This window comes from Alkalilimnicola ehrlichii (assembly GCF_003399765.1).
In the GTDB taxonomy this organism is placed as follows: Bacteria; Pseudomonadota; Gammaproteobacteria; order Nitrococcales; family AK92; genus AK92.
The window spans coordinates 1-57671 of record NZ_NFZV01000024.1 but is presented as its reverse complement, the minus strand read 5'-3'; the positions used below and the strand labels follow the sequence as shown (position 1 = coordinate 57671).

56 protein-coding genes and 1 pseudogene are annotated in these 57671 nt (G+C 59.7%); 37 read left to right on the top strand and 20 right to left on the bottom strand.

What is annotated here, in order from left to right; all coding sequences use genetic code 11:
- Positions 1 to 33: 33 nt before the first annotated feature.
- The 3 genes from CAI21_RS18240 (at position 34) to CAI21_RS25240 (ending at position 2679) form a co-directional block, all read left to right on the top strand.
- Positions 34 to 534 carry a Spy/CpxP family protein refolding chaperone gene (locus CAI21_RS18240; RefSeq protein ID WP_181919521.1) on the top strand — a complete coding sequence of 167 codons (501 nt, stop codon included), beginning with the start codon at positions 34 to 36 and terminating at the stop codon, positions 532 to 534.
- A gap of 195 nt (positions 535 to 729) precedes the next feature.
- Positions 730 to 2223 (top strand): BCCT family transporter, encoded by a 1494-nt coding sequence (locus tag CAI21_RS18235; protein ID WP_116303602.1) that lies wholly within the window; start codon positions 730 to 732, stop codon positions 2221 to 2223.
- A gap of 18 nt (positions 2224 to 2241) precedes the next feature.
- Positions 2242 to 2679 (top strand): hypothetical protein, encoded by a 438-nt coding sequence (locus CAI21_RS25240; RefSeq protein WP_116303601.1) that lies wholly within the window; start codon positions 2242 to 2244, stop codon positions 2677 to 2679.
- Here the strand turns inward: CAI21_RS25240 and CAI21_RS18225 are convergent.
- Positions 2676 to 3545 carry an NAD-dependent protein deacetylase gene (locus tag CAI21_RS18225; protein WP_258868207.1) on the bottom strand — a complete coding sequence of 290 codons (870 nt, stop codon included), beginning with the start codon at positions 3543 to 3545 and terminating at the stop codon, positions 2676 to 2678. The genes CAI21_RS25240 and CAI21_RS18225 overlap by 4 nt on opposite strands.
- Before the next feature lie 354 nt (positions 3546 to 3899).
- On the opposite strand from CAI21_RS18225, the gene CAI21_RS18220 reads away from it, so the two are divergent.
- Positions 3900 to 4307 carry an RNA ligase partner protein gene (locus tag CAI21_RS18220; protein WP_258868994.1) on the top strand — a complete coding sequence of 136 codons (408 nt, stop codon included), beginning with the start codon at positions 3900 to 3902 and terminating at the stop codon, positions 4305 to 4307.
- A 49-nt stretch (positions 4308 to 4356) separates the two neighbouring features.
- Here the strand turns inward: CAI21_RS18220 and CAI21_RS18215 are convergent, their stop codons facing one another.
- Complete coding sequence (locus CAI21_RS18215; protein ID WP_258868208.1) at positions 4357 to 5538, bottom strand: RNA ligase; 1182 nt, start codon at positions 5536 to 5538, stop codon at positions 4357 to 4359.
- Positions 5539 to 5815: 277 nt separating this feature from the next.
- Here CAI21_RS18215 and CAI21_RS18210 point away from each other — a divergent pair, with 277 nt between their 5' ends.
- From CAI21_RS18210 to CAI21_RS18200, 4 genes are all read left to right on the top strand, one after another.
- On the top strand, positions 5816 to 6370 hold the full coding sequence (locus tag CAI21_RS18210) for a phasin family protein (RefSeq protein WP_116303599.1): 555 nt from the start codon (positions 5816 to 5818) through the stop codon (positions 6368 to 6370).
- Between the two features lie 303 nt (positions 6371 to 6673).
- A complete protein-coding gene (locus CAI21_RS23340; RefSeq protein ID WP_181919519.1) occupies positions 6674 to 6838 on the top strand; it encodes a hypothetical protein in 165 nt (54 codons plus the stop codon).
- Positions 6831 to 7904 carry a Gfo/Idh/MocA family protein gene (locus CAI21_RS18205; protein ID WP_258868209.1) on the top strand — a complete coding sequence of 358 codons (1074 nt, stop codon included), beginning with the start codon at positions 6831 to 6833 and terminating at the stop codon, positions 7902 to 7904. The genes CAI21_RS23340 and CAI21_RS18205 overlap by 8 nt, the downstream gene beginning before the upstream one ends.
- On the top strand, positions 7901 to 9052 hold the full coding sequence (locus CAI21_RS18200; RefSeq protein WP_116303598.1) for a DegT/DnrJ/EryC1/StrS family aminotransferase: 1152 nt from the start codon (positions 7901 to 7903) through the stop codon (positions 9050 to 9052). The genes CAI21_RS18205 and CAI21_RS18200 overlap by 4 nt, the downstream gene beginning before the upstream one ends.
- On the opposite strand, the gene CAI21_RS18195 is transcribed toward CAI21_RS18200, so the two are convergent.
- Positions 9034 to 10650, bottom strand: coding sequence for a GH3 family acyl-acid amido synthetase (locus tag CAI21_RS18195; protein ID WP_116303597.1), 1617 nt, complete (start codon positions 10648 to 10650; stop codon positions 9034 to 9036). The genes CAI21_RS18200 and CAI21_RS18195 overlap by 19 nt on opposite strands.
- Before the next feature lie 486 nt (positions 10651 to 11136).
- Here CAI21_RS18195 and CAI21_RS18190 point away from each other — a divergent pair, with 486 nt between their 5' ends.
- Positions 11137 to 12660 (top strand): fumarate hydratase, encoded by a 1524-nt coding sequence (locus CAI21_RS18190; protein WP_116303596.1) that lies wholly within the window; start codon positions 11137 to 11139, stop codon positions 12658 to 12660.
- Positions 12661 to 12706: 46 nt separating this feature from the next.
- On the opposite strand, the gene CAI21_RS18185 is transcribed toward CAI21_RS18190, so the two are convergent.
- Positions 12707 to 13300, bottom strand: a complete 594-nt coding sequence (locus CAI21_RS18185; RefSeq protein WP_258868211.1) for a GntR family transcriptional regulator — start codon at positions 13298 to 13300, stop codon at positions 12707 to 12709.
- Positions 13301 to 13579: 279 nt separating this feature from the next.
- Between CAI21_RS18185 and fadI the strand changes: the two genes are divergently transcribed.
- Both fadI and fadJ read left to right on the top strand, forming a co-directional pair.
- Positions 13580 to 14896 carry an acetyl-CoA C-acyltransferase FadI gene (gene fadI / locus CAI21_RS18180; protein WP_116303594.1) on the top strand — a complete coding sequence of 439 codons (1317 nt, stop codon included), beginning with the start codon at positions 13580 to 13582 and terminating at the stop codon, positions 14894 to 14896.
- Positions 14896 to 17073: a fatty acid oxidation complex subunit alpha FadJ gene (gene fadJ, locus CAI21_RS18175; RefSeq protein WP_116303593.1), complete on the top strand. Its 2178-nt coding sequence runs from the start codon at positions 14896 to 14898 to the stop codon at positions 17071 to 17073. The genes fadI and fadJ overlap by 1 nt, the downstream gene beginning before the upstream one ends.
- A 26-nt stretch (positions 17074 to 17099) precedes the next feature.
- Here fadJ and CAI21_RS18170 read toward each other — a convergent pair whose 3' ends face one another.
- Complete coding sequence (locus tag CAI21_RS18170) at positions 17100 to 17657, bottom strand: MarR family winged helix-turn-helix transcriptional regulator (protein WP_309544721.1); 558 nt, start codon at positions 17655 to 17657, stop codon at positions 17100 to 17102.
- Between the two features lie 438 nt (positions 17658 to 18095).
- Here CAI21_RS18170 and adh point away from each other — a divergent pair, with 438 nt between their 5' ends.
- The 10 genes and pseudogenes from adh (at position 18096) to CAI21_RS18115 (ending at position 28776) form a co-directional block, all read left to right on the top strand.
- The gene (gene adh, locus CAI21_RS18160; RefSeq protein ID WP_116303592.1) at positions 18096 to 19616 is read left to right on the top strand and encodes an aldehyde dehydrogenase; all 1521 of its coding nucleotides are present in this window, start codon (positions 18096 to 18098) and stop codon (positions 19614 to 19616) included.
- Between the two features lie 358 nt (positions 19617 to 19974).
- Positions 19975 to 22043: pseudogene (locus tag CAI21_RS25705) on the top strand (TonB-dependent receptor family protein).
- A gap of 18 nt (positions 22044 to 22061) precedes the next feature.
- Positions 22062 to 22220: a hypothetical protein gene (locus CAI21_RS24200; RefSeq protein WP_220348802.1), complete on the top strand. Its 159-nt coding sequence runs from the start codon at positions 22062 to 22064 to the stop codon at positions 22218 to 22220.
- A complete protein-coding gene (locus tag CAI21_RS18145; protein ID WP_220348800.1) occupies positions 22151 to 22663 on the top strand; it encodes a cysteine hydrolase family protein in 513 nt (170 codons plus the stop codon). Before CAI21_RS24200 ends, CAI21_RS18145 begins: the two co-directional genes overlap by 70 nt.
- Positions 22664 to 23197: 534 nt before the next feature.
- Positions 23198 to 24952, top strand: coding sequence for a PQQ-dependent methanol/ethanol family dehydrogenase (locus CAI21_RS18140; protein WP_309544968.1), 1755 nt, complete (start codon positions 23198 to 23200; stop codon positions 24950 to 24952).
- 17 nt (positions 24953 to 24969) lie between these two features.
- On the top strand, positions 24970 to 25422 hold the full coding sequence (gene pedF / locus CAI21_RS18135; protein ID WP_116303588.1) for a cytochrome c-550 PedF: 453 nt from the start codon (positions 24970 to 24972) through the stop codon (positions 25420 to 25422).
- Positions 25409 to 26350, top strand: a complete 942-nt coding sequence (locus CAI21_RS18130) for a substrate-binding periplasmic protein (protein ID WP_116303587.1) — start codon at positions 25409 to 25411, stop codon at positions 26348 to 26350. Before pedF ends, CAI21_RS18130 begins: the two co-directional genes overlap by 14 nt.
- 154 nt (positions 26351 to 26504) lie before the next feature.
- On the top strand, positions 26505 to 27254 hold the full coding sequence (locus CAI21_RS18125) for a quinoprotein dehydrogenase-associated SoxYZ-like carrier (RefSeq protein WP_220348781.1): 750 nt from the start codon (positions 26505 to 26507) through the stop codon (positions 27252 to 27254).
- Positions 27251 to 28207: a quinoprotein relay system zinc metallohydrolase 1 gene (locus CAI21_RS18120; RefSeq protein WP_220348773.1), complete on the top strand. Its 957-nt coding sequence runs from the start codon at positions 27251 to 27253 to the stop codon at positions 28205 to 28207. Before CAI21_RS18125 ends, CAI21_RS18120 begins: the two co-directional genes overlap by 4 nt.
- A 41-nt stretch (positions 28208 to 28248) precedes the next feature.
- The gene (locus CAI21_RS18115; protein WP_220348770.1) at positions 28249 to 28776 is read left to right on the top strand and encodes a rhodanese-like domain-containing protein; all 528 of its coding nucleotides are present in this window, start codon (positions 28249 to 28251) and stop codon (positions 28774 to 28776) included.
- On the opposite strand, the gene CAI21_RS18110 is transcribed toward CAI21_RS18115, so the two are convergent.
- From CAI21_RS18110 to CAI21_RS18100, 3 genes are all read right to left on the bottom strand, one after another.
- Complete coding sequence (locus tag CAI21_RS18110) at positions 28773 to 30227, bottom strand: ATP-binding protein (RefSeq protein ID WP_116303585.1); 1455 nt, start codon at positions 30225 to 30227, stop codon at positions 28773 to 28775. The two genes, CAI21_RS18115 and CAI21_RS18110, sit on opposite strands and share 4 nt — an antisense overlap.
- Positions 30228 to 30242: 15 nt before the next feature.
- Positions 30243 to 30893, bottom strand: a complete 651-nt coding sequence (locus tag CAI21_RS18105; RefSeq protein ID WP_116303584.1) for a response regulator — start codon at positions 30891 to 30893, stop codon at positions 30243 to 30245.
- 201 nt (positions 30894 to 31094) lie between these two features.
- Complete coding sequence (locus tag CAI21_RS18100; RefSeq protein WP_181919518.1) at positions 31095 to 33206, bottom strand: TonB-dependent receptor family protein; 2112 nt, start codon at positions 33204 to 33206, stop codon at positions 31095 to 31097.
- A gap of 411 nt (positions 33207 to 33617) precedes the next feature.
- Here CAI21_RS18100 and CAI21_RS18095 point away from each other — a divergent pair, with 411 nt between their 5' ends.
- The 3 genes from CAI21_RS18095 (at position 33618) to CAI21_RS18085 (ending at position 37717) form a co-directional block, all read left to right on the top strand.
- A complete protein-coding gene (locus CAI21_RS18095; protein WP_116303582.1) occupies positions 33618 to 35603 on the top strand; it encodes a sigma-54-dependent Fis family transcriptional regulator in 1986 nt (661 codons plus the stop codon).
- 393 nt (positions 35604 to 35996) lie between these two features.
- Positions 35997 to 36719 (top strand): hypothetical protein, encoded by a 723-nt coding sequence (locus CAI21_RS18090; RefSeq protein ID WP_116303581.1) that lies wholly within the window; start codon positions 35997 to 35999, stop codon positions 36717 to 36719.
- A 41-nt stretch (positions 36720 to 36760) separates the two neighbouring features.
- Positions 36761 to 37717: a DUF6976 family protein gene (locus CAI21_RS18085; protein ID WP_220348768.1), complete on the top strand. Its 957-nt coding sequence runs from the start codon at positions 36761 to 36763 to the stop codon at positions 37715 to 37717.
- Positions 37718 to 37868: 151 nt separating this feature from the next.
- Here CAI21_RS18085 and CAI21_RS18080 read toward each other — a convergent pair whose 3' ends face one another.
- The 3 genes from CAI21_RS18080 to CAI21_RS26145 form a co-directional block, all read right to left on the bottom strand.
- Positions 37869 to 38354, bottom strand: a complete 486-nt coding sequence (locus CAI21_RS18080) for a glutathione peroxidase (RefSeq protein WP_116303579.1) — start codon at positions 38352 to 38354, stop codon at positions 37869 to 37871.
- 422 nt (positions 38355 to 38776) lie between these two features.
- Positions 38777 to 39265 (bottom strand): SixA phosphatase family protein, encoded by a 489-nt coding sequence (locus CAI21_RS18075; protein ID WP_116303578.1) that lies wholly within the window; start codon positions 39263 to 39265, stop codon positions 38777 to 38779.
- A 113-nt stretch (positions 39266 to 39378) separates the two neighbouring features.
- On the bottom strand, positions 39379 to 39573 hold the full coding sequence (locus CAI21_RS26145; protein ID WP_404840897.1) for a phospholipase D-like domain-containing protein: 195 nt from the start codon (positions 39571 to 39573) through the stop codon (positions 39379 to 39381).
- A gap of 189 nt (positions 39574 to 39762) precedes the next feature.
- Here CAI21_RS26145 and slyD point away from each other — a divergent pair, with 189 nt between their 5' ends.
- The gene (gene slyD, locus CAI21_RS18070; RefSeq protein ID WP_116303577.1) at positions 39763 to 40233 is read left to right on the top strand and encodes a peptidylprolyl isomerase; all 471 of its coding nucleotides are present in this window, start codon (positions 39763 to 39765) and stop codon (positions 40231 to 40233) included.
- A gap of 81 nt (positions 40234 to 40314) precedes the next feature.
- Here slyD and CAI21_RS18065 read toward each other — a convergent pair whose 3' ends face one another.
- Positions 40315 to 40665, bottom strand: coding sequence for a PilZ domain-containing protein (locus CAI21_RS18065; RefSeq protein ID WP_116303576.1), 351 nt, complete (start codon positions 40663 to 40665; stop codon positions 40315 to 40317).
- A gap of 30 nt (positions 40666 to 40695) precedes the next feature.
- Positions 40696 to 40956, bottom strand: a complete 261-nt coding sequence (locus CAI21_RS18060) for a DUF1488 family protein (protein ID WP_116303575.1) — start codon at positions 40954 to 40956, stop codon at positions 40696 to 40698.
- A 182-nt stretch (positions 40957 to 41138) separates the two neighbouring features.
- On the opposite strand from CAI21_RS18060, the gene CAI21_RS25225 reads away from it, so the two are divergent.
- From CAI21_RS25225 to ftsH, 6 genes are all read left to right on the top strand, one after another.
- Positions 41139 to 42707, top strand: a complete 1569-nt coding sequence (locus CAI21_RS25225; RefSeq protein WP_147305167.1) for a hypothetical protein — start codon at positions 41139 to 41141, stop codon at positions 42705 to 42707.
- Complete coding sequence (locus tag CAI21_RS23335) at positions 42599 to 43030, top strand: endonuclease/exonuclease/phosphatase family protein (protein WP_258868995.1); 432 nt, start codon at positions 42599 to 42601, stop codon at positions 43028 to 43030. Before CAI21_RS25225 ends, CAI21_RS23335 begins: the two co-directional genes overlap by 109 nt.
- A gap of 263 nt (positions 43031 to 43293) precedes the next feature.
- Entirely contained in the window at positions 43294 to 43506 is a 213-nt protein-coding gene (locus CAI21_RS18045) for a DUF433 domain-containing protein (RefSeq protein WP_181919516.1), read from the top strand.
- 174 nt (positions 43507 to 43680) lie between these two features.
- Positions 43681 to 43911, top strand: coding sequence for a hypothetical protein (locus tag CAI21_RS18040; protein ID WP_116303571.1), 231 nt, complete (start codon positions 43681 to 43683; stop codon positions 43909 to 43911).
- A gap of 13 nt (positions 43912 to 43924) precedes the next feature.
- The gene (locus tag CAI21_RS25220; RefSeq protein WP_258868993.1) at positions 43925 to 44362 is read left to right on the top strand and encodes an ATP-dependent metallopeptidase FtsH/Yme1/Tma family protein; all 438 of its coding nucleotides are present in this window, start codon (positions 43925 to 43927) and stop codon (positions 44360 to 44362) included.
- A gap of 29 nt (positions 44363 to 44391) precedes the next feature.
- Positions 44392 to 45774 (top strand): ATP-dependent zinc metalloprotease FtsH, encoded by a 1383-nt coding sequence (gene ftsH / locus CAI21_RS18035; protein ID WP_258868992.1) that lies wholly within the window; start codon positions 44392 to 44394, stop codon positions 45772 to 45774.
- 11 nt (positions 45775 to 45785) lie between these two features.
- Here the strand turns inward: ftsH and CAI21_RS18030 are convergent, their stop codons facing one another.
- Entirely contained in the window at positions 45786 to 46031 is a 246-nt protein-coding gene (locus CAI21_RS18030; RefSeq protein WP_116303570.1) for a YcgL domain-containing protein, read from the bottom strand.
- Between the two features lie 236 nt (positions 46032 to 46267).
- Between CAI21_RS18030 and CAI21_RS18025 the strand changes: the two genes are divergently transcribed.
- Together CAI21_RS18025 and CAI21_RS18020 are read left to right on the top strand one after the other, a co-directional pair.
- Entirely contained in the window at positions 46268 to 47704 is a 1437-nt protein-coding gene (locus CAI21_RS18025) for a sodium/glutamate symporter (RefSeq protein ID WP_116303569.1), read from the top strand.
- Positions 47701 to 48420, top strand: a complete 720-nt coding sequence (locus CAI21_RS18020; protein WP_116303568.1) for an SDR family NAD(P)-dependent oxidoreductase — start codon at positions 47701 to 47703, stop codon at positions 48418 to 48420. The genes CAI21_RS18025 and CAI21_RS18020 overlap by 4 nt, the downstream gene beginning before the upstream one ends.
- Before the next feature lie 24 nt (positions 48421 to 48444).
- On the opposite strand, the gene CAI21_RS18015 is transcribed toward CAI21_RS18020, so the two are convergent.
- Entirely contained in the window at positions 48445 to 49497 is a 1053-nt protein-coding gene (locus CAI21_RS18015) for an AI-2E family transporter (protein WP_181919515.1), read from the bottom strand.
- A 125-nt stretch (positions 49498 to 49622) separates the two neighbouring features.
- Between CAI21_RS18015 and CAI21_RS25700 the strand changes: the two genes are divergently transcribed.
- The 4 genes from CAI21_RS25700 (at position 49623) to CAI21_RS17995 (ending at position 53554) form a co-directional block, all read left to right on the top strand.
- Positions 49623 to 50270, top strand: a complete 648-nt coding sequence (locus CAI21_RS25700) for an acyltransferase (protein WP_309544725.1) — start codon at positions 49623 to 49625, stop codon at positions 50268 to 50270.
- Positions 50271 to 50436: 166 nt separating this feature from the next.
- The gene (locus tag CAI21_RS18005; protein ID WP_181919514.1) at positions 50437 to 51675 is read left to right on the top strand and encodes a GGDEF domain-containing protein; all 1239 of its coding nucleotides are present in this window, start codon (positions 50437 to 50439) and stop codon (positions 51673 to 51675) included.
- A 619-nt stretch (positions 51676 to 52294) separates the two neighbouring features.
- Entirely contained in the window at positions 52295 to 52732 is a 438-nt protein-coding gene (locus CAI21_RS18000) for a DUF2267 domain-containing protein (protein WP_116303565.1), read from the top strand.
- 237 nt (positions 52733 to 52969) lie between these two features.
- Entirely contained in the window at positions 52970 to 53554 is a 585-nt protein-coding gene (locus CAI21_RS17995; protein WP_116303564.1) for a 1-acyl-sn-glycerol-3-phosphate acyltransferase, read from the top strand.
- A 57-nt stretch (positions 53555 to 53611) separates the two neighbouring features.
- Here the strand turns inward: CAI21_RS17995 and CAI21_RS17990 are convergent, their stop codons facing one another.
- The 5 genes from CAI21_RS17990 to CAI21_RS17970 form a co-directional block, all read right to left on the bottom strand.
- A complete protein-coding gene (locus tag CAI21_RS17990; protein WP_116303563.1) occupies positions 53612 to 53809 on the bottom strand; it encodes a hypothetical protein in 198 nt (65 codons plus the stop codon).
- Positions 53810 to 54030: 221 nt separating this feature from the next.
- On the bottom strand, positions 54031 to 54561 hold the full coding sequence (locus tag CAI21_RS17985; RefSeq protein ID WP_220348755.1) for an FkbM family methyltransferase: 531 nt from the start codon (positions 54559 to 54561) through the stop codon (positions 54031 to 54033).
- Positions 54562 to 55280: 719 nt separating this feature from the next.
- Positions 55281 to 56033 (bottom strand): FAD-binding oxidoreductase, encoded by a 753-nt coding sequence (locus CAI21_RS17980; RefSeq protein ID WP_181919513.1) that lies wholly within the window; start codon positions 56031 to 56033, stop codon positions 55281 to 55283.
- A 103-nt stretch (positions 56034 to 56136) separates the two neighbouring features.
- On the bottom strand, positions 56137 to 56946 hold the full coding sequence (locus CAI21_RS17975) for a family 1 encapsulin nanocompartment shell protein (protein WP_116303560.1): 810 nt from the start codon (positions 56944 to 56946) through the stop codon (positions 56137 to 56139).
- A 1-nt stretch (position 56947) separates the two neighbouring features.
- Positions 56948 to 57343 (bottom strand): encapsulin-associated ferritin-like protein, encoded by a 396-nt coding sequence (locus CAI21_RS17970; protein ID WP_116303559.1) that lies wholly within the window; start codon positions 57341 to 57343, stop codon positions 56948 to 56950.
- Positions 57344 to 57671: the final 328 nt, after the last annotated feature.

Genomic DNA, 57671 nt, shown 5'->3' with positions numbered 1-57671 from the left:
AGGCAAAACCTGTTCCGACCAAGGAGTCGCTGTATGAATCGGATGAAACGCTACGCTGCCGGCCTCGGCACGGCCTTAGTTCTCTCCCTCGGCATCAACGCTACGGTAGCGGCCGAAGCGCCGACCGGCGCGAAAAACTTTGCCGCCAGCGGCATGCCGATGCACCCGAAAGGCTTTGAGCGCCTGAGCCGGCATCTGGAATTGACGGAGACGCAACAGGAGCAAATCCAAGCGATCCTCGACAGCGCACGCCCGGAGTTGCACGCGCTGCACCAGCAAATACGCGAGCAATACCGCACGATTGGCGAGCACACGCAGTCCGGGTTTGACGAAACGGCCGTTCGCAGCGAAGCGGAAAAGCTCGGCGAATTGGTTGCCGAAGCCACGGTATTGGGCGCCCGAGTGCGCGCCACGGTACAAGAAGTACTGACCGACGAGCAGAAGGCGAAGCTCAGCGAGCGCCGCCACCACCGGCCGGGCCCCCGCCACCACCGGCCGGGCCCCCGCCACCATCGGGGGCACAACGCCGAATAGCGGCAGGTCGCGCAGCCTGGGCCGATAACCCCGGCCCAGGCTGCGCGGCGTCGCCAAACACATCAAAACGCTTATACAAGTCTATTCTTTGAGTTAGAAAACCCTTATTTACTGACGCAATGGAGGTTCAGTAAGGATACCCGCCATGGCTGTCGGCGAACGCTGGGGCTTGAAGATTAATCCCACCGTTTTTTCGTGTCGCTCGCGGTCATTCTGCTGTTCGTCGTTGTCGGAGCACGCTTTACCGAGCACACCGGCCGGGCCTTCGGAGTAATTCAGAACATCCTGATAACTTATTTCGGCTGGTTCTATGTCATAGCGGTAACCTTCTTTCTTATCTTCGTCGTCATTCTTATGTTTAGCCGCTACGGCAGCATTCGCCTGGGCGGCAACGACTCCGAGCCCGATTACAGTTACGGCACTTGGTTTGCGATGCTGTTCAGCGCCGGCATGGGCATCGGCCTTTTGTTCTTCAGCGTTGCCGAACCGATTTCGCATTTCGCCGAACCGCCTGTGGAGGCAGGCGGTACCGTCGCTGCCGCGCAAAATGCACTGCGCTTAACTTACTTTCACTGGGGCCTGCATGCCTGGGGCATTTACATCATCGTCGGGCTGTCGCTGGCGTACTTCAGCTTTCGCCGGGGGTTACCGTTAGCCATTCGTTCCGCCTTCTATCCGCTCCTCGGACCGCGCATTTACGGCCCTATCGGCAATTTGATCGATATTCTTGCGGTATTCGGCACGATGTTCGGCATTGCGACGTCGCTGGGGCTTGGCGTTATGCAGATCAACGCCGGGCTGAATTATCTGTTCGGCCTCGCCGAAAGCATTCCGATCCAGATCGCGCTCATTGCCATTATCACGGCCATCGCCACCTTATCGGTCGTGCTGGGCCTCGACCGAGGCATCCGTCGCCTTAGCGAGTTCAACTTAAGCCTCGGGCTTTTGCTGGCCTTGCTAGTCCTGGCGATAGGTCCGACGATGTTTATCGTCGACAACGTGGTGCAAACCACCGGCTTCTACCTACAACGCTTGCTCGAAACCACCGTGTGGCTGAACGCTTTTGGCGATAAAGAATGGCAAGCCGAGTGGACGTTGTTCTATTGGGGTTGGTGGATCGCATGGTCGCCATTCGTCGGCATGTTCATCGCGCGGATATCGCGCGGCCGGACAATTCGCGAATTCATCCTCGGCGTGCTGTTAGTTCCGACCCTGCTGACCTTTGCCTGGATGGCAATTTTCGGCGGTACGGCACTCCATATCGAACTGTTCGGCGAGGGCGGGCTGGTACAGATTGTCGAAGACAACTTACCGCTGGCGTTATTCGCCCTGCTCCAGGACTTCCCCTTCGCGATGCTCACGTCGAGTATCGCTACGATCGTTGTCCTGACCTTCTTCGTCACCTCTTCCGACTCCGGCTCGTTGGTCATCGACATTCTTGCCTCCGGCGGACACGCCCAGTCGCCGACGATTCAGCGCCTATTCTGGGCCGTGTTGGAAGGGGTGGTCGCGGCAATTTTATTACTCACCGGGGGCCTGTTGGCGCTGCAAACCGCAGCCGTCACAACGGCACTGCCGTTCACGGTCGTGCTGCTGTTCATGTGCTATAGCTTGCACCGTTCGTTACGCAGCGAACCCCTCACGCCCGGACGACACCCCAACCTATACGGCGACGAGAAATGGGATTGACCAAGGAGGGTATTGCGCATGGCTTGGCGGCAACGACTGGACGAGATCTTTCGCGAGCTTCGGCAAAGTAGACGACGCGAAACGGCGGAGGAGCGCCATCGCCGGGTCGAGCAGTTCATCCGGAGCACTGCGGCGGCCGCCTTTGCCGACCTAAAGAGCGAGCTGGAGAAACACGACCGCAAAGTCGAGGTGACCGCCGCCCAGGACGCGGCCACCATCACCGTTTTTCGCGACGACGACGAAGAGTTTTATTACGCGATCAAAGCACGCCGCTATCACAAGGGTAACTTCGCCTTTCCCATGCTCCCCTTGGAAGACGCCTACGGGCACGTTTATCGCGCCGAAGCCTTGGTTCGAGAAGGCCCGCTACACCGGGATGTCACCGACTTTAGCAAGGAGCGCATCATTCAAAATTTCTTATACGAGTATCAACGACACATCCATTGGACGCTTTAAGCTGGCTGTTCTACCAGACAGGGTAAAACCTCCGCGGCGGGCGCCTCGACCTTCAGCGACAGCGCCGCATCGGCGCGCGTGCGCCCAAGATTCACCGCCGCCACGGGCTGGCCGGCCTCGACGGCGGCACGCACGAACCGAAACGACGACCACACCATAAGCGACGACCCCAGAACCAGTACCGCGTCGACCTCGTGCAATTTAGCGAACACATCGGCCACCCGGGGTTTGGGTACATTCTCGCCGAAGAAGACCACATCGGGCTTCCACACTCCGCCGCATCGCTCGCAGCAGGGAATCTCGAAGCGGTCGAAATCGGCGCGCTCCAAGTCGGCATCGCCGTCCGGCGCGATGGGCACCGGCGTGGCAGCGACGTCCGCATCGCGCCAGGCGGGGTTAAGATCCAACAGTTCGGTTTGGAATAGGCAACGCGCTTTACGCGCGCCGCAAGATAAGCAAGTCACGGAGTCCAGACGACCATGCAGATCCGTGACTTTGCGACTACCGGCACGCTGGTGCAAACCGTCGACGTTCTGTGTCACCGTCCACCAGGCCTGACCCGCCTGCTCCATGGCGGCAACGGTGCGATGAATGCGATTCGGTGCGGCGGCGGCCATCGCCGGCCACCCCACCAGACTACGCGCCCAATAGCGCCGCCGACTGGACTCGCTCCTTAGGAAATCCTGAAACTGAATCGGCTGCTTGCGCTTCCAACGCCCGTCGCCGTCTCGGTAATCGGGAATGCCCGAATCGGTACTGCAACCGGCCCCCGTAATCAGCAACAACCGCGGGTGAGCACGCACAAATGCCTGGAGCCGCTCGATCGACCGGCTCAGCCGTACCAACTCGTTTGCCTCTACCGCCACAGCTAACTCCTTCTGCAATCCGCCCCGATGGCGCAGACCGCGCCCCAAGCCTGTTCGCGCAGCTTGCCCGCCACCGCCACCCCTGAGGGAAGCAAATTTATGGGACGGGACGACCGGCGCCATATTCATTTATATGGGACAACACGAGGCAACGATGAATTCGACCAAACCGCAACCCGTGGTGCTCGATACCAGCGTTTTCAGCAACCCCGCCGTCGCCGAGGCGTTCGGCCCCGATGCGGCGACGGCACTCGATGTCTTCGTCGACTTGGCGCGCCAGGTCGATAACCGCGCCACCTTTTATATGCCCCCTTCGGTTTTGCCGAACTCCAAACCTTCGTCGACCGTGACCGCTTGCCCTCCGACTTCCAATTCGTGCTTTGCCTCAAGGCGCCCACCCGCGACGAGATCACCGTCCCCGGCAATTATTTGTACGAGCTGATCGACGACATTCGCACCCGCGTCGATCGCGGGCTGCGGGTGGCGGAAAAAGCGGTGCGCGAAGTCAAACCCAGCAGCGTCGAAAAAACCATTACCCGGCTTAGGGATCGTTACCGGGAAGCGTTACGGACCGGGCTGTTGGATTCGACCGAGGACTTGGATGTTATCCTCCTCGCCCACGAACTCGGGGCAGCCGTTTGCTCCGCCGATACCGGCCTTATGCGCTGGGCCGAACGGATCGGCCTGCGCTTGATCGAGCCGCGTGCGTTGCGCGGCATTTTAGAGCGGCTTTCGGACGATAACCGCGCAAGCAACGCCTAAATCCGAAAACCCGCACTTCCCGTCGCGGCGGAACAGACAGCCAAGGCGGTTAATCGAAAACCGGTCCGCCGCCGAGCAAGGTCCGTAAGCGATCGCTGGATTTACGAAAGATCTTGCGAAACGTCAGCTCGTAGTGGCTGCCGTCCCAACGCCGCGATTGCTCGACAACGTCGATCGTACTGGAGCGATAACCGAGATGCGCCAGTAACGCATCGCAACTGCTGGCGTGGCGAAGCCGTACCCGAAATGTTCGCCCGACTCGCTCGCCATGCTCGACATCGTCCAAAGCTTGGTTAAACCCTTGAATTAACGCTTCTCCTAACTCCCCGGCTAACCCATCCAATCGCGCCCGTTGGCCCAACTCGCGCAAGGCCATGACCATACGCACGATGCGGTGGGTAAAGAACTCTCCCGGCAGCTCCAGCTCCAACGCCGCATCGCTCACGATATCGGTCAGGTTAATCGATGGCGTTACGTACTTAACGCGCAAGCCGTCCGCCGGCGGTTTCAGTACGGCCCCCTCCGCCCCTTCACTATCGAGTCGGAGTAACGCCTCGCCCAACGGAGTCAGGTCGTCGCGGCTATAACGTCCGAGCAGCGGCGTCTGGGGGATATCGTACCGCTCCAGTACGGTCCGACGCTCGGCAACCGGCAAAAAGCGTTGCTCGCCAAATCGCATCAGGTCGAAGCAGAACAATTGCACATCCTCGCCCCAGCGATCGATTAACGTTGGCATGTACGGGTTTCCCTTGCCCGCCACCTCCGCGCAGAGCACAAGATCGGGATGGGCATCGAACAAGCTATTCAGGGCCTGCGTATCCAGCAAATCCGGCAACCGATCGCGCGTAAACGGGCAGACCACGCCGCTACGCGTAACGGGAACAAGCGCCTCGCCGACCCGAAAGATGCGTACGTTATAACCGTCGATTTTCTCTTCCGCGTAGAATGGCTCGCGAAACGCCTGCCGCACCCCGGCCGCCAGCGCAAATACCCGCGCCACGCTGGGATAAGCCGGCACGACATGCCCTTCCATCATGACGGCTCCCCGTGGCATGCCGTGAAAATCCGTACGTAGACGATAGAATACGTACCCGTCTTCGCTTCGCCTCTCGGCGGCACGAGCAGCCAGCGCCGCTTGAAACTGCTCCGGTTGCGGTGCTACCGGATACCGTTTGATACGCGTCATGCCGCTATTCCTATGGCCGCCGGTGGCGCGCAACGGCGCGCTCACACCGGCGGCTTCCTCGGATTCGACTGTCTATAATGTTCGGGGTGGTTTGCTGCGTATTCCAGCGTTACGAAACAGCGATGGCGGACTAACCTGCGCCGACAACGAGCATCCGGTTTGAACAACACCGTCGGTAACCCTATTCTGCTTTTTAGGGAGTGCTGAACAATTTCCTTTCGTAACCTTGATCGAAATCGCACTTGCCTCCAACTTCTGAGCGTCTTACGGCACATCCGAGTGTTATTTGCCGTTTCCTTACTCATGGCAGGGAGTACGAGAAATGCAGCCTAATCCGTCTCAGGAGACTAGCCCTCACATGGACGCCGTCATGATGCCTATGCGGCAATGGGGCGATATGATGACGCCGATGCGTCAATTCGGAAGCTTAATGATCGACAGCATGGAGCGCTTCAGCGACTATCAGCTGGAAATAGTGCAGTCTTACACCCTCTACACGATGCGCCAGCTACGCGAGGCGATGGAAGTCCATGACGCTCGTAGCCTACGGGAGTATCTTGCGAATCAGAGCCGGGCAACGGAGGAGCTTGGGCGCAAGCTTGCCGAAGATACGCAGCAACTAATGTCGATCAGCCAGGATGTAACCAATCAAGGGTTGCGGGTAATTCGTTCCAGTGCGGAAAAACCGTCGAGCACGCACAAGAAACGGCGCAAACGGCAACCAAGCAGGCTCAAAGTCAAAACGGCGGCTTTCCCATTCAGGGCTACGACGACCTCACCGCCGAAGAGATTAAGCAGCGTCTCGATAACCTGGACAAGGACGCCATCCGGCAATTGCAGCAGTACGAACGCAAGCATAAGAATCGTAAGGCGCTGAACGATGCGTACTCGCGCCGCCTTTAAGGTAAGGCCCGGCGAATGGAGCGCCGAGCCGATACGGCACCTTCCATGCAGCGCCGCCCGGCAAGCTTAAGAAAACACTAGCCCCCTATGGTGACGCCGGCGCTACGGCGGGCGTCACCATAGATCCAGTCGCCCGCGACGGAAAAGCTGGAAACGGGCCAGGCGCCTTAAGTATAGTAGAGCACAGTCCTATAAGGCTGGTAAGCAACGACTGCCTAAGCCATGGCTACCGGTCAGCGTCGCGGCAAGATCACGCCACGGCCCGGGACGCGGTTGCATGGAATACGCACCTGCTACCGAAACGGGATGGGGCGTTGGCATGTTCCGACCCGAACAGCTTAGCTTCGGGCTGGAGCACGCGCTGCCCGTCAAGGATAGAACAGCCGTTTACCACATTACACAACGGGAAACGGCGGCATGGAAAAAGGATGCACATGCCTGAGAACAAGCACAAAAAGCCTACAGTGGCTTGTACCGGCTCGAGTCGCCGCCACGTGCGAGTGGGCGTTATCGGGGCCGGCGCCTGGGGTAGCAATCTCGTTCGTAATTTTCACCAGCTTGGCGTCCTCGGCGGCATCGCGGACAACTGCCCGCAACGCTGCCAGGCACTTCGCCAAACTTACCCGGATATACCCTGCCATCGGGACATGCAGGCCTTGCTCGCCAGCGAGGTCGATGCCGTCGCCGTGGCGACGCCGGTCAAATCTCACTATGAGGTTGTAAAAGCGGCACTGCTGAGCGGAAAAGACGTCTTTGTGGAAAAGCCGCTCACGACCAACCTCGCCAAGGCCGAGGAGTTGCAAGCGCTAGCCAGCCGGCTCGGGCGCATTTTGGTGGTTGGCCATCTGGTTCTTTTTCAACCGGCCGTTCAATGGATACGCGATTACCTACGCGAAGGGCGGCTCGGCACCATTCGTAGCATCCATCAGGAGCGGCTGAATCTCGGTCGTGTCCGCGACTACGAAAACGCCTTGTGGTGCCTCGGCTCGCACGATGTCGCCGTCCAGCTCTACCTACTCGATAGCTTACCGCACGAGCTCCGGGTGCATGGCCAATGCGTCCACCAGGATCACATCGAAGACGATGTGCACCTGCACCTGGGGTATCCGGGCGGTATCCAAAGCCATTTGCACGTTTCCTGGTGGTGGCCGACTAAGCGGCGCAGCCTGACCATCCTCGGCACCGAGGGGATATTGGTTTACGACGAAATCGACCAGACCGTCACCCGCCATTACAAAGGCATCGGCAACGACCTGGATGTCCGCGACGAAGGTTCGGAGCTGCTGTGCGAAGGCCACGGCGAGCCTCTGAAGCTGGAGCTGGAACACTTCCTCGACTGCGTGCGGCAACGCCGCCTGCAACTGGCCGACAATCAATATGCGGTCGATGTCGTCCGTGTTATCGCAGCCGCGAGCGAACAACTCCGGACTCAAGCCGCCCGCCAACAAGGGCATCGCGAGCGGGTTCCGCTGAAGCTGGTCAAGCACCGCACCGGAGAACTTTTATGAGTGCAATTTCTAACTCGATCCCCATTTATGACCCAAGCGCTCAAGACCGCCCGCTCGCGAACGCGTTACAAGACGCCATCATGCGCGTACTGCATTCCGGCGCCTATGTTTTGGGGCAAGAGGTAGCCGCCTTTGAGGACGCGATTGCGAGTTACCTCGGCGTTCGTCACGCTATCGGCGTCAATAGCGGCACCGATGCCCTGATTATCGGACTTGCTGCGCTCGATGTCGGCCCAGGCGATGAAGTCATCACCTCGCCGTTTACCTTTTTCGGCACCGCCGAGGCTATCAGCCGACTCGGCGCCGAGCCGCGATTCGTGGACATCGACCCGACAACCTTTAATCTTGACGTCGGCCAGGTCGAAGCGGCGATCAACGAGCGCACCCGCTGCCTGCTACCGGTCCATTTGTATGGGCAAGCCGTGGACATGAGCGCCTTAAAAACCATTGCCGCTCGCCACGGCTTATCTATCGTCGAAGACGTTGCACAAGCCTTCGGCTGTAGCCACAACGGCGCTCGCTTAGGCAGCCTTGGCGATATCGGCGCTTTCTCGTTCTATCCGACCAAGAACCTGGGCGGTTTCGGCGACGGCGGCATGATCACCACCCAGCGTGACGATCTTGCCGACCGCTGCCGCCGCCTGCGCGATCATGCTAATCGCGGCGGCGGTCTGCACGATGAAATCGGCTTCAACTCGCGGCTCGATGCCATGCAAGCCGCCTTGCTGCGCGTCAAACTACCGCATATCGAAGAGTGGAACGACCTGCGGCGCAAGGTGGCCGCTCGCTATTCAAGCTGGTTGCAACACGAACCTGGCTTGCGTCTGCCCTATGCGGCAACGGCGGAGAGCCACGTGTTTCACCAGTACACGGTTCGGGTAGGCTACGGGCATCGCGACAGTGTGATCCAGACTTTGCGTAAAGCCGGGATTAATGCGGGAATCTATTATCCGCTCCCGCTGCATCGCCAACCTCCCTATCGTCACCAGCGCGCGACCCTGCCGGCAGCGGAGGCGGCGGCCGACGAAGTGCTCAGCTTGCCCATTTGGCCGAATATGCCGGAGGCGACTCAGGAGCGGGTGGTGCGGACCCTTACCGAAGCACTGGACCGCGTAGAGCTAAGCGCCGGTCAAGCCGCAGCGTCCTGAGCGAGGAAGGCTTCCAAAAGCGGGTGCAAATCGCCCTCCCAATGGATCAGCGGCTCGGGTCTGGTATCGCCGACGATACGGTTTTTGCGCTCGCCAAAGTAACGGATAATCGCCCGCGCTTGCCGCGTCGTAAAACATTGTAGGGGTGCGAGATGCCCAAGATCCCGGGCTAAATCGTAGTGAAAGTGCTCGCGAAGCTGGATTTCTAGGCGAGCGGCCAACTGTTGGTCGCTCGCGGCATTTTCGCTCCCCTCGCAAAGCACAAGGTAAAAAGGCCGTTTTGCCGGTCGCCCGGCATCGACCCCTATCAAGGTAAGCGGCTTTCGTGCCGGCATGTTATGGAGACTGCTCAATAAGGTTTCGGCCACGGTCGGATTCAAACGCTCGCCAACAATATCGACGCTGCCGGCACGCCCCAAGTAGGTAAAGGTAGGACACTCCTGCATAAAGCCGGACACCAACAAGCGATCCGGCAGGGCATAGCGCAGCAAACCGCTAGCCGTAGTCAAGACCGGCCGCACTTCTTGCCCCTGCTCCAGCTGCCAAGCAGGCACAACCGCCTCCGAGTCCAAATCGACGAATTCGTAGAAGTGACTCCGCACCGCCAACGGGTAGCTGCCGCGGTACGGAAGGGTAACCACGCCTTCCGGCCCCCACAAGCCTTTGCCTTGAAAACGGACAGCCGGCAACAGCGCCCGCACGGCGTCTGCCCAAGGCGCGGCCGCGGCACCATCCGAGGCGCTGACGACTCCCAGGCTCGGCCACAACTCACGAAGAAATTCAGGGCTTAAATGCCCGTCCCACTCCTGCAACAACGCGGCGGCTTGCGCATTAAGCGGATGGCCGGCGGTATCGACAAGTGTCTCCGTTCCATTCAATACGGCTGCCACTTCATCGCGTCGCTGCGACAGCGCCTCCAGTAAATCCAGCGCAAACACCGGACTCCATACGGACAGAAACGATAAATCGCGAGCGGCGGCGAGCTGGCAAAGATTCGCCAGGATGAACGCGTCGTACCTCGACGTGTAAACCATCCAAGGGGGAACGACCGAGGTCGCGGCGAGGACGCGGCGCTTGGCTAACGACAATCCCACATGCTCATGTAGGTTGCCGACTCGTCCGGCATAATCGGCGGGCACCCAAGGGAACGACCAAAAATGCTTGCCGACCCGCAGCCGAGGCTCTTGGTTATACAGCTCGCTGAGCCAGGGATCGACCGCCGCCTCTATCTGATGTAGTACCGTTGGCCCATAAGGAATCCACTTAACCGCTTCCTCTGAGCTGCCGCTCGGCTGATACCGGCCGCAGACCTCGCCCGTGAGCACGTTATGCCCTTGTTGCCACTGGCGCTCAACCGCACCCCGCCAGTATTCGTAGTCCGTTAACGGCACAGCCTCCTGAAACGCCTCAAGCGACATATCCTCCCGCAACCCTAAGGCGTGCCCGGCCTCCGTTGCAGCGCTACGTCTAAGCTGGCTTCTAAAAATCCACTCTTGCGTTTCCCGAACCTGGCGTAAGGCCCGATCGAACTTTTTCTGTCCCGGCCGAGAAAGATGAAAATGCAGGCGATGGGCGATGCGAGATAGCGAATGTCTCATAGAGCTCTCCCTTGCTGGGCAATAACCGCCTCTTACGCGGTCATCCGCCGGGGCCGGCGAGCACCCAGCGCGCCCTTAAAGCACCGACCAGGAGCCCTAAAAACTCGGTGTTGGGGTAATACGAACGCTGATTCGGTAATAAATACAGGCGGAGCGGTATAAACAACCGCATGCAGGCAGGTAACGGCCATCCTTGAATCCTTATCGACGTATCGCCCGACGACAACCCCGCCGGCGACGAGGAACGCTTCGCCCCCTCGCGTTAACGTTCCACTACATTATTATTTGGTGACATTTTGTTGCCATTATAAACCTTCTTTAACAACAGTAAAGACGGGCTATTGATTTATCGGCTATTTTCCCGCCCTAAGGAATAGGCGGCAGTCTTGCCGCTGCTGTGGTATAACGTTGCCCGACTTCAAATGGGGCTTTGGGTCCGCCCTTCCCGACCCGTTGCGCCCTGGCATAGGCAGGAGAGTTCCGAGCATGACTACGATTCGCCAGGATGATTTCATCCAAAGTATCGCCGACGCACTTCAGTACATTTCCTATTATCACCCGACGGACTTTGTGAAAGCGGTTACCGAGGCGTACGAGCGCGAGGAATCCCCCGCCGCTCGGGACGCCATGGCGCAAATTCTTACCAATTCGCGGATGTGTGCCGAAGGCCGACGGCCGATTTGCCAGGACACCGGCATCGTCACCGTGCTGTTGAAAATCGGTATGGATGTACGCTGGGATGCCACGATGGGCGTTGAGGACATGATCAACGAAGGCGTTCGTCGCGCCTACAATCACCCGGACAACGTTCTACGGGCTTCGGTCCTGGCCGACCCGGCCGGCAAACGGCAGAACACGCGCGATAACACCCCCGCCGTTGTCCACACCCAAATCGTACCGGGCAATACGGTCGACGTTATGGTCGCCGCCAAGGGCGGCGGCTCGGAAGCCAAGTCGAAGTTTGTAATGCTTAACCCCTCCGACAGTATCGTCGATTGGGTCTTAAAGACCGTGCCGACAATGGGAGCCGGCTGGTGCCCGCCTGGCATTCTCGGCATTGGCATCGGCGGCACAGCGGAAAAAGCGATGGTGTTGGCGAAAGAAGCCTGCATGGAAACCATCGATATCCATGAGTTGAAAGCACGCGGCCCGCAAAACCGCGCCGAAGAACTGCGATTGGAAATCTTTGAAAAAGTTAACCAGCTCGGCATCGGCGCTCAGGGCTTAGGCGGGCTCACCACGGTACTCGACGTCAAAATCCGCGACTACCCGACCCATGCCGCCAACCTGCCGGTTGCCATGATTCCGAACTGCGCCGCGACCCGTCACGCGCATTTCGTGCTCGACGGTAGCGGTCCGGCCGAATTAACGCCGCCGAACCTTAACGACTGGCCGCAGATCACCGCCAGCGCCGGCGACGGGGCACGCCGCGTCAATCTGGATACGGTCACCCCGGCAGAGGTACAGAGCTGGAAGCCAGGCGAAACCTTGCTCATTTCCGGCAAGATGCTAACTGGGCGCGACGCCGCTCATAAGCGCATCGCCGACATGTTCGCCAAGGGCGAGCCGCTACCGGAAGGCGTCGACTTCCGTAACAAATTCATTTACTACGTCGGCCCGGTCGATCCGGTGCGCGACGAAGTCGTCGGCCCCGCAGGCCCCACCACCGCAACCAGGATGGACAAGTTCACCGAGATGATGCTCGCGCAAACCGGCCTGCTCGGCATGGTCGGCAAAGCCGAACGCGGCCCGGCCGCTGTCGAAGCCATCAAACGCCACAAAGCGGTTTATTTGATGGCCGTTGGCGGCGCGGCTTACCTCGTCTCCAAGGCCATCCGTAAATCGCGGGTGGTCGCCTTCGAAGATCTCGGGATGGAAGCGATTCACGAGTTCGAGGTGGAGGACATGCCGGTGACGGTCGCCGTCGACAGTCAGGGCGAATCCGTTCATGAAACCGGCCCGGCCCAATGGCGTGCCAAGATCGGCAAGATTCCGGTCAGCGTCGAGTAAGCTTCTCTACCGCAACGCCCCCGGGCCTTTGCCGGGGGCGCCGGCATCACGCCGGCGTCAAGGCGTCCAGCGCCGCCCGCAATTCCAAATCGGCAATCCGCCGAATCATCGCGGCCGCTTCCACCGCTTCGCGGTCCGTTACATGCCGCATCATCCGCCGCAACAGCTCCAAATGCTGCGGCATTGCTTCGACTCGCCGGCGCCGCGAGAGATAGTGCACGCGGCGCAACGTCGGCTCGAAATCCGCCATCATTTCCGTTAACAACGGATTGCCGGCCACCGGCGCACAGGCGCGCCCGAAGGCCAAGACGTTTTCGTAGTAACCGTCCGCATCGCCCGATTCGGCGCACGAAATCAACTGTTCGGTAACGGTATAGATCGGCGTTAAGGTCGCCGGCGTCCAGTTGGCGGCGGTTCTACGACTCAAGAGCTCGTATAACGGCGTGACGATTTCGTAAAGATCGACCACATCCTTTGCCGACATATCGGCCACCACCGCGCCGCGCCGTGGCAGTATCCGCAGCAAGCGCCACTTTTCGAGAATCCGTAGCGCCTCCCGCACCGGCCCTCGACTGACACCCAACTCTTCCGCCAGCTGCACTTCGAGCACCCGCGCCTGCGCCGGTAACTGGCCGCGAATAATCCGCCCCCCACCGTTTCGGCAATGCGTTGCGATAGATTGCGATCCGACTTGCGATCCATAGCTTGCGACATGATTGACTCTCTGCGGCGAAGGACAAAGGCGCTAGCCGCGGCTTATAAGATTGTTAACAATTTCGTACTCAGAACATTGAATGTTGACAGTAAAGACTAATTGTAGTGAATTGTCGACAGAAAACCCGCCCTTCCGTTTTTTATCGACTAACGAGGGCGAATCGACTAACACCTGCGCTTTACCGAAGATTTAAGGAGAATCGCTGTGGCCGGAACCGGAAACACCAAAGGCAAGACAAAAGCCGGCGATCGCGTCGCCGTGGTGGCCGGGCTGCGGACACCGTTTGCCCGCCAGCTAACTGCCTATAAGGATTTGAATGCCATCGAGCTTGGCACGATGGTCACCACCGAGCTGCTCGCCCGCATGGATCTCGATCCGAAGCTGATCGAGCGCGTCGTTTACGGCCAGGTCGGTGTTTTGCCCGAAGCGCCGAACATTGCACGCGAAGTCGTTCTGGCCAGCGGTATGGATTACGCTACGGACGCTTACAGCGTCTCCCGCGCCTGCGCCACCAGCTTCCAGTCGACAGCGGATATCGCTCACGCCATTATGCTGGACGATATCGAAATCGGCCTTGCCGGCGGCGCCGACTCGGCCTCTGTGCTGCCGATTCAGGTCGGCAAGAAACTGAATCGGGCGCTGATCAAGTCCACCAAAGCCAAAACCACCGGCGAGAAACTGAAGCTGTTTAAAGGCCTCGGTTTAAAAGACCTGGCGCCCGTGGCCCCCGCGGTGAAAGACTACTCGACCAACCTTTCGATGGGCGATATCGCCGAGCAGATGGCCAAGAAACATGGCATCGGTCGCGAAGAGCAAGACCAGCTCGCCCTCCGCTCCCACCAGCTCGCCCATCAAGCTTGGGAGGAAGGCAAGCTGGATGCGGAAGTCATGCATGCGTTCGCCGCTCCTAATCAAGAACATATTCACCGCGATAATAACGTACGCGGCGACTCCAGCATGGAGCAGCTCGCCAAGCTACGGCCGGCGTTCGACAAAGCGCACGGCACGGTAACCGCGGCCAACGCCACCCCGTTAACCGACGGCGCGTCCAGCCTGGTACTGATGAAGGAAAAGCGAGCCCGCGAGCTGGGCTACGAGCCGCTGGGCTATATTCGCTCGATCGCCTTCAAGGCCATCAACCCGTTTGTCGACGGCTTAATGGGGCCGTCTCACGTGACGCCGATTGCCTTGCGTCGCGCCGGCCTCAGCCTGGCGGACCTGACCTTGATCGACATCCACGAAGCCTTTGCCGCACAAACCTTAGCGAACTTGAAAAACTGGCCGTCGAAGAAATTCTGCCAGGAAGTATTGGGCCTGGACGAGCCGATCGGCGAAGTGCCGGAAGAGAAACTCAATGTCCTGGGCGGCTCGATCGCTTACGGGCACCCGTTTGCGGCTACCGGCGGCCGCATGATCGTGCAAATGTTGAACGAATTACGGCGCCGGGGCGGCGGCACGGCGCTGACGACGGCTTGCGCAGCCGGCGGCCTGGGCGCGGCAATGGTATTGGAGGTGGCGTAATGGCAAAGCAAGCGGACACTCAAACGGCCCAACAGGATGTAGCGAGCATGTTCTCCCTCGATATCCGCAACGACGGCGTGGCTATCGTCACCTTCGACGTACCCGGCGAAAGTCAGAACACGCTGAAGATCGAAGCGGTCGACGAAGCTAACCGTCTGTTCGACGAGTTAGAGCAAAACAGCACCGTGAAAGCGGTGGTGTTCAAATCCGGCAAACCCGGCTCGTTCATTGCCGGTGCCGATATCAACATGCTGGTACGCTGCCAAACCGCCGACGAAGCGACTGAGCTGGCGCGCGGCGGCCAGAATTTCTTCAACCGCATCGAACGCTTCCGCGCGCCGGTCGTTGCCGCAATCGACGGCGCCTGCCTTGGCGGCGGTTTCGAGCTGGCGATGGCCTGTCATGGCCGAGTCGCCACCGACAACCCGAAAACCAGCGTCGGGCTACCGGAAGTTATGCTCGGGCTGCTGCCGGGCAGCGGCGGCACGCAGCGACTGCCGCGAATGATCGGCGTACCCGCCGCGCTCGATTTGATGCTCACCGGCAAGCACGTCCGCGCCAGCAAAGCCCTGCGCATGAAGCTGGTCGACGATGTCGTACCGGCCCCCATTCTGGAACAAGCCGCGATCGAGCTGGCGCAGAAACTGGTAAAACGACGGGAAACCGCCCAGCGTAAGCGCAGCCTGATGGACTGGGCGTTAGAGGGCAACCCGGTCGGCCGCAAAGTGATGTTCGATCAGGCCCGCAAACAAATGCTGGCTAAGACCAAAGGCAACTATCCGGCACCGAAGCGTATCATCGAAGTGGTTGAAATCGGCGTCAACCGAGGCTTTGAAGAAGGCTTAAAAGCGGAAGCCCGCTCTTTCGGCGAGTTGGCCATGACGCCGGAAATGCGCGAACTGACCCGCCTATACTTTGCCACCACCGAGATGAAGAAAGATCTCGGCGTCGCCGACGATAAGGTCAAGCCGCGCGAGATTCACCGCATCGGCGTATTGGGCGCCGGCCTCATGGGCGCCGGCATCAGCTACGTTACGATCGGCAAAGCCAAAATCCCGGTACGGCTCAAGGACAAGGAACCGCAAGGCCTATCGCGGGGTTTGAAGCAGATCCACGATACGATCGCAAAGCGGGTCGAGCGCCGCTCCATCACCAAAATCGAAGGCCAGATCGAGGGCAACCGGGTGACCCCTACCCTCGACTACAGCGGCTTTAAGAACGCCGACATGGTGATCGAAGCGGTATTCGAAGACCTCGGGCTAAAGCACAAAATGGTGCAAGAGATCGAAGCGCATTGCCCCGAGCACTGCATCTTCGCCACCAACACCTCCTCGATCCCGATCGGCCGGATCGCCGAAGGCGCCAAACGCCCTGAGCTGGTTATCGGTATGCATTATTTCTCGCCGGTCGAGAAAATGCCTTTGCTGGAAGTTATCGCTACCGACAAAACCCGCCCGGACGTGATCGCCACCACTGTCGATATCGGCCGCAAGCAAGGCAAAACGCCTATCGTGGTCAAGGACGGCGCCGGCTTCTACGTCAACCGGATTCTCGCGCCGTATCTGAACGAAGCCAGCCACCTGCTGAGCGAAGGCGTGGCGATCGACCGCATCGATAAGACGCTGACCCAGTTCGGCTTCCCCGTCGGGGCGTTCGCGCTGCTCGACGAGGTCGGCTTGGACGTCGGCACCAAAGTCGGCCCGATTCTGCACGAGGCGTTCGGCGATCGCATGAAGCCGGTCGAATCCGGCGACAAAATGCTCAAGGACGGCCGTTACGGCAAAAAGAGCAAGAAGGGCTTTTACAAGTACGAAGGCGTCAAAAAGGGCAAGAAAGAGGTCGACGAGACCGTCTACGACCTGCTCGGCGTCAAACCCGACAACAGCATGAACGAGGCCGAGATCGTCGACCGCTGCGTGCTGATGATGATCAACGAGGCCGCCCGCTGCTACGAAGAAGACGTTATTCGCAGTTTACGCGACGGCGACATCGGCGCTATTTTCGGCATTGGCTTCCCGCCCTTCCTGGGCGGCCCGTTCCGCTACGCGGACAACCGCGGAATCGGAGAGATCGTCGCTCGTTTGCAAGAGCTGGAAAAACGCTGCGGCATGCGTTTCCAACCCGCTCCCATTCTGGTCAAGCTCGCGGAGGAAAAGCGCGGCTTCTACCAGGAATAAGGACGATCACGCGCAAGCAACGGCGGCTACGACCGCCGTTGCTTTTCCTCCGCTGGCAACGCCTGCAACAGGCGATCCAGCGACTCGCGTAACGCCACTAGCTCCGAAAGAGGGAGACTGGCGGCGCATAACAAATGCCGCGGCACGACTTCCGCTCGGGCCTCCAGAGCCCGCCCCACAGCCGTTAACGAGACATGCACCTCGCGCTCGTCGTCCCGCGAACGCATGCGGCTTAGCAAACCGCGACTCTCCAATCGCTTTAACAGGGGCGTTAACGTCCCGCTATCCAAGTACAAGCGCTCGCCCACGTACTTGACGGTAGCACTCTGCTTTCCTCGCCGCCCCGCCTCCCACAGTACGAGCATTACCAGATACTGCGGATAGGTAAGCTCCAGCTCGTCGAGTAACGGGCGGTACAGCTTGGTTACCGCTCGTACGCCTGCATACAGCTTGAAGCACAGTTGTTGGTCGAGATCCAGCAAGGAATCTTCTGTCACGGCTACCCCAATAACTTCTCGATATCGGCCGTAATGGCCTCTGGCTTGGTCGTCGGCGTAACCGATCCACAGGACGCCCGGACTCACCGACTAAGCACTTAGTAAAATTCCATTGTATCCCTTTACTATCCATAATGCCGGGCGCCTGGCCCTTTTCCTACCTAGCAATCGCCTTTTTAACCTTAGCCTGCATAAGCGTGTCGAAGAAGCACCGCTTTGACGAACGGTTCTCTACCCTGCGCGCCGACCTCCGCCGGCGGCACTCCACCCTCAATGTTCCATGGCTGACACAGCGTCCCGGCGATTGTCCTGCCGACGCCACACAAAGCAAGGCCCAAACATTACCAAACAACGAAAATCCCCTTCGAATCTGTAGCTTGGTGAATATGGCCCGGCATTTGCTTCGTCCTATGCAAGTCGTGGCCACTTAGCCCGACTGCGCGGAGCGGAACCGGCCCGGCAACCGGCGCACGGCAATAGCCACCGCCTTAACGGTAAGACAACAATTCCATGAGGAGAAGCAAGATGATCTACGCTCAGCCTGGACGACCCGACGCAAAGGTCCAGATTAAGGCCCGTTACGGCAACTTCATCAACGGCGAGTGGGTGGCCCCTGTAGCCGGCAAGTACTTCGAGAACATTACCCCGGTTACCGGCCAAGCCTTCTGCGAGATTCCCCGCTCGGACCAGCAGGACATCGAGCGCGCTCTGGATGCCGCGCATGCCGCCAAAGACGCCTGGGGCCGCGCCTCGGTCACCGAGCGCTCCAACATCCTGCTCAAGATCGCCGACCGGATGGAGGCCAATCTAGAGCGCTTGGCGGTAGCCGAAACCTGGGACAACGGCAAGCCGATCCGTGAGACCCTGGCGGCCGATGTGCCGCTGGCCATCGATCACTTCCGCTACTTCGCCGGCTGCATTCGCGCTCAGGAGGGCACGCTAGGCGAAATCGACGAAACCACCGTCGCCTACCATTTCCATGAACCGCTCGGCGTAGTCGGTCAGATCATTCCCTGGAACTTCCCACTGCTGATGGCTGCCTGGAAGCTGGCGCCAGCGCTGGCCGCAGGCAACTGCGTGGTGCTCAAACCGGCCGAGCAGACGCCGCTATCGATCCTGATCTGGATGGAACTGGTGCAAGACCTGCTGCCGCCGGGTGTGCTCAACATCGTCAACGGTTTCGGCTTGGAGGCGGGCAAGCCCCTGGCCAGCAGCAACCGCATCGCCAAGATCGCCTTCACCGGCGAGACCTCCACCGGCCGCCTGATCATGCAGTACGCCGCCGAAAACATCATCCCGGTAACCCTGGAGCTGGGCGGCAAGTCGCCGAACGTCTTCATGCCGGACGTGATGGACGCCGACGACGACTTCCTGGACAAGGCGATCGAGGGCGTCGCCCTGGCCTGTTTGAACCAGGGCGAGGTCTGCACCTGCCCGTCGCGCGTGCTGGTACACGAGTCCATTGCCGATGAGTTCATCGCCCGCGTGGTCGAGCGCTTCCGCAACATCAAACAGGGCAACCCGCTGGATACCGACACCATGATCGGCGCCCAGGCCTCCTCCGAACAGCTGGAGAAAATCCTCAGCTACATGGACATCGGCCGTCAGGAAGGCGCCGAGTGCCTGACCGGCGGTGGCCGGGCTTCTGTGAGCGGCGGGCTGGGCGACGGGTACTACGTACAGCCGACCCTGTTCAAGGGCCACAACAAGATGCGCATCTTCCAGGAGGAAATCTTTGGCCCAGTGGTTGCCCTGACCACCTTTAAGGACGAAGCCGAGGCGTTGGAGATCGCCAACGACACGTTGTATGGCCTGGGCGCGGGCGTCTGGAGCCGCGACATGAACACCGCCTACCGTCTGGGCCGCGGCATCCAGGCCGGTCGCGTGTGGACCAACTGCTACCACTTGTACCCGGCACACGCCGCGTTCGGTGGCTACAAGCAGTCCGGCATCGGCCGCGAGACGCACAAGATGATGCTTGAGCACTACCAGCAGACCAAGAACCTCCTGGTCAGCTACAGCCCGAAAGCGCTGGGCTTTTTCTAAGCGCTTGGCCGCCGGCGACGACGGCCTCTCCTCCCCGTGGTCGCCGGCGGTTTTCTTTTTGGGTTTCGCTTACCTGGTATGCGTATACGCGGTTGCCAGGTGAGCGAAAGCCCTCTGCTTTAACGGGTCGGAGGCCGGAATTACCGCACAAGCCCCCATAGGCATTGGCCTTGGGCGAGAAACTGAAGGCGACACACGGGCGGCTTATGTGCCATCAGTGAGGAGTTCGCCGCGCTGCCGCCGGTGTCACCAGCAGCAAGTAGGAAAAGGTACGTTGGGTCCGCGGGGGGCGTGTTAGCGGTAAACCCGCACCGCAGCGACAACGATAAGCAAACCCTCGTTAGAGGCACCGTAGAGCATGTACTTTACCCATCTTCGCAGTGGCATACTGCTGGCGGCAAGCATCGGTCTAGGCGTGGTGGCGATGGCCGGCGGCCAGGCCGAAGCAACCGAGTCCCAGCGACTGGAGCCCATCGAAATCAGTTCGTCCCGGCTGACCCGCGACTGGCTGGAAACCCCCGCCTCGGTCAGCGTGGTGCACGCGGAACAGATCCACGAAGGACGCCAGCACCTGCAACTGGACGAGACACTGAACCGTGTCCCCGGCGTCCATGCCCAGAACCGCTATAACTTCGCTCAGAACCTACGAATCTCGATGCGCGGCTTCGGTGCCCGCGCGCCGTTCGGCATCCGAGGCGTCCACATCCTACTCGACGGGTTTGCGGAGACGCTCCCGGACGGGCAGTCGCAAACGGACATTGTCGATCTGGAATCGGTGGAACGAATAGAGGTCATCCGCGGCCCCGCTTCTACGCTGTACGGCAACGCCGCTGGCGGCGTTCTGGCAATCACTACCCTGAACGAGCCGGCAGCCCCTTATGTAGAGCTGCGCAGTACCGTAGGCAGCGACGACTTCCTGCGCTACGGCTTACGTGCCGGCGGTCGGAGCGGAGCGCTCAGCACCCACGTCAGCGTCTGGGATCTATCCTACGAGGGCTACCGATCTCAGAGCCGGGTGGAGAAGCGACTGCTGAACGGCAAACTTGGCTACGACCTCGGCGCCGACCGCCGTCTCAGCGCCGTTTTCACGGCACTGGATGCACCGGTGGGCGAAGACCCCGGAGGCCTTACCCTGGAGGAGGTGCGTGCCAACCGCAGGCAGGCGAACCCGCTCTCGCTACAGATGGACGCCGGTCAGGCAGTCGAGCACCAGCGGCTGGGCGTGCTCTACCGCGACGCGGCCAGTCTATCGGGCGAGCTGAATGTCAGGGCCTTCTACAGTCAACGCGATTTCGACCAACAGCTGCCCACCCTGCCCGGCGGAGCCAACGGCACCGGCGGCAACAACCCGCAGCTCAAGCGCGAGCTGATCGGCGCCGGCCTCGATTATACCGACGCCGTTCTCCTCGCCGGGGTGCCGCTGCGCTACACCGCCGGCTTCGAAGCGGCACGGCAGGAAGACGACCGGCGGCGGGCACGGGTGAGCGAGGCCGGGTTTGAACACTGGACCCAGGACGAGTTACAGACGGCGACCAGCCTCGCCGCCTTCGGCCAGCTCGACGTCGGCCTTAGCGAGCGTTTGGAGCTGACCCTGGGGGGCCGCTTCGACCGGGTACGCCTAGAGATCGACGACCGTTTTCACGATGGCGCCGGTTCCGGCCGGCGCGACTATGACGAGCCCAGCCTGTCCGCCGGCCTAACCTATCGGCTACTGCCGCTGCACAGTCTTTACGCCAACGTCGGCACGGCATTCGAGACGCCGACCTTCACCGAGGTCAAAGAGGCCAAGGCGGCGCCGGCTTCGAACGCGACCTGGAGCCGCAGCGCGCGGTGAACGTGGAGGTCGGGCTTAGAGGATTTCTCGGCGATCGCACCCAGTATGAGGTTGCCCTGTTCGCGGTTCGGACCCGCGACGAGATCATTCTGGTCAGCAACATGCCCAACGAGTTCGATAACGCCGGCAGCACCCGCCGCCATGGCGTGGAGTTAGGGTTGGAGCATTTTCTCACCGACCGCCTGTCGCTGACGACCGCCTATACCTGGGGCGAGTATCGCTTCCGCCGCTTCGAAGACGCCGCCGGCAACCGCTTCGACGCTAACCGCCTGCCCGGCCTGCCGGAGCACGCCTTGTTCGCCGAACTCGCCTGGCGCAACCAGGGCGTGTACGCCATTGTCGATGCCCGCGCCGAGAGCCGGGTCTACGCCGACAACACCAACACGGTCGAGGTACCCAGCCACACCGTCGTCAACGCCCGCTTGGGCACGACCCGCAGGAGCGCCGGCGTCGAGCTGGAGACCTTCGTCGCCATCAATAATCTCGCCAACGAGAAGTACTTCGACAACATCCGCGTGAACGCCTGGGGCGGGCGCTATTACGAACCCGCTCCCGAGCGCAACTTCTTCGCAGGTATGCGGGCCAGATTCTAACGACAGGAGAGAGAGACGATGACTACCGTAGGCACAACCCTTCGCGACCTCGTAGGCCTGGGCCACCAACCCACCCGCCTACAGGATGCGGCGCTGATCATGATCGATTGCCAGAACACTTATCTCAGCGGGGTAATGCAGCTGACCGGCGTCGACGCGCCCTCGAAGAAGCGCTGAAGTTACTGGAGGCGGCGCGCGAACTCAAGATCCCGGTTATTCACATCCAGCACGACGGCGGCGTCGGCAGCCCCTACGACGTCAGCGCCGAGTGCGGTGCAATTGCCGATGCAGTCGCTCCACAAGGCGATGAGCCGGTGATCGTCAAGAACTATCCGAACTCGTTCGTGCAGACCGATCTGGATGCGCGCCTGAAAGCCCTCGGGGTACAGAACCTGGTACTGGCAGGCTTCATGACCCACATGTGCGTGAACTCCACCGCCCACGGCGCCTTCAACCTGGGCTATGCGCCGACCATCGTCGCCAGCGCTACCGCGAGCCGACCGCTTAAGGCCGCCAACGGTAAGCTGCTCAGCGCGCAGCAGGTGCACGACGCGGCTATCGCGGCGACCCGAGACCTCTACGCCGCGACCGTGGATACGGTCGCCGACCTGCCGGCCTAGTTGCCCCCTCGGGCGGCAGCCGATCCGTCCTGACGCGCAGGAAAGCGCACCTCAAACCACCGGGCCCGCCGCCGCTGTAGTACCGATGCCTGTGCGGCGGGCTACGTCTTTGTTTCCACGCCCGTACCGTTACACCCCACTGTCCCGCCGGTGGAGCACTCCCGGCCCCACCCGGTGTCCCGTCAGCGACACAAGCTCTCTCTAATTGTCCGGCCGCCAATGCGGCCACGACGGCGGCCTAGCGCAAACGATGCCCACGATTCGCAAAGCCTGCTCGGGCACCGGGCGCGATCGGCGACAGTACGCTGCCCGTCTGGCACGCCCATTGCACTGAGCGTTAGTGCACCACCGACCGGCGGACGGGATGTGTGCCTGAAATCAAAAACAACCGCTGACATTGAGGAGAGACAACAAAATGAGAACGAAAACGAGTAATACCTGGTTATCGGGGGCGTTGGCATTTGCCGCGGCCCTGGTCGTCACCGGGGGCTGAGCAGCTACACCACGGCGGCCGATGCGCGCTCTGTACAGCCGGTGACGCAGGAGATGATCGACAATGATTTGGACGATGTAGAGCGCGTCGTTGCCTACGGCATGAATCCGCAGGCGCACCGCTACAGCCCGCTGGACAAACTCAACCGCGACACGGTGAAGCATCTTACCCCGGCTTGGGCTTTCTCCTTCGGCGGCGAAAAGCAGCGGGGGCAGGAGAGCTTCACTCTGGTTCACAACGGCGTGATCTACGTCACCGGCTCCTACTCCCGCATGTGGGCGGTGGACGCCCGCACCGGCAAACGGCTCTGGCAGTACGAGCACCGGCTGCCGGAAGGCATCATGCCCTGCTGCGACGTGGTCAATCGCGGGGCGGCACTGTATGACGATCTGGTTATCTTCGGCACTTTGGACGCCCAACTGGTGGCGCTGGACCGCGAGACCGGCCGCGTTCGCTGGCGCGACCGCATCGCCGACTTCCGCGCCGGCTACTCTTACACCGCAGCACCGATGATCGCCAACGACCTGCTGATCACCGGCAACTCCGGCGGCGAGTTCGGCGCCATCGGCGAAATCCAGGCACGCAACCCCAGGACCGGCGAGATGGTTTGGCGGCGGCCGGTAATCGAGGGCCACATGGGTACCCTGCCGGACGGTAGCGAGACCATGACCGGAACCCTCAATGCAACCTGGGAAGGCGAAGCCTGGAAAACCGGCGGCGGCGCACCGTGGCTAGGCGGCACCTACGACCCTGAGCTGAACCTGATCTACTTCGGCACCGGCAACCCGGCACCCTGGAACGCGCACTCGCGACCGGGTGACAACCTGTACTCCTCCAGCACCCTCGCGCTGGACGCCGACACCGGCGAGATCGTCTGGCATTACCAAACGACGCCGAACGACCACTGGGACTACGACGGCGTGAACGAGCTGGTGCTATTCGACATGGAGAAGGGCGGCGAGACCATTAAGGCTGCCGCTAAGGCCGATCGTAACGGCTTTTTCTATGTGTTGAACCGCGAGACCGGCGAGCTGCTGCTGGCCGAGAAATTCGTTAATCACGTCACGTGGGCAGAGGGAATCGACCTTGAAACCGGCCGGCCAATCGAGACCGGCGCCCGGCCGGGCAATCCGGCCGCAACCGACGGCGATCGCGGCGAATCGGTAACGGTTGCACCTGCTTTCCTGGGCGGCAAAAACTGGAACCACATGTCTTACAGCCAACGCACCGGGCTGTTCTACATCCCCTCGAACGAATGGGAGATGGAGATCTGGAACGAGCCGGTTACCTATCGGCGCGGCGCGGCCTTCCTCGGCGCCGGCTTCACCATCAAGCCGATCTATGACGACAAAATCGGCGTGCTGCGGGCGATGGATCCGAAGACCGGGGAAATCCAGTGGGAAGTACCGAACCGCACCCCGCTGTGGTCCAGCATTCTCACCACCGCTGGCGGCCTAGTGTTCTACGGCACGCCCGAAGGCTACCTGAAGGCAGTCGACGACGAAACCGGCGAGGAGCTGTGGAAATTCCAGACCGGCTCCGGCGTGGTTGGCCAACCGGTAACCTGGACGATGGACGGCGAGCAGTATGTGGCTGTGGTCTCGGGTTGGGGCGGCGCCGTGCCGCTGTGGGGCGGCGAAGTGGCCCCGCTGGTACGGGATATCAGCCAGGGCGGCATGCTCTGGGTATTCAACTTCCCGAAGAAGCGACCAAGCGTAGGGGACTATTCAGGCGTTGATGGGTCGCGGGCGCACTTATCGACCGCCCGCCGCTTCTCTTTCGGCAAGACCTTATAAATGCTGTGGTGCTTACGATGAAGACGATGACTATGAAACGGTTGTTCAAAGCAGCTGCCTTCGGCGCTGCATTAGCGGGCGCACCAGCGGTGCTTGCCCATGGCGACGTCACCCCGCAACCGGTGGACACGCAAGGCCTGCCCGAGTTGGACGGCTGGAAAACCGAAAACCCCTACCACGACGGCTCGGAGGCGCATGAAAAAGCGGTACGGGTCGGCGAGCGCGGCTATCAGGCCAACTGTGCTGTCTGCCACGGGCTTGGCGGCGCCTCCGGCGGTATCGCACCCGATCTGCGCCTGCTGGAACCGGGTTTCGACGACGAATACTACGTGGAAGCCGTACGCAAGGGTCGCGGCGCCGGCATGCCCACCTTCGAGGATGTGCTAGAGCAAGAGGCAATGTGGGCAATCTATACGTGGCTGAACACGATGCACGAACAGGCGATGGAGGAGCGGTATGGACCGAATTAAACAGTTGATCGCCGCAGCTGTAGTAGCCGCGGCACTCGTGGCCGGCTCCGCCCAGGCCGAACGCTGGGACAGCATCCAGCAAACCGGCCGCCTCAGTGTGGCCCTCTACGATGACTTGGCGCCGTACTCCTGCCAAAACCTGGACGGCCGCTTGGTAGGAGTCGACCTGGACCTAGCACGCGCCTTGGCGGAGCGGCTGGGACTCGAGCTCGACCTGGTCCCCTTCGGGGGCGGCGACAGCATGAGCGAAGACTTTGAAATGCTGCGGGAGAGCCCCCCGGCAGGGGAATGGGAGCCGGCCTCGCGCGAGGTGGCGGCCGATGTAATGCTGCACGTGCCGCTCGACCCGCTCCTTAGCGAGCGTAATCCGGAGGTGCAAATCCTAGCGCCGTACTATCACGAAAGCATGGCGGTGCTGTACGACAACGTCGCGCTGGGCGAACTGCCGACGCAAATCACGGACCCGCAACCGTTCGTCGGTCATCGCTTGGGTGTGGAGATGTACAGCCTCTCCTACGTGTTCCTGACCAATGGCTTCAACGGCCAATTACGCGCGGGCGTGGCGAATCACAAGAGTGTACCGGCGGCCGTGACAGCGCTGCTGAACGGCGAGGTAAGCGCGGTATTCGGCACCCGCACCGAGCTGCAGAACGCCCTGGCCGCTCACACCAGCCCTCGGCCGGGCTTGGCAATGAGCGACCTGGGGAATCTCTTCAGCACCAACCGAGTGCGCAGCAGCTGGGCCGTCGGGCTGGCCATCGCCGACGGCAATCCGCAGTTGGCGGCGCAGTTACGGCAGGCGATGGAGCAGCTGGACGCGGACGGCACGATCGAAGATATCTTTGCTAATTACGGCATCCCCCTGGTACGTCCCGGCGACCTCGGCGAGCTGATTCCGCACGCCGATGGCGCGGCTCCACCGGCATAACCCGCAGCGGGCTTGACCGCCAACAGCTCTGTCGCACGACTGTAAACGCGGGCCTGCTGTAAGTCTCGTCAACGACAACTAGGGGCTCAGGTACCGCGCTAATAAGGCGCGGGCCTGGCGCCCCGCCGCCTGGAGGTTACAGGAGGAGATCGCTATGAAGCCCATGCTTGCAGCGCTGGTGTTGCTCGCCTCGCTCGGCGTGCCATTGCTGGCCGTGGCCGCAGACCCGCTGGCATCGCCCGGCTGGCCGATCGCGCAGAATCGCTTCCTCACCGGCAAGACTTACGTGTTCGATGACCGTGTGCAGGTGATCGTACCGCGCGATGCCGAAGACTCCACGGCGGTACCTGGCTTCGTCCGCGTGCAGGGAATCCCCGATGTACAGCAGATCATGGTATTCGCCGAACTCAACCCGATTCCCATGATCGTGCAGTTCTGGCCGCACCGGCTGGAACCGAACATCGGGTTTCGCTTCAAGGTGCAGCAAGCCACGCCGGTGCGGGCAGCGGCCTTGGGGGCCGACGGCATCTGGTATATCGGCGGCGCCTGGGTGAACGCGGCCGGCGGCGGTTGCAGCGCGCCCAGCATCGCCAGTGCCGATGCGGACTGGGCAGAACGCCTGGGGGAGGTACACAGCCGCATCTGGAATCGCGGCGACGAGGGCCGCCGGTTGCGGCTGACCGTGATGCACCCGATGGACACCGGCCTGGCGGCGGGCATCCCGAAATTCTATCTGGAGGAGCTGGTGCTGGTCGACGATGCCGACAAACACCTGGGGCGGGTCGAAGTACACGCCTCGGTCGCCGAGAATCCCACCCTCACCTTCGATCTGCGCACCGGCGGCAGCGTCCGCATCCAAGGCGCCGACAACAACGGCAACCGCATGCTGGGGGAGGTAGAATGATGCCCCGGCTCAATGCTTTGCTAGGCTTTTACGCGCTCCTCTACGGCAGCTTCGCCGCCGCCCTCGACTACCAGTTGCAGCCGCGCGAGATCGCCGCCGGCGTCTACATCTTCGAAGGCCGCCAGGAGCATTTCACGCGCCATAATGGCGGCAATATCGTCAATACCGGCTTCGTCATTACCGATGCCGGCGTCGTCGTTATCGACACCGGCCCCTCCAGGTTGTACGGCGAGCAGATGCGCAAGGCTATTGCCACCGTCACCGATCAACCGCCGGTGCAGGTCTTCATCACTCATCATCACCCGGATCATTTTCTTGGCAATCAGGCTTTTGCCGATGTGCCGATCTGCGCGTTGCCGCTGACCCAGAAGATTATCGCTCGCGATGCCGACGCGCTGCTCGATAACATGTACCGCGCCGCCGGCGCCTGGATGGAGGGCACCGAGGCGGTAGCGCCGAACTGTCGCGCCGAGGCAGGCAAGTTAACGGTGGGCGAGCGGCGCCTGAGCGTGCTCGCCGTAGCCGGCCACAGCGGCGACGAGGCCTCCGATCTCATGGTCTACGACCACCGCAGCGGTACCTTGTTCGCCGGCGATATCGTATTTCACGGTCGCGCAGCAACTACGCCACATGCCAACATCCAGGTTTGGCTACAGGTACTGCGCGACCTGGAGCGCCAGCAGCCGCAGATCCTGGTACCCGGGCACGGCCCTACCGCTACCGATAGCCGAGCGATCCGCGAGACCGCGGCTTATCTTGAGTGGCTCGATACAACCCTGCGCGAAGCCGCCGCTGCGGGACTGGACATGGCAGAGGCCCTGGAGCTTGAGATACCCGAGCGATTCAAGTCGCTAGCCGTAATCGACGAGGAGTTCGAGCGCTCGGTATTCCATCTGTTTCCCGCCATCGATCAAGAGGTATTGCACGGCGGGGCCGGTAACGGTACACGCTGATGCGCTGGCTTCTGGCGGCGCTGGCGCTGCAGTTCCAGCTCGTGGCGGCTGCCGCTGGCGACCCGGTGTGGGACTACCCGCACATGAATGTGGCTGGCTACCGGGTGGCCCATTATCGAGCACCGACGCCGCCGACCGTGCCCGAAGGGCGCCGCGTCGACACCGCCGAGGTGGCAAAACTCGTCGCCCAGGGCGATGCCGTGCTGGTGGATGTGATGCCGGCGCTGCTGCGGGATACCGGCGCCGGGCTAAGCTGGATCGTGCTGGAGGAACGTCAACACATCCCCGGCAGCGTGTGGTTACCTAACGTCGGCCTGGGTCAGCCTGAGCCGGAGGTAGTCGACTGGTTCGAACGAAATCTGCAACAACTAACCGACGGTGACCAGGATCGCCCGCTGCTATTCTACTGCGTGAGCGACTGCTGGATGGCCTGGAACGCGGTCCGCCGCGCCTACCGTCTCGGCTTCCGCAACCTGCTGTGGTATGCGGAGGGCAGCGACGGCTGGGCGGCGGCAGGTAACGAGACTGTGGCCGCAAGTCCTCGGCCGTGGCTTTGCCGTGGAGGTTAAGAAGCGCTCCCCGCAAACCGGCACGGCGACGCGCGAGAGCAGTGCTTCGCGGCAGGAACTACGCGTACAGGTGGGCGATCTGCCGCGCCGGTCGGACCCCACCGCAGGGCCGGCACCGCGGACTCGGCCGCAGCGCCGGACCGCGCCAGAGGCACCGTCACGGCAATCAGGGTACCGCGCCTGCTGCTGGCCAGCCGCAGTCTGCCGTTTAAGCTGGCGATCCGCTCCTGCATGCCGAGCAGCCCGAAGCCTCGGGGTACCGCCCCCGGCTCGAAGCCGCGACCATTGTCCCGCACTTTCAGACAAATCCTGCTCCCGCTCCGCCAGAGGCTGATCGCCACCTCGCTGGCATCCGCGTGACGCGCAATATTGGTCAGGCACTCCTGGGTCACCCGGTACAGATGAATCGCCAAATCCGGCTCGATATGCAGCGCTTGCAACGGCTCGCAGCGCCAGCGGATATGCGTATGACGGGCGCCCCATTCCGCCATCATCTGGCGCAAGGCCAGAGCTAGGCCGAGTTCCTCCAGGACGGCCGGATGCAGCCTGTGGATCAAGGTCTGAGTGAGGTCAAAGACCTTGCTGGCGGTTCCGGCGATTGCCTCGGCCGCGCTCCTGGTGTCGTTATCACCGGCCGCCCGTGCGATGGCCACAGCCTCGGCATGGATGGCGGTCAGGCACTGCCCCATCTCGTCGTGCAGTTCCCGCGCCAGGTGGCGGCGCTCCGCTTCCTGCACCTCGAGTAATCGGCGGTTAAGCTGACGATTGCGGGCGCGACTGCTCGCCAGGGCCTCGGCCAAGCGGTTGAACTCACGGCTGACTTGATCGAGTTCCGGCGAGCGCAGTCGCGGCAGACGGCTGCCGTAATTTCCTGCCCGCAAGCGGTCTAGACCCGTAAGGATGTCACCCAACGGGCGCAGCGCACGGCGCAGCGACAGCTGCGCCAGCAGATTGGCCAACAGGGCAAACCCCAGCAGCAGGGCCAGAAGGCCACGCGAACCCCGCCAGGCCTCGGCGATCTCGTCGGCAGGTTCCGCATGCACCAGTACCCACACCTCCTGCGTGGGGTCTAACCGAATGCTGCGATAGAAGACATCCACCGGCGGCTTCACGGCGTAACTGAACCAGGCCGGTACCGCAGCCGGTCGCGGCGGCATGCGGGTATGAAACGGCGGCGCCTGTATGCCATGGTAAAGCTCCAGGCGGATATGCCGATGCGTCCCCAGGCTATCGATCTTGGTCAGTAGATGATCGCGGGCAGCGTCGTCTAGCTCCATCTCGCCCAGAGCTTGGATGTGGGCCTGCAACAGCTGCCCGGTAAGCTCGGAGGCCGAGCGCAACTCGGCCGCCACGGCCTGCCGGGCATTGTGGACGATCGTCCACAGCCCCAGCAGCAGAAACACCAGGGTGACGGCAGCTAGCAGCAAATGCAGACGTCGACCGAGGCTCATGAGCTGTGCGCACCGTCAGGCATCGACTACGCCCTCGCGGATGGCCAGCCGGGTCAGGTCGGCAGCGTTGCTCAGGCCCAGCTTGTCCTTGATGCTGCAAGCGTGATTGGCCACTGTCTTGTAGCTGATATTGAGCAATGCGGCGATGCCGTGGGTGCAGCGGCCCTCCGCCAATAGGCGAAAGATCTCGAATTCGCGTGCCGACAGGTTGCGCAACGCCGATTCGCCGCCCGCCGTGTCCTGCTCAAGCGCCAACGCAAGCCCCTCGTGCAGATAGCGTTCGCCGGCCGCCACCGCCAGCACCGCGTCCACCAGCACCTGCGGCGCGCTGGACTTGGTGATATAGCCCTGCGCGCCGGCCGCGAGCGCCTGTTCAACGAACACACCCTGGTCGTGCATGCTGAAAACCAGCACACGGGCATTGCCGGCGCGGCGACGCAGGCGGCGCAGCGTCTCCAGGCCACTCATTCCCGGTAACGAGAGATCGAGCACAACCACATCGAAGTCGCCGGCCGCGAACAAGACGTATGCCTGCTCGCCGCTTTCCGCCTCGCACACCTGCCAGCTCGGCCCCGCCTGTTCGAGCAGACGCCGGAAGCCGGTTCTCACCACCGCATGGTCGTCAACTAGCAGAAGACGCAGGCCTACGCTTACCGGAAAGCTCATACGAAGACTCCGCAAAACAATCATTACATCTTTGATTTAGCAAGTTGAGGGCCAACTAGAGCTGAAGCCTGAGCTTACGCCGGTCCGCCCACGGCAGCGTAACCGGCCGGTGTATCGCTTTTGATACACCGGCCAGGGATGCTGTCATAAAAGGGAGCACAAAGGAGCCTCTGCACCGACGTGCGCGGACGCCCGCTCAGGCTAGAACTGCGCCTCGAAACCAGCGTACAGGTGGCGGCCTATGCCGGGGGTAATTCCGTCGGTGCGATTAGCAATGTACTCCCGATCGGTGAGGTTGCGACCGCCGACGAACACACGCAGATCGTCGGTCAAGCGATAGTTGGCGGTCGCATCGAATAGCGTGTATGCGGGCACGGTGCCGGTCTGGCCGTCAGCCCGCGTGGTTTCGGTGTTCGCATTGTCCACGTATTGCTCGCCCACATGCCGCGTGCCGATCCGGGCATCTAGCGGACCGTACTCGAAGCCCAGCGCCAGATAACCGGAAAAGCGCGGCGCGTACGGGAACTCGTTACCCGCCACCAGCCCCTCGTCGGGGACGTCGCGACGGAACTCGGTGTCGAGCAAGGTGGCGTTGGTCAACAGATAGATGTTCCAGTCGGCATCGTGAAATGCCCAGGAATCGATCCGCAGCGCCAGTTCGGCCCCGCGCAGGCGGGCGCGGCCGGCATTGAAGCGCACATGGCCTTCTGCGGTACTCTGACTAGCGATGATATCGTCGTAATCGATATAGAAGACCGAAAGCTCCGCGGCGATCGGTGCCATTGGAGTGGTACGCAACCCCAGCTCGTAGTTCAGGCTGAGCTCCGGAGCCGGCCGCTCGTCGATGGCGGGCTGCGGCGGCGAGATTCCCCGGTGCACGCCGCCAAACAGTTCAAGGCCGGTTATCCCGTCCCAGTTCAAACCAATACCGGGTAGCAGTTCGCCGAACTGCCGCTCGGCCGTAGTTTTATCGCGACCGCTACGCTCGCGGACTTCGTCAAGCTCCCAACGCTCCAGACGCAGGCCCGGCGTGATTCGTAGATGGCCGAAACGGCTGGTGTTCTGCAGAAATAGCGCGGTCGCTCTGACGTCGAAGACCTCGCGGCGGCAGTCCTCGCCCCCGCGCAGGCGAGTGCAAGCGGGCAGGCGACTGCCGGGCTCATCGCCGAAGAACTGCTGCCGAACCCCCCGCTCTTTCTGATAACGGGCGCCGGCCACCAGTCGGTTGCTAACACCGAGTAGCTGGTGATCGTGGATGACTCGCGGCTCTATGCCGATAACGCGGTAATCGCGCGGGCGCATCTGGTTGCCGCAGTCGGCGGCATTGGCAAGGTTTTCGGCGTCAATGCCGTCCGGGCAGTTGGCCAGCTCGTCCGATCCCCCCGTCTGCCGCCACGCGGTACGCTCGGTCGTATTGGCGTAGAGGTTGGTGGTAAGGCCGGTACGGTCGCTAAGGAAGAGCTCATGGGTCAGCTGCCCCGCCACCCGCTCGACGGTAAACCGATCGTCGGGCAGGCGATTGCGGCGCGGATCCTGCTGGTAGTCCCGTTCCGTCATGCCGGCCTCGCCGCCCCGCTGGTGCTCATTCAGCGCGGTAACCTTGAAAGTCAGCCGGTGGCCAGGCTCGAACTCGGTGATCGACTTAAACATGATGTCGTTGATGCGCTGCTCCTCGCCGCGCAGTGGACCGTCCATCTGCTGGTGAATAAAGTCCACCAGCAGGCCGGTGTTGCCATAGGTGCCACCGGCCGAGACCTGGGCGTCCAGGTAGCCGAGGTTACCGGCCGCGCCGCCGATGCGCACCTCCGGCTGTAGCGGCGGATTGCGGGTTAGGTAATTGACCGCGCCGCCTATGGTCTGCGGGCCATACATGATCGCCCCCGATCCTTTAATGACCTCGATGCCGCGCAACCGACGAGCGTCCGGCTGATAGTGGGTGGTAGAGTCGCCATAGGGTGCCAGCTGTATGGGCGCCCCGTCCTCCAGCAGGTGCACCTTGCGCGAGCGTCGCGGGTTCAGGCCGCGCAGGCCGATGTTGGAGCGCCGCCCCAGCGGGTCTTCGGCCGTGGCAACGACACCGGGCAGGGTGGCGAGGATCTCGTGTACCGTTACCGGCCGTACCTGCTCCAGCTCGTGCTCAGCGACCGCCGCACCGGCACCGGGGACACCCGCCAGGTTCACTTCGCCGCTAAAGATTTCAATCGGCGACAAGGTCGTTACGCGGATCTCGGCCGCCGCCAGCGGCACCCAGGCCAGCAGTAGGCTCGGCCAAAGGCCGCTGTGGATTCGTAATTTCATCCGCTGTTTATTCATTTTCCGCTCGCTCCTCCGCATGACATCCCCAAGACGACCGTGCAGGCGATCGCTTAATGCTCGTTCACGATCAGGTATTACTTATCTTCCACAGGTCGCCCCGGCGATGACATGGGACATCTTCCCGGCATGCAATTTGCTAATCGGTTGAGAGTGCCAGCGCGTCTCTGAGATGGACGGAGGTCGGCATGCTGCAAATATTGGAAACTTGCTGTACGTTAAAATAATGATCTGTTTATAAGCAGGATAAGCAACGACAGCAGGTGTCATCGGCCGGCGAGCAGAGAGGGCCGGATATGGCAGAGGGAGTTTGGCTGAATAAATAATTGTTTGCTTATATAAAAGCGAGACGCCCGAGACGAGGCGTCCAAGACGAGGCGCCACAACGAGGGCGCCCGCGGAGGAGAGAACATGAACTATGCCGTGAACCCGGATTCGACCGCCGTGGCGAGCTGGAATGAAGGTGCCACTGCCGGCGAGGAATTCGACAACCAGGTAATCCTGGAGTCTTGGGAGCGCTGCGAAAACGTCTACCGGCTCAGCCCCAGCGCACGTCATCGGGCCAACGTCCTCGAAAGCGTGCGGTTGAAGGAAGAGCGGCAGAAACATAACGATTTGCTGCAAATCGCTCGGGCCGAAATGCACCGTTTGTACCGACAGTTCGCCGGCTCCGGTTGGTCGGTGCTCTTCACCGATCAACAGGGCGTGGTACTCGACTATGTCGGCGACGCTACCCTCAAGCCCGACTTCCGCTCCGCGGGCCTTATACTGGGCGCGATATGGAGCGAAGAACATCAGGGCACCAACGGTATCGGCACCTGCATTAAGGAAAACCGGCCGGTCAGCGTACACCGCGACCAGCACTTCCGCCTCTGCCATCAACAGCTCAGCTGTTGCGGCGCCCCCATCTGGGGGCCCACCGGCGACCCCATTGCAATTCTCGACGCCTCCACCGTCTCGGCTCTGGAAACGCCGGAACGGCAGCAGCACACGCTCGCGCTGGTCTCCATGTCGGCACAGTTCATTTCCAAGTGGCGGTTCCTACGCGAGTACGAGGACGCAATCATCGTACGCTTTCACAGCCGCTGCGAATATATCGGCCTGGTCAACGACGGTGTCCTGGCGGTCGACTGGGAAGGCCGGATCGTCGGCGCCGACCACAAAGCCTCCAGCTATCTTGGCGCCATGATCGGGCAACCGTTGCCGGGACTCTCCATCGACCAGGTTTTCGATATCAGTCCGGCAGCCCTGGCCGAGCGGGCAGAACGCCCTTACCTGCCCTACTGTGGGGTGCGCACCGCCAACGGGGCCCAGCTCTACGCCCAGATCCAGCTTGGGGCACGAGCAGGCGAGCAGCGCAGCCGTAACAACAGCCGGGTGCAGCGCATCCCATCCAGTCCGAGCCGCGCCCTGGAGCAGCGGGAGGCCTTGTGCTCGCTGGAGAACCTGCGCGGCGGCGACCCCCGCATGGCACGAAGCATAGACCGCGCCTACAAGGTTATCGACCGCGACATCCCGATTCTGCTCAATGGCGAAACCGGCACCGGCAAGGAGCTGCTAGCGCGGGCGATACACGCAGCCAGCCAGCGCCGCCACAAGCCTTTTGTAGCGGTCAACTGTGCCGCCATTCCCAAGGATCTAATCGAAAGCGAGTTGTTCGGCTACCGCCCTGGGGCCTTCACGGGGGCTGCTCGCGGCGGGCGCAAGGGCAAGATCGAACAAGCCGATAGCGGCATGCTATTCCTAGACGAAATCGGCGATATGCCGCTGGAACTACAGGCACGCCTGCTACGGGTACTGGAGGAGCGGGAGATCGTTCCGCTGGGAGGCGACGAGCCCCAGCCGGTAGACTTCGCGCTGGTTTCGGCAACCCATCGCGATCTACCGCAACTGGTGGCCGAGGGCGTGTTCCGCGAGGACCTCTACTACCGCCTCAACGGCCTGGCGCTGGAGTTGCCGCCTTTGCGGCAACGCAGCGACCGCGAGCAGGTCATTCGAGCAATCCTCGAACTCGAAAGCGGCGGCAGTGTTGAACTACAGCCGGCAGTCCTACAGGCTCTCGTGACCTATTCCTGGCCTGGGAATATCCGGCAGGCTCGCAATGTCCTACGGACCGCGGTGGCGTTATGCGAGGGCGAGACAATCCGCCTGACCGAATTGCCGGATGAGATCGCCGCCTGCGCTGAGCAGGAAGGCTGCGATGGCGACTCCGAAACGCTGGCGTTGCAGGACAGCCCGCTGGCCGATGCCGAGCGGAGAGCGCTACTGACCGAGCTGGAACGCCACGGCGGTAACGTCAGCCGCACCGCGGAGACGCTAGGCATGAGCCGCAACACCTTGTACCGAAAGATGCGGCGGCACGGTATCGCGATGCGCGGACTACCGCCCAAAGATTGAGGAATCGCTTAGGGACATGCGAGGATTTGAACGCCCCTCGCATGTCCCGATAATGTGGCACCCTGGTGCCGGAAGCCACACAGATTGTCACAAATCTGAAATAGCGCGGCGCGTGCTCCCCCTCTCCGATTTAGCGCAATCCCGTGTCGCCGGAGAAGTTCGGCGCTTTACTCGAGACTGGGCATGAATTTTGCCATCGTGCTCGTACAACCGTCACAAGTAGCCAGCCTCGCTAGCGGGCGAACGTGGAATCCCGATCGAGCAGGAAGAGGAGCGAGCGATGCGCCGGAGAGCCCTTCCATCGAACCTAGCCCGCCTCCCGCAGCCCGGAAGCGGCCTAACCTCCCACTGCCGGACCGACACGCACTCGGCGACCGCGGGAGGCGCACGGCCATGAGTAAGCAGGAAGCACTTTGGCAGCGCCTACTCCAAGTAGAAAAACCCTGGCGAGTGCTCAAGTACGAACGCGACGAGCACCGCCAGCAGCATTTCATAACCATCGGCCCGGAATCTCAGCGTAGTTGGTTCGGCCTCGTTAGCCGTCCCGCCGAGGCGCTGGACACGATCAACTGGCGGCACCGAAACTTCGGCGACTGGGAAGTACACTTGAAAGTGCAGGCTCCGACCGATGCGGACCTGAGCCAACAGCCCTGGCAAGGCGGGCGCAACCAACCGTTCACCAACGCGCTGGCGCAGGAAGTGTTCGCCATGCTGCGCGAGGAACTCACCCTGACGCGTATCTGCAAGCTGACCGGAATACCGATAGCCGATCTTTGGCGCTTTCAGTATGCACTAGACAACGGCGAATGGTCGCCGGCCCGGAGTGCTGCCGGCTCCGCCACACCGAGAGCGGATTCGTCCGGCCCCAGCAGTCCCCCCGATGGCGATATTCCGAACCTCAACCATCCCGTATGGGCCGACATTGCCAAAGGCGGACTGGAAATAGATACCAGAGTCCTCAGCCTGAAAATGCTGTTGGCTCGGCTACGCTCGCAGCTACAACGCACCTCGGATGAAGAAGTAATGATGCTAAAGCTACAGGAACTGCGGCGCTACTTCGTCAATAATCGCCGCCTCCTCGTACATGAACTCAAGCAGCTTCGAGGCTATCGATGACCACGCCATCACTTACAACCCGTGCCGCGACAGGCCGCCTGATGAGTATTCCAGAAGCGGCCAGCGTCATACGCACCGGTCGTCTTCTGTGCATTGCCGGTGAAGAGTCGCAGCTGAAGAAACTGCCGGCGGGCAATTGGATCGGCGGAACAATCCCGTACTTCATGAACGAGGACGGCGGCACGACCGACCGCGAACGCGTGTTCGTTTGCGAGTTGCCGACCGGAGACGCGCCGGCGGACATTCGCCTGTACGACGTCGAATCGCTGCCGAGGGTGTGCGCCGATGGCCCGGCCAACGGCTATACCCTCGTCATTATCCCCGCATTCTCCGAGGCCCACATGCGGTACGCCCGGGAAGCGCCTGACTTTGAGGATATGTTCGTCAGGCCCATCGTCGGTTGGATCGCCGGGGTGCACCTGGACGAGCTGGAGGTTGCCCGGCCAGCGGTGTTCGACGGCAGCACCGGCCGACTTGAGCGCGAGTGCGCTGTGGCGCTGCACATCCCATTGCCGGACGATCGCTATGCGCACATCGATATTATCAATGGGATGCGTCAAGGCGATGGCGACCGCATCCGCTTTCCCAAGACCGACTTTTCCGCCAGCGATTGCCTGGTCAATGGTACGCCGACAAATCTTGCTACTTATCTGGATACGCAGGATAACGACCCAGGACTGCCGCTGGTAGCCAATTACTGCGGCGCCCAGGTCAATGTCTCGATCAGAGGGGTCAATCGCAAAGCACGCGAAGTAGAATTCTACGCCCCCGTGTTCGACGACGTCGAATACCGCCTGGCAGCGCCAGCCGCCAGTATCGAAGAGGGGTTAATAGCCGCCGATAATGCGAGGTTCTCCTGCAACTGTGTACTCAATTATGTCCATGAAGGGCTGGAAGGCCGTCGGACCGGCCACTTGACCGGGCCGATGACCTTCGGCGAGATCGCTTACCTACTTTTGAACCAGACGCTGGTTTATCTGTCGGTGGAAGAGGTCTAAGCGGCAGGTTGCTCGCGTGCCCAGACTTGCGATCCTGGGTGCAGGCGAACTCGCTCCGGTTTAATGAGCACGCAGCTAAGCTGCTTCGGCAAAAGCCTGTCCCCCAACCGTTAGCGAGACCTTCGCCGCGCGAAAGAATCTTCTGTCACGGCTACCCCAATAACTTCTCGATATCGGCCGCAATGGCCTCCGGCTTGGTCGTCGGTGCGTACCGATCCACGGGATGCCCGGACTTATCGATTAAGAACTTAGTAAAATTCCATTTTATCCCTTTACTACCCATAATACCGGGCGCCTGATCCTTAAGAAAAATAAACAAGGGATCTGCCTTATCGCCATTGACATCGACTTTAGCGAACAGCGGAAAGCTCACACCGAAGTTGAGTTCGCAGAACTCGCTAATCTCATCCTCGCTCCCCGGCTCTTGGCTTCCGAATTGATTACAAGGGAAACCTAGTACCTGCAAACCACGATCCTTGTATTGTTGATACAACTGCTCAAGACCTTTGTACTGTGGCGTAAAGCCGCACTTGCTAGCGGTATTGACGATTAACAGCACCTCGCCTTTGTAATCCGCCATAGACTTCGACTCGCCGGAAATCGTCTTGCATGCAAAATCGTAAACCGAATTAGTCATACCACACCTCTAGGAAAAACCACACAATTCAATTGTGCACAATACAACTTTGCAAATGTATGTGTCTAGTGGCAAATGAGAAGGAGCTGCGTAGCGGGGGCCAAACAGGGCTACAACGTAACGCTGCCGACAGCAGCGATTCGCACGCTCCCGGGCGAGCGGATTTTCCATGACGGAAATGCTGGACAAAAAAACCCGGTCCAGAGGATGGACCGGGCAAAATCACGAAGGCAATGCGATCAGACTGGAATCAATCCAGACAACTCTAAGCATGTATAAGGCTATCTAAGCGACTAAGAACACGCTGTCGACTCCGCCGCATAAGCAACGGAACCCGATCACAAAATATTCATTCAGAAGTCACAGTAAGGGATCGATAGCGCCGGTACCGGAAGCGACAAACGAGACAATGAAACCAAAGCTTAACGGAAAGGATGATCCAAATTTTGCAGCCTGCCGCAACCCGGCTGCACCTCGGCCCACGATTCGATATCTAAGGTAAGCTGCGCGCAAGCGCCCGAGGGCAAGTCCGCGACCCATTCCTGCAACAGATAAGTGCAAACGCCGCTAATTGCCGGGTTATGGGCTACCAATACGACCCGCTCCAAGGCATCGTCTAAATCCTGTAACAGCGCGCATAGGTCCGAGATTCGGGCTTCATAAGCACGCGCCTCGAACTGGATATCCGCCGGCGGAAATGCCAATTGCGCCGCGACGATTTCCGCCGTTCGCCGAGTACGGCGCGCGGGGCTTGCCAATACCGCATCCGGGAAGCGGAAGTTACGCGCCAACCGCCGCCCGATCAAAGCGGCATCGCATTCGCCTTGCTCAGACAGAGGGCGCTGGTAATCGTACTCGCCGGCCCCGGCCGGCAGAGCTTCTGCATGCCGCATCAGCGCTACTTGTTTCATCCTTATGCTCGCACCTGTTTCTCTAGCCGACGACAATAGGTAACCACTCTCCTATCGCCTAGCACTTCCTCTTTTAGTTTACCGATTACGAATCGGCTATAACCAATACCGGCTCATCCGACCAATAGCCTCCACCACATAATAAGGTTGATCTCGTAATTCTGCCGAAAACTGCGATCGCCCAGATTTAAAGTGCCGACTAAACTCCACGTATCGCTAATCAACAGCGTTATCACAGGCAACATGCGAGGCTGGTACTCGAAAATCCTTACCCCGTGCGCATGTAAGTCGCCATAGACAGGATTCAAGCAGCACTCGCTCGCTACGGATCGCCTTAAGGAGACACTGACGTTCCTTCTCTAAGCAAACCAAACATCGGCCGAGAGCATCTATCCGGACGGCCAAGCGATTGCCGAACCAAATTCCAGCGCTTACCTTGGATTAGGACGGTATCGTCGTTAGACTACGCGTACATTCATGCAACACAAAGGTTCGCCATGCAGATTGCAAAAGACAAGGTGGTCTCCATCGAATATTCCCTGAAGGACGATGAAGGCACCCTTCTCGACACATCCGAAGGCCGTGACCCGCTGGCCTATCTGCACGGAGCCGGCAATATCATTCCCGGTCTGGAAAGTGCTCTCGAAGGCAAGCAAACGGGCGACTCCGTCGATGTGCGGATCAACCCGGAAGATGCTTACGGCGAGCGTAACGATCAGCTCCAGCAGGTCGTTCCCAAAGAACTGTTTCAAGGCGTCGACACCCTGGAACCGGGCATGCAGTTTCAAGCCCAGACTGAAGCCGGCGCCCAGATCGTGACGATTAAGGAAGTCGACGGCGATAACGTGACGGTCGATGCTAACCACCCGTTGGCCGGCGTGCCGCTGAACTTCTCCGTTAACGTTGTTGAAGTACGCGACGCAACGGCGGAAGAGCTGGAACACGGGCACGTGCATAACGCACAATAACCGCCCTGAGCCGAGGGCTCGCGCTTTCGGTAACCCTACGCCCCGGCCGCTCACGCCGTCGGGGGTGTGGGTTTTGCGCCATCAAATCCCGCCAAAAACCATTCTTAAGGCTCGCATGTCCTGTTCGGGGATTCGCTCTATCTGAAAACCGGCTCCGTAGTCGTCGGAATAGCTGGATTTTTGGCACCAGATACAGCGAGCATCCACGGCAATACGGCTTCTTCCATTAACGATCTTCGGCAATTCCAGTTCCAACTCGCTGTAACCGCCTTCCACTAACGCGTTAGGAGAAATCAACATAAACCCCTCCGGCGATAGGTTAACGAGGTTGCCGAGGACTGCATGATTATTGCGATCCATCACGCGCAGTAGTTGCCGAACCAGCTTTCGGTCCGTGTTACGTTTCTCTTCCATATCCCTACTCAAATTCATGGGCTTCCCTCCGCCTGAGCCAACTGCCGGCTACAGATCGTCGGCAGATACGGCAATCGAACCGTCGCGGGCGAACATTCGCGCGGCGATCAATCTCGCCGCCGCCGACTCGATGGCCGGCCTATGGGCGTGAAAGGTCGGCAAGGGGTCGCCCAAGTCTGCCCCGCAGCACGCCTGCAAGGACTCTATTTCCATGACACAGCGAATGCGGCGACCGTTTACCTCGGCAGGGAACCAGATCAAATCGCACGTTGCATCAAGATATTCTTCCCGAGGGAAGTTAATCTCCATAAAACACCTCCGTGCACACGAAACCAACCGGCCCCTTCCCCCTTCTTCAGGGTAGATCACGTCAGTATATATTGCTCGGCCTCCCCCTACCTCACGTTATGCTCGCAGTACGCGATCGGGGGCTGGCAGAATGTCAAAGAAGTTTGCCCTAAACGGTCTGCCGCTCGTAGTCCTGCAGTAACATGTCTGCGAGACGCTCGATCGCCTCGGCACTTGCCAGCTTGATCGACGTGCGGCACGCTTCCGTTAGGACGGATCGCCAATTAATACGCTGTAGTGGTGGTTTATTGGGGATAACGGAAGGGATGCCGGGGCTTGTCGGCACCTCCGAGTGCACAGTCGCCAAAAAACAACAACGAAGGGACACGTTGACGATGAACCGGGCGAGTATAAAAGGCATTATCAACCTCGCGCTTTGTTTAACGCTTACGTTATTCGCAACGCATGCGTTAGCCGAATGCCCACATGCGCCGCTCACCGACATCCATGCCATTAAAGGCTACGGCACCGACGCGCTAACTGAGGGGCAGACGGTTGTCGTGGAAGGGGTGGTAACAGGCGAGTTTCTCGGGCGCGATCGCCTGAACGGCTTTTATATTCAGCATAACGATAAGCAAGCAGGATCGCCCGCCGGTATTTTTGTTTATCTTCCCAACGTACCGCCGCGCGAAAGAAAACTCATTCAACCGGGCAACCAACTACAAGTTCACGCACAAACGGGCAATTTCAGAGGCCAACCGCAGCTTCAGCGCGTCAGCCGCATCGAGTTGTGCGCGCGCGAACAACTGCCGCCGGCCCTAACCCCCCATTGGCCGTTAACTCCGGCGCAGGCGAAACGATTGGAAGGCTTATTGCTGACGTTCCCGCACACGCTCACCGTTACCGGAAACTACGAGTTGGGCCGCTACGGCACGCTGCACTTAGCTAAGCAACGCCTCTACCGCCCAACCAGCGATGGTCCGCAAGCAAAAGACCGTAGCGTACTTATCCTCGACGACGGCAGTTATCGCGCTTTCCCCTCTCCCATTCCCTACCTGGACGAAGACGGCACGCGCCGCGTCGGCTCCACTCTCGCCGGGTTAACCGGCGTGTTGGCGTATGCGTTTAACGACTACCGGCTGCATCCGACCAAGCCGCCGCGATTTCAGTCGGATAACCCGCGGCCGGAACCGCCACCGCCGCCGGGCGAGCGAATTCGAATAGCGGCATTTAACGTGGAAAATTACTTTACCCGCCTAGGCGCGCGAGGCGCCGCTACCGAGGATGAACTTAACCGGCAACGAGCAAAACTGCGCGCGGTTGCCGAAGGCCTGGATGCGGACATACTCGCGCTAATGGAAATCGAGAACGATTCCGAGAGTCTCGACGACTTTATCGCGCATTTAAACGACGGCCTGCCGCAATCGCGACAGTACCAAGCCGTCGCCGGCTCCGCCGACCGCGGCGACGATGCGATAAAGGTCGCCTTTATTTATCGTCCTGCCCGCGTCAAACCGCTCAGCGATAGCTATAGCGATACCGATAGCGCCCATCTGCGGCCGCGCTCGCGGTGTTGTTTGCAGCGACTGAAAAAACGGACATTCGCTTTGGCGTCGTTACCGGCCACTTCAAGTCGAAAACGCGTTGCCCGCGGGAGGGCGATATCGACCGCGGTCAAGGCTGCTGGAATCAACGCCGGACTGAGCAAGCCCGCGCCTTATCGCGTTTTATCGACCACTTATCGCGACGCTACGATGAGCCTCGCTTTCTGATCGTCGGGGATTTGAACAGCTACGCTCGGGAAGACCCGATCGTCACCCTTCGCGAAGCGGGGTTCGTGGATCTTATTGCGACGCACCTACCCGCGTCGCAACGCTACAGTTACGTCTTCCGCGGCGAGTCCGGGCGACTGGATCACGCCCTGGCTACCCCAGCATTAGCCGCCGACGTGGCCGCCGTTTACGTATGGCATATCAATGCCGACGAGCCACCTTTTCTCGGTTACGACAGGCCGGATAACGCGGCCGGCCTGTTTGCTCCCGACCCTTTTCGGGCATCCGACCACGATCCTATCCTAGTCGATCTACAACACTGAACGCCTTTAAGGAAACACTAACCGATCCGTGACGTACGCACGGCTTGCGTGTTTCCTTTATAGAAACGAGTCACGGTTTCCATTTACCGACATTGTCAGAATTTTCCGACAATGACACCCGCCATTTCCCGATAGTCAGTGGCGGATGCTAACACTACATTAGGTGCCCGTTAGCCGGGGCCTGACTGCATTGCAGATGATGGTTGGATAATTAAAGAAGACGCCAAGGACTGGCGTGAAAATAAAGAAACTAGGGGATACCAGTGATAGATCGCATTACATCGGATCCACATATCTTAGATGGACAGCCGCATATTCGTGGAACGCAGCTGACGGTGCGCAGCATTATCGACGCCTTGATAAAGTACCGAAACTGCGAGCGTTTGCTAGCCGAACACCCTGAACTCGATCCCGAGGACGTTCGCGCTGCGGCCGAGTTTGCCGCTAATCATGCCGACTCCCGTTTGGCTTGCTAGTGGTTCTCAGCGGAGGCCTTGGGTAACTCGGTAGGACGCTCGCAACATCAACACAGGCGCATAACAAAAGCCAACAGTTCCTAATACCTTATATTCTACTGTTGGCTAGTCCCCGCTCTTCCCCCAAATTAGGTTTGCAGACACGATGTTAAGACTGCAACGAGGGAAGCAAGCATGGCAGAACGAAACTCCCGGGACCATCCGTCTGACACGCATCGCTCGAACGCGCCGGGTACCGACGGTGCCCGGCGCAACGGCTCCGATAGCACTCACCACACGGCTCGCGATGCAACGCAACAAGATCCAAGCAAATTGGTACGAGACGAAGGCAATCGGCCGACCTACTTAATCTTGGCAGCGTTACTACTCGCTGTCGCCATTCTCGCGTTACTCTTTCTAATCTGAAGCGGAAGCAGAGATGCGAGACGACGACGCGCGCTATAGCAGCCCACCGCCTGGGAGCGGCAGCTGGCGCGGCCTTATCTGGCTGGCGGCTATTTTGGTCTTGGGCTTGTTGTGGCTCGCCGGAACCGGGCAGCCGGAGCAGGATGCGATCAGCTACAGCGAATTTAAGCAAGCGTTACGCGCGGGCGAGGTGCGGCAAGTTACCATAGCCGATCAGGAGATCCGCGGTGTATTGGCCGATCCGGACGCGCCGGGAGAGGCTCAGTTTACCACCACGCGGCCACCCTTCGACGACCCTAATCTCATGCCGCTTCTCGAAGAGCATGGGGTTGCGGTCGCGGCCGAGGACACCGAGCCGGCCTGGTGGCAATCGGCCCTTGCGATGTTCTTACCCTGGATTCTTATTCTCGGGCTATTGTTCGCCGGCCTGATCTACATGCAAATCGGATGATGTCCGGCGGACAGAGCGGGCCGTTTAACGTGGCTCGCTCCAAGGCCCGTCGTTTCGAGGCGGAGCGGCCGGATATCACGATGGACGATGTCGCCGGTTCCGACCATGCAAAAGAAGACCTCAAGGAAATCATCGATTACCTTAAGGCTCCCAGCCGCTACCAGTCCCTCGGCGCTTCAATTCCTAAAGGCGTTCTGATGATGGGGCCGCCGGGCACCGGAAAAACCCTTATGGCAAAGGCCATCGCGGGCGAGGCGAACGTGCCCTTCTTCAGCATTAGCGGCTCCGAGTTCATCGAAATGTTCGTCGGCGTAGGCGCTGCCAGAGTGCGCGATCTATTCGCGAAAGCGAAAGAAGAAGCGCCGGCGATCATCTTTATCGACGAGATCGACTCAATCGGTCGCTCCCGTGGCACGGGTGTTGGCGGCGGCCATGACGAGCGCGAACAAACACTCAACCAAATCCTTAACGAAATGGACGGCTTCGAGAAGCATCAAACCGTCATTGTATTGGCTGCCACCAACCGTCCCGATGTCCTTGATCCGGCCCTAATGCGGCCCGGCCGTTTTGATCGCAAAATCACGCTCGATCAACCGCATAAGAAAGCCAGAGAGGCCATTTTACGTGTCCACACTCGACGGATTCCGCTCGCTGATAACGTGGATCTTAGCAAACTGGCAACTCGCACCATCGGTTTCTCCGGCGCGGATCTTGAGAATCTCGCTAACGAAGCCGCGCTGTTAGCCGGGCGTCAACGCAACCAACAAGTATCGATGGAGCATTTCGACAACGCGCGCGACAAAATCGTCCTCGGGGCGGAGCGCGAGGGCAGCTTGAGCGAAACCGATAAACGCGTGGTTGCCTATCACGAGTCGGGGCACGCCTTGATCTCTGCGTTATTACCGAACACGGACCCGCTGGATAAAGTCACCATTCTTCCGCGTGGGCGCGCTCTGGGGGTAACCGAGCAAACCCCTGAAGAAGAACGTTACAACGTGCGCTATAGCTACCTGCGCGACAGAATTGCCGTCATGCTCGGCGGCCGGGCCGCAGAGCGCTTGATCTTCAACGAAACCAGCACCGGCGCCGAGTCCGATCTGGAGCAAGCGACAGCGCTGGCTCGACGGATGGTATCGCGCTGGGGAATGAACAAGCGCTTAGGCCCTGTCGCCTTTCGGCGCGGCGAAGATCACGTCTTCCTAGGTCGGGAAATCAACCAGCCGCCGGACTTCAGCGAACATACCGCCCGCATGATCGACGAGGAAATCGTGCGTCTGCTCGGCGAGATCGACGAGCAGGTCGCCAACCTATTGCAAGAACACCGGGCCAAGTTGGAAGCCCTCGCCCAGGCCTTACTCGCGCACGAGACGCTCGACGCGGAAGCTATTCAAGCTACGCTCGCGAAACACTGATTCGCTTCCCGCTACAGCAGTTCCTCATCGCGCGGCGGTAACTGTACATAACAACCTTTATGCAACAAACCGCTCAACACCTCTTTCGCCTCAGAGCGCGCTAGCCGTCGCTCAGGCGTCAATACCAAATCCATCACGTGGATCGGCTCGCCGAGCGCTTTTAGTACCGCCTCGGGCACCGAGGAGAAATCATCCTTACAAGGAATGAATAAATAGGTGTCTTCGTTGCGACGGCCTTTATAAATTGAGCAATGCACGATATTTCCCGTTGCCTGGCAAGACTGATTAGAGCGCGGCAGTATCGCATATCGGCAGTATACTTAGGGGAAAAATCAGGATTATCTTAGCCGTTACCGGGCCGCATCTGATAACGTGAAGGAAACACCGGATAATACCCTTACTCCTTCATGGCGCGCGCAACCCTACCGAACGGCTAACTGGGCAAGGGGATTGGCGCGCGTTCCCCTAACGAATAAAAATCACCGGAGGGCTCGTGGCGCTTAGCCTACAAGACGTTTTCGTCGCCGTGTTGTTGATCGGGTTTCTACTGCTGATCGCTAATGTGATCCGTGCGAAAGTAAAACTGTTTCGCTCGCTATTCCTGCCAGGCTCGATCATTGCCGGCGTCTTAGCACTGCTTCTAGGGCCGCAAATTCTTGGCAACCTTGCGGAGTGGCTCGGCATCGATGCGCTCGGCGCTGGGCTGTTTCCTGCAACGGCACTGGAAGCCTGGCGCGGTCTTCCCGGCATTCTCATTAATGTCGTGTTTGCGGCCTTATTCCTAGGCAGTCGCATCCCCGGCATCCGCGAGATCTGGTACCGGGCAGGCCCTCAGGTCGTGATCGGGCAAACGATGGCCTGGGGCCAATATGTCGTCGGCATCATCCTTGCCCTACTCGTACTCACACCGCTGTTCGGGCTGCCGCCAATGGCCGGCGCCTTGATCGAAATCGGTTTCGAGGGCGGCCATGGCACAGCCGCAGGTATGGCCGAAACCTTTGCCGAACTCGGGTTTCCGGAAGGGGCCGACCTGGCACTAGGACTGGCCACTATCGGCTTGGTCTCCGGCGTGATCCTGGGCACCATTCTCATTAACTGGGCAGCCCGCCGCGGCGATATCGATCTGAGTGCCGAGCTTGATCAGGCTAAGGCAGCACCGTTAAGCAAAGCGGAAATCAAGCAAGCGGAGCAAGATAAGCGTCTGGAGCAAAGCGCCACCGACCCCTTATCGCTGCACCTGGGACTGGTTGCGATTGCCATCGGTATCGGCTGGTTATTGCATCAAGCATTGATCTGGCTAGAAGCCGCCACCCTACAGCAAGCCGGCATGCCGGCTTTAATGCGCCACGTTCCGCTATTTCCCCTTGCCATGCTCGGCGGCGTTTTTCTACAAATCGCTATTGACCGAGCAGGCCTTGGCGAACATGTCAGCCGCCGTATAATGAGCCGGATCTCCGGCACAGCGCTTGATTTTACCATTGTAGCCGCCTTAGCGACCTTATCGTTGATGGCACTAGGCGAGCATCTCGTCCCGTTTTTACTGCTCGCGCTGACTGGCATTCTGTGGTCGTTATTCTGCGTTATCGTTCTTGCACCCCGCCTGATTCCGTTCAATTGGTTCGAGCGCGGTATCGGCGACTTCGGCCAATCGATGGGGGTAACCGTAACGGGCATTCTGCTGATGCGTATGGCCGACCCGCAAAACCGCTCCGGTGCCTTACAAAGTTTCGGCTATAAACAATTGCTGTTCGAACCGGTGGTCGGCGGCGGCCTGTTCACGGCTGCCTCCTTGCCCTTGATTGTGCAGTTCGGACCAGTCGCCGTGCTGTTGTTCACGGCCTTTATCATGACTGCGTGGCTTATTTTCGGTTTCCTTTACTTTGGCCCCATGGCTAAGGAAGAGCGCAGCAAGCAACGGGCAGGCCCATGAGCATAGAGGCGCCGGTAGCACTGGTTACCGGCGCCAGCCGCGGCCTCGGCCAGGCGATGAGCCTCGCCTTGGCAAGCCGCGGCTGGCGCCTCGGACTGGTGGCACGCGATCAACAGCGGCTGGAAATCTGCGCCGAGGCGGTGCGCCGACAGGGCGGGGAGGCCTGGGTATTCAGCGCCGATTTAGGCCAACCCGCAGAAGCCCATAAGCTAGCGGAGCAGTTGACGGCACGCTACGGGCAACGGCTCGATTTACTCGTTAACAATGCCGGAAACATGGGCGACGAGCGTCGTTTCGAGGCGGTCAACCCCGGCTTTTGGAGTGCGCTGCTTGAGGCCAATCTCACCTCGGCCTATCTCTGCTGCTGGTACCTGCTCCCCGCGCTAAAAGAAGCACGCGGCTGTATCGTCAACATCAGTTCAGGCGCCGCCGTCCGCACGGGGTTTCTCAACCTTGCTTACGGCGTTGCCAAGGCAGGGCTTGATCGGTTAACGCAAGGGCTCGCGGCAGAACTCAACGGTACCGTAGCTTGCGTCTCCCTCTCCCCGCCGGTCAGCGACACCGAAACAGTACGAAAAATCTATCCGACACAGGCGGTAACGGAATGGGCCGCGCCGCCATCGTTAACGGCGGATGCGTTGTTAAAGCTACTCGATCTCGGCCCGTCGCGCTTCAACGGCCAAGTCGTCGGCGCCCGAGAGCTGCTCGAACAATAAACCAGACATAGCGGCAGACTCGGCTTACGACTCGCCCAGAACCTCGACATCCTCGCCGAGAACGTCTTGGATATAGAGCATCTGTACCGCAACCACTGCGACCACCGCCAGCGGTGTCGCCAGGATAATTCCCGGCAATCCGGCCACGGCTCCTCCCGCCAATTGGATAATCAGGGTATAAGCGGGCGGCAAATGAACCACCCCTTTCGCGATAAGCGGATACAACAGGTTGCTTTCCACCGCCTCGACCGCGAAATAGAGCAACGCTGCATACATGGCCAATTGCGGACTAACCAATAACGCAACCAACACCGTCGGTATTGCTGCAAGAATCGGCCCTAGATAGGGAATGAACGTCAAAACCCCGGAGATCAGGCCCAAGGTCAACGCCAGCGGTACCCCTAGCACACTCAAACCGATAGCGGTCGCGGCCCCCACAAACACCATCGAGACTAAACGGCTTAACAACCATAAACGCAAGGTTTGCCCCTGAGCGGCAGCCACTTCGGCCACCCGCGTCCGCCGCTGCTTCGGTAGCAAACGCAGCACCTGTTCGACGTAGGTCTTCGGGTTCAGCGCGATATAGATCGCAAACAAAGCCATGATCAGAAGCCCTGCGAACGCGCCTGCAACGCTGGAGAAGACGCCACCGAGACGAGCCAGCATTTCCTCGTTGAGAAACTGAGCGGGTTGTTCGGCTTCCCGTAGCAGATTCTCGCCGCCTGGCAGTTGCCGCAACGCCTGAGTAACCTCACGCACCGCCTCCGGCAGCTGCCGAACCAGTTGCGGAAGCTGTTCCGCGATCTGCGGCCCTATTAACGCCCCAAAACCGCCAATCAATAGCAATATGCCGGCCAGCGCGCTAAGCAGCGCCCATGCCCGAGAGAGCGGAAGGTAACGCATTACCAGGCGGGTCAGACCGTCGATAGCAACGGCGATCAGTACGCCGGCAAAGGCAAGCAGGAGTACGTCGATCAGTTGCCCAAGAAAATAAATAAACAGCGCAACCAGCGCTATCAAGCCAGCCGCTATCAATACCCGCTGGGCGAAGCTACGGGACTGGTCGGATATCCCCACAATCAGCACTCCTCTCCCGCAAGCCACAACCAAGGAAACGCGCGCACGCCTTTAGCTTCTGCATTGGGGCAATCGCGCAAAACCTGGAATCCTGAGATGGCGCATCAGCGCCGACGAGCTATACAATGCGGCCTCTTCGATCCGACAACGACTTATTAGCCATGACCGACGAGTACCGGGACCAACATAAACGACGTTTATCCTGGATGCCCTGGCTTTACTACTCCCTCAAGCCTAAACATCAGGCCTGGGCCCACGCTTGGCAGCAAGCGATTCAAGAAGAGCTATGCCGTTTAGAAACCGTGACGATCGGCGCTAACTGTTTCGTCGCGCCCGAGGCTCGTTTATTTGCCGAGCCGAACCGCGGCATCGTCATGGGGGATAATTGCAGCATCGCCGCCGAGGCATTTCTCCATGGCCCGATACGCTTAGGCAAGGCAGTCAGCATCAACCATCGGGTATCAATCGACGGAGGAGCCAAAGGCGTCTGTATTGGCGACAATACCCGGATAGCAGCGAACACCTGCATTTACGCCTTTAACCACGGTATGGCGCCGGAGTGTCCAATCAATACACAACCGGTACGCTCAGCGGGAATCGTGATTGGCAGCGATGTCTGGGTAGGCGCTAACGCAGGGATTACCGACGGCGTCAGCATTGGCGATCATGCCATTGTCGGCATGGGAAGCGTCGTCACGCGCCCAGTGCCCGCCTGGGCTATTGTGGCCGGCTCGCCGGCACGACAAATCGGCGATCGTCGGGATTTTCGTTAAACAAGTTGACCAGGATGTGAACGCGCGCACACTGCCGATCCGCTCTTTCCTCAAGTCGCTCGGTTACCGGCCGTTATCCTGGAATACCCGCAACATTCATCCTTGCAAGGTGCAACCTTCCCGAAACGGAATTTCGGGGAACACCGGTTTACGGAGGCTTCTGGCTTTGTCCGGTTTGCTCACGTTATTAACGCGTACGCTGCTAATCCCAGTCATTCTCACGCTAGCCGCCTACCTAATGCTTCCTTACCTGCGCGCCACGCCGCAGGCTTGGCAGCCTCTGTTACAGGCGATCCCCTACTCGGCGTGTCTGCTGGCGCTCTGCATCGCGTTGTTATTCAACCAAGGCCGTGTGTTCTTCCTCGCGCTTTTACTTGGCCTTGGCTACTGGGCGCTGAACAGCGTCGCCACCACGGCCGCTATAGACGCGTTCCATGCAGCGGTGATCTTTACCGCCTGTAGCATCCTGTTGCCGCTCAACTTCGCCATTTTCACCTTTTTAAAAGAAAAAGGATTACTCAACTTATCCGGCATTCTTCGCAGCGGTTTTCTGCTTGCCCAGGTCATTTTTGTTGGCTGGGTCATTCGCGGGGAGAAAACCGAATTGCTTCTTAGCGCAGCCGGCAACTACCTCCCCTTCGGTATAGAAGCTATACGGCTACCGGATCTCGGCGTCATTACCCTGTTGCTCGTGGCAGGACTCCTAAGTTGGCGCCTATGGCGCGAACAGTCCGTATTGGACGGCAGCATTCTGGCTTTGTTGTTGCCGTTTGCCATCGCTGCTAACTGGGCCGGTACCATTATGGTGCCCGAAGCCTTCATGACGGCGGCGGGCCTGACCCTTGCACTCGGACTCATCCTACATACTCACCGTATTGCTTATCGCGACGAGCTTACCGGCCTACCGGGACGGCGGGCGCTTAATGAACGCTTGGCGGCATTGGGGCGTCGCTACACCATCGCCATGCTCGATGTCGATCACTTTAAGAAGTTCAACGACACCTACGGCCACGATGTCGGCGATCAGGTTCTACGGATGGTCGCCAGCCGGATTCGCGGCGTTGGCGGTGGAGGCAAAGCGTATCGCTATGGAGGCGAGGAATTCACTATCGTATTCCCCGGCAAGAGCATCGAGCACTCGCTTGAGTATCTAGAAAACGTACGAGAAGAAATCGCCAATTACGCTCTGGTTCTGCGCAGTAACGATCGCCCTGCAGACCGCAAGAGAGGTCGCGAGCGGCGTGGCAGCGGCAAGAGCGCTAAGCCTAAGACGACGCACGTGACGATAAGCATCGGGGTAGCGGCTCGTAACGATGAACTCCGACAACCGGACATGGTCGTCAAGGCGGCCGATGAAGCCCTTTATCGAGCGAAGAAAGGCGGCAGAAACCGCGTTTCCAAATAGAAAGACCGTTTGCACTTGCGCCGTACGACGCTTTTGCACGTTGTAACACCTGTCAGAGCCGCAGGTGTTACACAAGTTGTACACACAGCTCCCCTTGCCAAGGCTAACGGAGCTATGCCAAACCCGCACAACACCAGAAAAAATTCAAGACACTGTTTTAATTAGTTTTTTGTGACTGTGCAATTTATCATCGACTTAACGAGAAGCCCATAACGACGGGGCTTTCGGGCAGGTTTCCCAAGTCTATCCACAAAGTTATCCACAGGAATTGTGGATAATCGCGAATGGCCTCGATAGAGCAAGTACTTAGCGCGCATCCCTAGAGCGAAACATCAACTTCACGGCTTCGTAACCTAAGAGACATAGGGGCAGGCCAGCTTAGATTCAAGCACCCAAAGGATCCTAGACGAAACCTCCGCACCCGCGGCCTAATGCCTTTACCCGTAGAGCCCGCAATAAAGGCGCCCCAGCCTCCTTGAGCGAGCGCGGATTATCCCCAGCTAGCAGGGTAATGCAACTTTGCATGCATACAGTGCCTAGGCACGACTCCGACTCCGGAGGGTGTACTAACCGCAATCCGGTGGTCACGCGAACCTGCTTTACGGAGGAACGTCGACCTATGTCCGTACCCGCTATGTTCAACCACACCTTGCAACAAACGGCCGATTGGTTGAAATCGCTTGGCGGCGAAGAGACCATCAATACCGAAAAACGCGCCTATGCTGCGCTTAGAGCGGTACTTCATCAGCTGCGCGATCGCTTAACCGTCGAAGAAGCAACCGACTTGGGTGCACAGCTGCCGCTCCTGGTCCGAGGCATCTACTACGAAAACTGGAATCCTGCCAAGACTCCGGAAAAAGTACGTCGTGACGAGTTCATCTTGGGAGTCGAAGAGAAACTTGACGGACATCCAGAGATCGATGCCGAAGAGGCTATCCGAGCCACTTTCCGCGTGCTCAGCGAGAAAGTCACTCCAGGGGAAATTGAAGAAGTGATAGGAATGCTACCTAAAGATATGCGAGACCTATGGCCTTCGCAAAGTTCGGGAAGCGCCTGACCCCTCTCGGAAGGCGCCGGTACGCGAGACGAAGCGGTATTACACGACGTCTCGCGTACTCGCCAAACCTTCCCCCCATAGCACCGACGGACCTACCGGAACAGCCCAACAGTTAACATTACAAGCCATACAACCTAAATATAATAAAAGGCCAACAATAAGGAGGAGACGGCTGTCTTCCACTTACAGGAGACAGCGACGCAGGCTATTGCCTGCACTCGGTCAATTGAGAGAGCAATGCATACCACCACGCGCGAAAAACTATCCCAGCGTTTTGCACGTCGGGTTCTGGCCCTATTTGGTTGGCAGGTAGAAACCGGACAACCGGCCCTTAAAAAGTACATTCTCGTCGTTTATCCCCACACGTCTAACTGGGACTTTCCATGGGGCTACCTCGGTAAAATGGCGCTCAATCTCCAGCTTAACTGGATGGGCAAAGACAGTTTGTTCCGCTGGCCGCTGGGTTCCCTATTCCGCCGCCTAGGCGGTATCCCGGTAAACCGTGGCGAACGACATAACTTTATTACTCAGTTCGCGGAACGTTTCCGACAACGACAGCAGTTGATACTGGCCATCACCCCGGAAGGGACACGCGGGCATACGGAATGCTGGAAAAGCGGTTTTTACTATATGGCGAAGGAGGCCGAAGTCCCGGTCGCGCTGGCTTACATCGATTACCGGCGAAAGCGAATGGGCATTGGCGAGCCCTTCATGGTAAGCGGCGACCCCCAACACGACCTAACTAAAATACGGCACTTCTATGCCGACAAATCAGGTCGTTATCCCAACAAAGCCGGCACTATCGAATTCAAGCTTCGGTAGCGTTAAGTACTGCGGGCGGAATATCCCCGCCCGCCATGACAAAAGCACGATGACTACTTAACTCAAACGCCGCTCGCGTGCATCCGCCTCCTGTTCTGCAGAGGCGTCATCGCCTGCGGAATTCGCTTCGTCATCATTCAGTAGATTAAGGAGGTGGTCGGTATACGCTAATAAGGAATCGGCATGCGTAGGGAGCCCCGCCTCTGTCGGGCGGTTGTTTTGTATCCCTGTTTCTATCCCCTCCGTGCGCGCCATAAATAAGTCCTCCTTGTTCCATGGCACTAACAGACTGCTGAGTAAAAGCCAGTACGGTGGCCCGCCTCGCGAGCTCCTAATACCGACTTCTTTCCCGGCTTCCTGCCAAGGTCTGCTGTCCAGCCTACTTATTGCAACATAGCAGGCATGGCAGGAATATAGGAATCTTCTGATGCATTGTGTAGGCAATACGCCTACCTTAGCAAGCATCAGTTACCTGTTTAGGCGGCAGCTTGGTCGGGACGCATGTCGATTCGGTATCCGTATCCGGCCAGTAGATCAGCAGCCTTCTCTCTAGGTAAAGCCAAATGATCCATCGCCATCAGGTCGGTCGAGTCGCCAGGGTCAAGCTCCCGGCGATACTCCAAATCGCCGTTCGACAACATCCGGTAAACAACGTAATCCTGCTCTCGACAGAACCGCTCTAAGCCTAACGCGGCTTCCTTACGCCGCTCCATCACGTGCTTTTTCTGTGCCTCGTTACCCGCTCGCTGGGCAAGATGCGCATAAACCAGGATTTCGAAAATAAGATAAGGCCGCTCACGATCGACCGTCTCCCGCAACCCCTTTAGCACGGACAGCTCAAGCCCTTCGACATCGATTTTGATCAACGCCACGCCGGTCAAACCCAAACGGTCTAGAAAAGCATCCCCGGTGTCGACAATCACAACGCCACCGGTACCCAAGGTTCCTGGCAAATATGTGTTAGCACTTAACGACGCGCAGACATCGAAAGGACTATTGGTGAACACCCGTTGAATCCCGGGCCGTCGGATAAACCGAGCGGAAAAACCTGGTGGGCTTGCAGAGCGTTCGCCCGAATAAAAGCTTCTACATAGCTCACACAGGCCGTGCTGACATCCACGCCCACATAGCGGCGGTTCCTGTCTACTAGCACGCACAGCTCCATAAAATGCCCAACGTTGCACCCAACATCCACAACCGCTCCAGGCGTGCGTGGTATGACATGTTGTAGTACTCGGTATAACGCTACGTCCTTCGGGCCCACAACAAGGTTTTGCTCGCCGACGCCATACTGTAGCGGAACCAGCAACCGCTGCCCCTCAAGACTTATCGGAAGCAACAGATTTAGCCTTCTTGCCGCAGCAGGCGAGCGCCGCACGAAATGATACAGGCTTCTATCGAATAACCTTTTCTCCATAAACAGCCCTCTATCGGTGAGTTAACAACAACGGCCGCCGGAAACGGCCGCCCACGATCTCTGACGCGAGGGGAGGCATGGAAACAACCGCTTGCGGGATACAAGCAAGAAAAACGGAGGTTCTACCGCAGTGCGCCCGCTGATAAGCCGCGGCGAATATATCGCACTGCAAGAACGTGGGGATCATTAACAGATGCTACAAGCTCTATGGCATATAGCGATACGATTATGTAAATGGAGTCCGAGCAACTTGCGAAAGATTCATCTTTCAGGCTTTGAAAGCTGAAAGCGACGGTGGATACGCTTCAATCAGTCGTAAGGTTCCGTACGCACGACGAATCCGCCAGCCTCGTAGCGGGCCTTAACGGCTTGCACCATATCCGGCTGTCCGCAGGCATAGATAGCCGTATTGGTAGGCCGTAACTCGAGGCTGTCGATAACCGGATCGACCCATTGCTCTACGCGGCCTGTCGCCCCATCCCAGCCACGATTCTCCTCAGCGTCGGGTCTACTGACGGTCGGCAGGTAAAGCAGCTCTCCGGAGTGCTTGTGCGCAAGCTCAGCCAGCACAGGCGCATAGCCGAACTCGTTCCGATAGCTTGCCCCTTGCAAAACGATAAAACGCTGCTCAGTCGAAGTCTCGGACGTCCAGTGATCGCGTAGCAAACTTAGCAGAGGACTAAGTCCTGTCACCGTCGCTACCATTAGGTGGTAACGGGCCCCCTCCTGCAAGCTTAACTTGCCCTTCACCCCATCAACGCGCAGTTCAACGCCCGGCTTCGCATCGCGTAGCTGCTCGGAAAACTTTCCGCCGGGGCGCAGCTCGACGAAAAACTCCAACCACTCGTCGTTAGGAATCGACGCAAAGGAATAGCGCCTACGGACCCCGGAAAGCTCCAGCTTGGCCGACTGCCCTGCCCGATACCGCAAATTCGCCGGCTTGCTGGTCCGAATAATTCTGAGATCGTCCGCTGGCGTCGCCACCTCTAACAGTTGCGCATAATCGTTTCGATGCTTCCGACTCGGCGCACCGCTATTCAAGTGGCCAACCAAGTCGTACAAGCGTGCATCCTCAAGCGCCGGCCTTCGCAGTAGACAACGGCACGCAAACTCAACCCGCCTCCGAGCGATCTCTAACCTAATGCTTGCGGAACCCGCCACTGCCCTAACCTGTCGGCGGCTTTAACACACAAACGGCATCGGGGTCGTGTAGCATTAGGACGAGGCTTTCGCTCACAAACAGTTGGTGATGAATCCCATCGTTGCTTGAGTAACCGGTCATCAAATCTTGTCCGATCAACAGCTTACCCACATGGGGATCGATCAAAACGGCACCCTCGATCGCCGCTTTGAACACCCCTAATTCGCACAGCCGTTTCAAGTGCTCCAGCTGAAGCATATCCGAGCCTTCATAACGCCGGAACAAGGTATTGTAGAGTTTTGGCGACAGCGCTAATGCGTACGGGCCGTGGAAACCACTAGCGTCCAATCTGTTCACTGCCGCCAGGACATCGTGCAACGCCTGCTCGACCTCTGCCCAATCACTGCTCTTAAGCTCGTGTCGGCCTTCTGCCGTCAATAAACCTTCCAAACCGTACTGCGGCTGTCCGTAGTAAATGAACTCTTCCTCCCGCCGCGCTACCGCTTCTGCTGCATCTTCCACCGGCGTCAGATCTAACGGCTGTCCAAGCTGAGCATAGCCTTGCAAGCGTCGCACGCTTAACCCAAAACTCTTGCGTAGCATCGGTACCGCCACAGCTCGGCTCAGAACGGCACCGGCCTCGTCCGGCTTCGGCTGCCGGCAGAACTCGTCCGCGCCGATCTCCACTGCTGTCAGGCCCACGCCATAGGGCCCCTCAACCTCTAGAAATCGCCGCCCAGTCAACAGGTCGGCCGCCGCATTCGCGGCCGCCGAGTCGATCATCGACCACAAGTCATCGGAGAACGGTGCAGAACCGCGGTTAAGGTAGTCCATCTCAGCTCCGTTTGAGATCGCCAATCGTAAACTGCCGAGTTAATGTCTTCTCGCCCTCACGCGCCGAACCGGCGGCCGGGGCTTGTGTCGCGGTATCCGCTTCCTCGATACCGACAATTGACTCCTGCGTAAACAAATACGTCTCCATATGCTCGGCAAAATCCTTATTACGGCGCCGAAGCCACTCAAGAACCATGCACGCGTGCTCGATCTCTTCCCGCATGTTATGCAGGAGAATATCCCTAAGCTCAGGGTCCGCGCAGGCATCCGCACGTTGCCTATACCAATCTACCGCCTCCAGTTCTTCCTGCAACGAGACGAGCGCCTGATGCATATGTCGCGTATCGCGGCTTAGCTCTTCCAAAGGCTCGTGATAGCTCTCACTGCCGCCAGCCATAAACAGATCTCCGTAGGAAGTCGTTCACGCTACGAGTGACTAAAGTAGAACGGCCATTCGCGTTCGCTATCGCCGTAAAACAACAGTTAAAGAGGTTGCGATCAAACGTGGTGGCTTCAAGAGAGGCCGCCGCCATAGAAGAACGCATGGGGGATAAGCGAAAGGACACCCAGGCGACCGAGCACTAACGAATCGAGGGCATAAAAAAACCCCCTCCGCGTATGCGGAGGGGGTTTGGTGATAAGCGCCTGGCGATGACCTACTTTCGCACCACAGCGGGGCGGCACTATCATCGGCGCTGAGCGGTTTCACTTCCGAGTTCGGAATG

Bases quoted from the DNA above. Each gene is read 5' to 3' on its own strand.
- CAI21_RS18240 (WP_181919521.1), top strand. From the start codon at position 34: ATGAATCGGATGAAACGCTACGCTGCCGGCCTCGGCACGGCCTTAGTT.
- CAI21_RS25240 (WP_116303601.1), top strand. From the start codon at position 2,242: ATGGCTTGGCGGCAACGACTGGACGAGATCTTTCGCGAGCTTCGGCAA.
- CAI21_RS18210 (WP_116303599.1), top strand. From the start codon at position 5,816: ATGCAGCCTAATCCGTCTCAGGAGACTAGCCCTCACATGGACGCCGTC.
- CAI21_RS23340 (WP_181919519.1), top strand. From the start codon at position 6,674: ATGGAATACGCACCTGCTACCGAAACGGGATGGGGCGTTGGCATGTTC.
- CAI21_RS18205 (WP_258868209.1), top strand. From the start codon at position 6,831: ATGCCTGAGAACAAGCACAAAAAGCCTACAGTGGCTTGTACCGGCTCG.
- CAI21_RS18200 (WP_116303598.1), top strand. From the start codon at position 7,901: ATGAGTGCAATTTCTAACTCGATCCCCATTTATGACCCAAGCGCTCAA.
- CAI21_RS18195 (WP_116303597.1), bottom strand. From the start codon at position 10,650: ATGAGACATTCGCTATCTCGCATCGCCCATCGCCTGCATTTTCATCTT.
- CAI21_RS18190 (WP_116303596.1), top strand. From the start codon at position 11,137: ATGACTACGATTCGCCAGGATGATTTCATCCAAAGTATCGCCGACGCA.
- fadJ (WP_116303593.1), top strand. From the start codon at position 14,896: ATGGCAAAGCAAGCGGACACTCAAACGGCCCAACAGGATGTAGCGAGC.
- adh (WP_116303592.1), top strand. From the start codon at position 18,096: ATGATCTACGCTCAGCCTGGACGACCCGACGCAAAGGTCCAGATTAAG.
- CAI21_RS24200 (WP_220348802.1), top strand. From the start codon at position 22,062: ATGACTACCGTAGGCACAACCCTTCGCGACCTCGTAGGCCTGGGCCAC.
- pedF (WP_116303588.1), top strand. From the start codon at position 24,970: ATGAAGACGATGACTATGAAACGGTTGTTCAAAGCAGCTGCCTTCGGC.
- CAI21_RS18130 (WP_116303587.1), top strand. From the start codon at position 25,409: ATGGACCGAATTAAACAGTTGATCGCCGCAGCTGTAGTAGCCGCGGCA.
- CAI21_RS18125 (WP_220348781.1), top strand. From the start codon at position 26,505: ATGAAGCCCATGCTTGCAGCGCTGGTGTTGCTCGCCTCGCTCGGCGTG.
- CAI21_RS18120 (WP_220348773.1), top strand. From the start codon at position 27,251: ATGATGCCCCGGCTCAATGCTTTGCTAGGCTTTTACGCGCTCCTCTAC.
- CAI21_RS18110 (WP_116303585.1), bottom strand. From the start codon at position 30,227: ATGAGCCTCGGTCGACGTCTGCATTTGCTGCTAGCTGCCGTCACCCTG.
- CAI21_RS18105 (WP_116303584.1), bottom strand. From the start codon at position 30,893: ATGAGCTTTCCGGTAAGCGTAGGCCTGCGTCTTCTGCTAGTTGACGAC.
- CAI21_RS18100 (WP_181919518.1), bottom strand. From the start codon at position 33,206: ATGAATAAACAGCGGATGAAATTACGAATCCACAGCGGCCTTTGGCCG.
- CAI21_RS18095 (WP_116303582.1), top strand. From the start codon at position 33,618: ATGAACTATGCCGTGAACCCGGATTCGACCGCCGTGGCGAGCTGGAAT.
- CAI21_RS18090 (WP_116303581.1), top strand. From the start codon at position 35,997: ATGAGTAAGCAGGAAGCACTTTGGCAGCGCCTACTCCAAGTAGAAAAA.
- CAI21_RS18085 (WP_220348768.1), top strand. From the start codon at position 36,761: ATGAGTATTCCAGAAGCGGCCAGCGTCATACGCACCGGTCGTCTTCTG.
- CAI21_RS18080 (WP_116303579.1), bottom strand. From the start codon at position 38,354: ATGACTAATTCGGTTTACGATTTTGCATGCAAGACGATTTCCGGCGAG.
- CAI21_RS18075 (WP_116303578.1), bottom strand. From the start codon at position 39,265: ATGAAACAAGTAGCGCTGATGCGGCATGCAGAAGCTCTGCCGGCCGGG.
- slyD (WP_116303577.1), top strand. From the start codon at position 39,763: ATGCAGATTGCAAAAGACAAGGTGGTCTCCATCGAATATTCCCTGAAG.
- CAI21_RS18065 (WP_116303576.1), bottom strand. From the start codon at position 40,665: ATGAATTTGAGTAGGGATATGGAAGAGAAACGTAACACGGACCGAAAG.
- CAI21_RS18060 (WP_116303575.1), bottom strand. From the start codon at position 40,956: ATGGAGATTAACTTCCCTCGGGAAGAATATCTTGATGCAACGTGCGAT.
- CAI21_RS25225 (WP_147305167.1), top strand. From the start codon at position 41,139: ATGTCTGCGAGACGCTCGATCGCCTCGGCACTTGCCAGCTTGATCGAC.
- CAI21_RS18040 (WP_116303571.1), top strand. From the start codon at position 43,681: ATGGCAGAACGAAACTCCCGGGACCATCCGTCTGACACGCATCGCTCG.
- CAI21_RS25220 (WP_258868993.1), top strand. From the start codon at position 43,925: ATGCGAGACGACGACGCGCGCTATAGCAGCCCACCGCCTGGGAGCGGC.
- CAI21_RS18020 (WP_116303568.1), top strand. From the start codon at position 47,701: ATGAGCATAGAGGCGCCGGTAGCACTGGTTACCGGCGCCAGCCGCGGC.
- CAI21_RS25700 (WP_309544725.1), top strand. From the start codon at position 49,623: ATGCGGCCTCTTCGATCCGACAACGACTTATTAGCCATGACCGACGAG.
- CAI21_RS18000 (WP_116303565.1), top strand. From the start codon at position 52,295: ATGTCCGTACCCGCTATGTTCAACCACACCTTGCAACAAACGGCCGAT.
- CAI21_RS17995 (WP_116303564.1), top strand. From the start codon at position 52,970: ATGCATACCACCACGCGCGAAAAACTATCCCAGCGTTTTGCACGTCGG.
- CAI21_RS17990 (WP_116303563.1), bottom strand. From the start codon at position 53,809: ATGGCGCGCACGGAGGGGATAGAAACAGGGATACAAAACAACCGCCCG.
- CAI21_RS17975 (WP_116303560.1), bottom strand. From the start codon at position 56,946: ATGGACTACCTTAACCGCGGTTCTGCACCGTTCTCCGATGACTTGTGG.
- CAI21_RS17970 (WP_116303559.1), bottom strand. From the start codon at position 57,343: ATGGCTGGCGGCAGTGAGAGCTATCACGAGCCTTTGGAAGAGCTAAGC.